The sequence below is a fragment of the Sphingobium sp. CFD-1 genome (assembly GCF_024611115.1).
In the GTDB taxonomy this organism is placed as follows: Bacteria; Pseudomonadota; Alphaproteobacteria; order Sphingomonadales; family Sphingomonadaceae; genus Sphingobium; species Sphingobium baderi_A.
This window is the reverse complement of sequence record NZ_CP084398.1, coordinates 2,235,263-2,292,933: the sequence shown is the minus strand read 5'-3', so window position 1 is coordinate 2,292,933 and position 57,671 is coordinate 2,235,263. Positions and strand designations below refer to the sequence as shown.

The 57,671-nt window shown below is 61.4% G+C and carries 48 protein-coding genes, 1 other RNA gene, 1 pseudogene and 1 CRISPR repeat array (2 of these 51 running past the window's edge); of the genes and pseudogenes, 33 read left to right on the top strand and 17 right to left on the bottom strand.

Annotation, left to right across the window (positions count from 1 at the left end; genetic code table 11):
* The 15 genes in view from LDB26_RS11570 to LDB26_RS11500 are tightly spaced (at most 30 nt apart) and all read left to right on the top strand, a layout consistent with a single transcriptional unit that may run on beyond the window.
* On the top strand, positions 1 to 134 hold the end of the coding sequence (locus tag LDB26_RS11570; RefSeq protein ID WP_062066685.1) for an NADH-quinone oxidoreductase subunit D. Its footprint begins 1,102 nt before the window's first position; the window shows 134 of its 1,236 coding nt (coding positions 1,103-1,236); the start codon falls outside the window, past its left edge; the stop codon is at positions 132 to 134.
* Entirely contained in the window at positions 134 to 802 is a 669-nt protein-coding gene (gene nuoE / locus LDB26_RS11565) for an NADH-quinone oxidoreductase subunit NuoE (protein WP_257538515.1), read from the top strand. The genes LDB26_RS11570 and nuoE overlap by 1 nt, the downstream gene beginning before the upstream one ends.
* Positions 799 to 2,115, top strand: coding sequence for an NADH-quinone oxidoreductase subunit NuoF (nuoF, locus tag LDB26_RS11560; protein ID WP_257538514.1), 1,317 nt, complete (start codon positions 799 to 801; stop codon positions 2,113 to 2,115). The genes nuoE and nuoF overlap by 4 nt, the downstream gene beginning before the upstream one ends.
* 2 nt (positions 2,116 to 2,117) lie before the next feature.
* Positions 2,118 to 4,124: an NADH-quinone oxidoreductase subunit NuoG gene (gene nuoG / locus LDB26_RS11555; protein ID WP_062066676.1), complete on the top strand. Its 2,007-nt coding sequence runs from the start codon at positions 2,118 to 2,120 to the stop codon at positions 4,122 to 4,124.
* The gene (gene nuoH / locus LDB26_RS11550) at positions 4,121 to 5,170 is read left to right on the top strand and encodes an NADH-quinone oxidoreductase subunit NuoH (protein ID WP_257538513.1); all 1,050 of its coding nucleotides are present in this window, start codon (positions 4,121 to 4,123) and stop codon (positions 5,168 to 5,170) included. Before nuoG ends, nuoH begins: the two co-directional genes overlap by 4 nt.
* Complete coding sequence (nuoI, locus tag LDB26_RS11545; protein WP_257538511.1) at positions 5,167 to 5,652, top strand: NADH-quinone oxidoreductase subunit NuoI; 486 nt, start codon at positions 5,167 to 5,169, stop codon at positions 5,650 to 5,652. The genes nuoH and nuoI overlap by 4 nt, the downstream gene beginning before the upstream one ends.
* A gap of 30 nt (positions 5,653 to 5,682) precedes the next feature.
* Positions 5,683 to 6,294, top strand: coding sequence for an NADH-quinone oxidoreductase subunit J (locus LDB26_RS11540; protein WP_021247121.1), 612 nt, complete (start codon positions 5,683 to 5,685; stop codon positions 6,292 to 6,294).
* On the top strand, positions 6,291 to 6,596 hold the full coding sequence (gene nuoK / locus LDB26_RS11535; protein ID WP_021247120.1) for an NADH-quinone oxidoreductase subunit NuoK: 306 nt from the start codon (positions 6,291 to 6,293) through the stop codon (positions 6,594 to 6,596). The genes LDB26_RS11540 and nuoK overlap by 4 nt, the downstream gene beginning before the upstream one ends.
* Positions 6,597 to 6,606: 10 nt before the next feature.
* Complete coding sequence (gene nuoL / locus LDB26_RS11530) at positions 6,607 to 8,676, top strand: NADH-quinone oxidoreductase subunit L (RefSeq protein WP_257538510.1); 2,070 nt, start codon at positions 6,607 to 6,609, stop codon at positions 8,674 to 8,676.
* Positions 8,676 to 10,232 (top strand): NADH-quinone oxidoreductase subunit M, encoded by a 1,557-nt coding sequence (locus LDB26_RS11525; protein WP_257538509.1) that lies wholly within the window; start codon positions 8,676 to 8,678, stop codon positions 10,230 to 10,232. Before nuoL ends, LDB26_RS11525 begins: the two co-directional genes overlap by 1 nt.
* A complete protein-coding gene (gene nuoN / locus LDB26_RS11520; protein ID WP_257538508.1) occupies positions 10,232 to 11,668 on the top strand; it encodes an NADH-quinone oxidoreductase subunit NuoN in 1,437 nt (478 codons plus the stop codon). The genes LDB26_RS11525 and nuoN overlap by 1 nt, the downstream gene beginning before the upstream one ends.
* 5 nt (positions 11,669 to 11,673) lie before the next feature.
* The gene (locus tag LDB26_RS11515; RefSeq protein WP_257542096.1) at positions 11,674 to 12,372 is read left to right on the top strand and encodes a biotin--[acetyl-CoA-carboxylase] ligase; all 699 of its coding nucleotides are present in this window, start codon (positions 11,674 to 11,676) and stop codon (positions 12,370 to 12,372) included.
* A 16-nt stretch (positions 12,373 to 12,388) separates the two neighbouring features.
* Positions 12,389 to 13,168 (top strand): type III pantothenate kinase, encoded by a 780-nt coding sequence (locus LDB26_RS11510; protein ID WP_062066658.1) that lies wholly within the window; start codon positions 12,389 to 12,391, stop codon positions 13,166 to 13,168.
* On the top strand, positions 13,168 to 14,805 hold the full coding sequence (locus LDB26_RS11505) for a ribonuclease J (protein WP_257538507.1): 1,638 nt from the start codon (positions 13,168 to 13,170) through the stop codon (positions 14,803 to 14,805). Before LDB26_RS11510 ends, LDB26_RS11505 begins: the two co-directional genes overlap by 1 nt.
* A gap of 11 nt (positions 14,806 to 14,816) precedes the next feature.
* On the top strand, positions 14,817 to 15,086 hold the full coding sequence (locus tag LDB26_RS11500) for a DUF1467 family protein (RefSeq protein ID WP_062066652.1): 270 nt from the start codon (positions 14,817 to 14,819) through the stop codon (positions 15,084 to 15,086).
* 51 nt (positions 15,087 to 15,137) lie between these two features.
* Here LDB26_RS11500 and LDB26_RS11495 read toward each other — a convergent pair whose 3' ends face one another.
* Positions 15,138 to 17,810 carry a hypothetical protein gene (locus tag LDB26_RS11495; RefSeq protein WP_257538506.1) on the bottom strand — a complete coding sequence of 891 codons (2,673 nt, stop codon included), beginning with the start codon at positions 17,808 to 17,810 and terminating at the stop codon, positions 15,138 to 15,140.
* Between the two features lie 80 nt (positions 17,811 to 17,890).
* Between LDB26_RS11495 and LDB26_RS11490 the strand changes: the two genes are divergently transcribed.
* The 4 genes from LDB26_RS11490 to LDB26_RS11475 all read left to right on the top strand — a co-directional run bounded on the left by LDB26_RS11490 (position 17,891) and on the right by LDB26_RS11475 (position 21,983).
* Positions 17,891 to 18,193: a hypothetical protein gene (locus tag LDB26_RS11490; protein ID WP_062066646.1), complete on the top strand. Its 303-nt coding sequence runs from the start codon at positions 17,891 to 17,893 to the stop codon at positions 18,191 to 18,193.
* Between the two features lie 85 nt (positions 18,194 to 18,278).
* On the top strand, positions 18,279 to 19,445 hold the full coding sequence (locus tag LDB26_RS11485; RefSeq protein WP_257538505.1) for a hypothetical protein: 1,167 nt from the start codon (positions 18,279 to 18,281) through the stop codon (positions 19,443 to 19,445).
* A 58-nt stretch (positions 19,446 to 19,503) separates the two neighbouring features.
* Entirely contained in the window at positions 19,504 to 20,586 is a 1,083-nt protein-coding gene (locus LDB26_RS11480) for a DUF2336 domain-containing protein (RefSeq protein ID WP_257538504.1), read from the top strand.
* Positions 20,583 to 21,983, top strand: coding sequence for a sensor histidine kinase KdpD (locus LDB26_RS11475; RefSeq protein ID WP_257538503.1), 1,401 nt, complete (start codon positions 20,583 to 20,585; stop codon positions 21,981 to 21,983). The genes LDB26_RS11480 and LDB26_RS11475 overlap by 4 nt, the downstream gene beginning before the upstream one ends.
* 174 nt (positions 21,984 to 22,157) lie before the next feature.
* On the opposite strand, the gene LDB26_RS11470 is transcribed toward LDB26_RS11475, so the two are convergent.
* On the bottom strand, positions 22,158 to 23,444 hold the full coding sequence (locus tag LDB26_RS11470) for a citrate synthase (RefSeq protein WP_257538502.1): 1,287 nt from the start codon (positions 23,442 to 23,444) through the stop codon (positions 22,158 to 22,160).
* 18 nt (positions 23,445 to 23,462) lie between these two features.
* Positions 23,463 to 24,884: a glutamate--tRNA ligase gene (gene gltX, locus LDB26_RS11465; protein ID WP_257542094.1), complete on the bottom strand. Its 1,422-nt coding sequence runs from the start codon at positions 24,882 to 24,884 to the stop codon at positions 23,463 to 23,465.
* 69 nt (positions 24,885 to 24,953) lie between these two features.
* On the opposite strand from gltX, the gene LDB26_RS11460 reads away from it, so the two are divergent.
* Positions 24,954 to 27,089 (top strand): ComEC/Rec2 family competence protein, encoded by a 2,136-nt coding sequence (locus tag LDB26_RS11460; protein WP_306812029.1) that lies wholly within the window; start codon positions 24,954 to 24,956, stop codon positions 27,087 to 27,089.
* Positions 27,090 to 27,169: 80 nt separating this feature from the next.
* Here the strand turns inward: LDB26_RS11460 and lexA are convergent, their stop codons facing one another.
* Positions 27,170 to 27,841, bottom strand: a complete 672-nt coding sequence (gene lexA, locus LDB26_RS11455) for a transcriptional repressor LexA (protein WP_257538500.1) — start codon at positions 27,839 to 27,841, stop codon at positions 27,170 to 27,172.
* A gap of 153 nt (positions 27,842 to 27,994) precedes the next feature.
* On the opposite strand from lexA, the gene LDB26_RS11450 reads away from it, so the two are divergent.
* Entirely contained in the window at positions 27,995 to 28,135 is a 141-nt protein-coding gene (locus LDB26_RS11450; protein ID WP_257538499.1) for a hypothetical protein, read from the top strand.
* Positions 28,136 to 28,187: 52 nt separating this feature from the next.
* On the opposite strand, the gene LDB26_RS11445 is transcribed toward LDB26_RS11450, so the two are convergent.
* The 6 genes from LDB26_RS11445 to LDB26_RS11420 form a co-directional block, all read right to left on the bottom strand.
* Positions 28,188 to 29,372 (bottom strand): molybdopterin molybdotransferase MoeA, encoded by a 1,185-nt coding sequence (locus LDB26_RS11445; protein ID WP_257538498.1) that lies wholly within the window; start codon positions 29,370 to 29,372, stop codon positions 28,188 to 28,190.
* A complete protein-coding gene (gene moaC / locus LDB26_RS11440; RefSeq protein ID WP_257538497.1) occupies positions 29,369 to 29,848 on the bottom strand; it encodes a cyclic pyranopterin monophosphate synthase MoaC in 480 nt (159 codons plus the stop codon). Before moaC ends, LDB26_RS11445 begins: the two co-directional genes overlap by 4 nt.
* Positions 29,845 to 30,636, bottom strand: coding sequence for an indole-3-glycerol phosphate synthase TrpC (gene trpC, locus LDB26_RS11435; protein ID WP_257538496.1), 792 nt, complete (start codon positions 30,634 to 30,636; stop codon positions 29,845 to 29,847). The genes moaC and trpC overlap by 4 nt, the downstream gene beginning before the upstream one ends.
* Positions 30,633 to 31,625: an anthranilate phosphoribosyltransferase gene (gene trpD / locus LDB26_RS11430; RefSeq protein ID WP_257538495.1), complete on the bottom strand. Its 993-nt coding sequence runs from the start codon at positions 31,623 to 31,625 to the stop codon at positions 30,633 to 30,635. Before trpD ends, trpC begins: the two co-directional genes overlap by 4 nt.
* 128 nt (positions 31,626 to 31,753) lie before the next feature.
* Positions 31,754 to 32,344, bottom strand: a complete 591-nt coding sequence (locus LDB26_RS11425; protein WP_257538494.1) for an aminodeoxychorismate/anthranilate synthase component II — start codon at positions 32,342 to 32,344, stop codon at positions 31,754 to 31,756.
* Positions 32,345 to 32,429: 85 nt separating this feature from the next.
* On the bottom strand, positions 32,430 to 33,200 hold the full coding sequence (locus LDB26_RS11420; RefSeq protein WP_062066599.1) for an NRDE family protein: 771 nt from the start codon (positions 33,198 to 33,200) through the stop codon (positions 32,430 to 32,432).
* A 34-nt stretch (positions 33,201 to 33,234) separates the two neighbouring features.
* Here LDB26_RS11420 and ssrA point away from each other — a divergent pair.
* The 4 genes from ssrA (at position 33,235) to LDB26_RS11400 (ending at position 38,897) form a co-directional block, all read left to right on the top strand.
* Positions 33,235 to 33,594, top strand: a transfer-messenger RNA (tmRNA) gene (ssrA, locus tag LDB26_RS11415).
* Positions 33,595 to 33,891: 297 nt separating this feature from the next.
* On the top strand, positions 33,892 to 34,275 hold the full coding sequence (locus LDB26_RS11410) for a tetratricopeptide repeat protein (protein ID WP_257538493.1): 384 nt from the start codon (positions 33,892 to 33,894) through the stop codon (positions 34,273 to 34,275).
* 252 nt (positions 34,276 to 34,527) lie between these two features.
* Entirely contained in the window at positions 34,528 to 36,123 is a 1,596-nt protein-coding gene (locus LDB26_RS11405; protein ID WP_257538492.1) for a hypothetical protein, read from the top strand.
* 89 nt (positions 36,124 to 36,212) lie between these two features.
* On the top strand, positions 36,213 to 38,897 hold the full coding sequence (locus LDB26_RS11400; protein WP_257538491.1) for a TonB-dependent receptor domain-containing protein: 2,685 nt from the start codon (positions 36,213 to 36,215) through the stop codon (positions 38,895 to 38,897).
* A gap of 105 nt (positions 38,898 to 39,002) precedes the next feature.
* Here the strand turns inward: LDB26_RS11400 and LDB26_RS11395 are convergent, their stop codons facing one another.
* Complete coding sequence (locus tag LDB26_RS11395) at positions 39,003 to 39,665, bottom strand: EthD domain-containing protein (protein WP_197413612.1); 663 nt, start codon at positions 39,663 to 39,665, stop codon at positions 39,003 to 39,005.
* A gap of 247 nt (positions 39,666 to 39,912) precedes the next feature.
* Between LDB26_RS11395 and LDB26_RS11390 the strand changes: the two genes are divergently transcribed.
* The gene (locus LDB26_RS11390) at positions 39,913 to 40,845 is read left to right on the top strand and encodes an AraC family transcriptional regulator (RefSeq protein WP_062066585.1); all 933 of its coding nucleotides are present in this window, start codon (positions 39,913 to 39,915) and stop codon (positions 40,843 to 40,845) included.
* Between the two features lie 25 nt (positions 40,846 to 40,870).
* Here the strand turns inward: LDB26_RS11390 and LDB26_RS11385 are convergent, their stop codons facing one another.
* Positions 40,871 to 43,216, bottom strand: a complete 2,346-nt coding sequence (locus LDB26_RS11385; protein ID WP_257538489.1) for a TonB-dependent receptor — start codon at positions 43,214 to 43,216, stop codon at positions 40,871 to 40,873.
* Positions 43,217 to 43,439: 223 nt separating this feature from the next.
* Here LDB26_RS11385 and LDB26_RS11380 point away from each other — a divergent pair, with 223 nt between their 5' ends.
* From LDB26_RS11380 to LDB26_RS11355, 6 genes are read left to right on the top strand one after another with little or no spacing between them, the layout of a single operon-like run.
* On the top strand, positions 43,440 to 44,234 hold the full coding sequence (locus LDB26_RS11380; protein WP_257538488.1) for an SDR family NAD(P)-dependent oxidoreductase: 795 nt from the start codon (positions 43,440 to 43,442) through the stop codon (positions 44,232 to 44,234).
* Positions 44,235 to 44,243: 9 nt separating this feature from the next.
* A complete protein-coding gene (locus tag LDB26_RS11375) occupies positions 44,244 to 45,521 on the top strand; it encodes a cytochrome P450 (protein ID WP_257538487.1) in 1,278 nt (425 codons plus the stop codon).
* Positions 45,522 to 45,555: 34 nt separating this feature from the next.
* Complete coding sequence (locus LDB26_RS11370; RefSeq protein ID WP_257538486.1) at positions 45,556 to 47,226, top strand: FAD-dependent oxidoreductase; 1,671 nt, start codon at positions 45,556 to 45,558, stop codon at positions 47,224 to 47,226.
* 3 nt (positions 47,227 to 47,229) lie between these two features.
* Entirely contained in the window at positions 47,230 to 49,383 is a 2,154-nt protein-coding gene (locus LDB26_RS11365) for a molybdopterin-dependent oxidoreductase (RefSeq protein ID WP_257538485.1), read from the top strand.
* Positions 49,380 to 50,654 (top strand): cytochrome P450, encoded by a 1,275-nt coding sequence (locus tag LDB26_RS11360; RefSeq protein ID WP_257538484.1) that lies wholly within the window; start codon positions 49,380 to 49,382, stop codon positions 50,652 to 50,654. The genes LDB26_RS11365 and LDB26_RS11360 overlap by 4 nt, the downstream gene beginning before the upstream one ends.
* A gap of 40 nt (positions 50,655 to 50,694) precedes the next feature.
* Positions 50,695 to 51,471 (top strand): SDR family NAD(P)-dependent oxidoreductase, encoded by a 777-nt coding sequence (locus LDB26_RS11355; RefSeq protein ID WP_257538483.1) that lies wholly within the window; start codon positions 50,695 to 50,697, stop codon positions 51,469 to 51,471.
* 59 nt (positions 51,472 to 51,530) lie between these two features.
* On the opposite strand, the gene LDB26_RS11350 is transcribed toward LDB26_RS11355, so the two are convergent.
* Entirely contained in the window at positions 51,531 to 53,429 is a 1,899-nt protein-coding gene (locus LDB26_RS11350; RefSeq protein ID WP_257538482.1) for an acyltransferase family protein, read from the bottom strand.
* A 357-nt stretch (positions 53,430 to 53,786) separates the two neighbouring features.
* Here LDB26_RS11350 and LDB26_RS11345 point away from each other — a divergent pair, with 357 nt between their 5' ends.
* A complete protein-coding gene (locus tag LDB26_RS11345; RefSeq protein ID WP_257538481.1) occupies positions 53,787 to 54,797 on the top strand; it encodes a polysaccharide deacetylase family protein in 1,011 nt (336 codons plus the stop codon).
* Positions 54,798 to 54,925: 128 nt separating this feature from the next.
* On the opposite strand, the pseudogene LDB26_RS11340 reads toward LDB26_RS11345, so the two are convergent.
* The 4 genes and pseudogenes from LDB26_RS11340 to LDB26_RS11325 form a co-directional block, all read right to left on the bottom strand.
* Positions 54,926 to 55,021: pseudogene (locus tag LDB26_RS11340) on the bottom strand (integrase catalytic subunit); the annotation flags it as partial.
* Between the two features lie 67 nt (positions 55,022 to 55,088).
* A CRISPR array of direct repeats spans positions 55,089 to 55,587; the repeat unit is 36 nt; unit sequence GTTGCCGCTGGACCGCGATCTCTGAGCGGCTATGAT.
* 72 nt (positions 55,588 to 55,659) lie between these two features.
* Entirely contained in the window at positions 55,660 to 55,998 is a 339-nt protein-coding gene (cas2, locus tag LDB26_RS11335; RefSeq protein WP_257538479.1) for a CRISPR-associated endonuclease Cas2, read from the bottom strand.
* On the bottom strand, positions 55,995 to 56,918 hold the full coding sequence (gene cas1 / locus LDB26_RS11330) for a type II CRISPR-associated endonuclease Cas1 (protein ID WP_257538478.1): 924 nt from the start codon (positions 56,916 to 56,918) through the stop codon (positions 55,995 to 55,997). Before cas1 ends, cas2 begins: the two co-directional genes overlap by 4 nt.
* Positions 56,919 to 56,939: 21 nt before the next feature.
* Positions 56,940 to 57,671, bottom strand: the 3' portion of a protein-coding gene (locus tag LDB26_RS11325; RefSeq protein ID WP_373886107.1) for a hypothetical protein. The gene runs 105 nt beyond the window's last position; only the last 732 of its 837 coding nucleotides appear in the window; its start codon lies off the right edge, out of view; it ends in the stop codon at positions 56,940 to 56,942.

Genomic DNA, 57,671 nt, shown 5'->3' with positions numbered 1-57,671 from the left:
ATCGCTGCAAGATCCGCCCGACCGCCTTCTCGCATTTGCAAGCGATGGATTTCATGCTGAAGGGCCACATGCTGGCCGACACCACCGCTGTCCTGGGCGCCATGGACATCGTGTTTGGGGAGTGTGATCGCTAATGGCTGACGCAGTTCATATCCCGGACGAGGCCGAGACCCGTGCGCGCTGGGGCGCCTTCTCGTGGACGGCCGAGAATGCCGAACAGGCGAAGAAGGTCATCGCCCGCTATCCCGCAGGCCGTCAGCAGTCGGCGGTGATGCCGCTGCTCGATCTCGCCCAGCGGCAGGTCGGCGCGGAGACGCAGACGCAAGGCTGGCTGCCGGTGCCGGTGATGGAATATATCGCCGACCAGCTCGATATGCCGTACATGCGCGTGTATGAAGTCGCGACCTTCTACACCATGTACAATCTCGCACCGGTGGGCCGTTATCATGTGCAGGTGTGCGGTACGACGCCCTGCATGCTGCGCGGCTCCGATGATGTGTTTTCAGCGTGCAAGAACAAGGGCTTAGTGAAGGGTGGCACGACGCCCGATGGCCTTTTCACGCTGACCGAGGTCGAATGTCTGGGCGCCTGCGCCAACGCGCCAATGGTCCAGATCAACGACGATAATTATGAAGACCTGACCTATGACAGCATGGGCGCGATCCTGGAGGATCTCTCGGCTGGCAAGCAGCCCAGGATCGGGCCGCAGATCGAGCGGCAGACGAGCTGCCCCGAGGGCGGCCCGACGAGCCTCAAGGAAATGGTCTCCGGCAATCACGACTATCGGGGTCAGTGGTCATGAGCGACGTCATCGCACCCCTTAGCGATAAGGACCGCATCTTCACCAACCTCTATGGCTTCCAGGATTGGGGCATAGACGCGGCGATCAAGCGCGGCGACTGGGACAATACCAAGGCGCTTTTGGAATTGGGCCAGGACGAGATCATCGAGCGCATCAAGGCCAGCGGCCTGCGCGGCCGTGGCGGCGCGGGCTTCCCGACCGGCATGAAGTGGAGCTTCATGCCCAAGGAAAGCAAGGATGGCCGTCCCAGCTTCCTGGTCATCAACGCCGACGAATCCGAGCCGGGTAGCTGCAAGGATCGCGAGATCATCCGCCACGATCCGCATAAGCTGATCGAGGGTGCGCTGATCGCCGGTTTCGCGATGCGGGCGCGGGCCGCCTATATCTACATTCGCGGCGAGTTCATCTATGAGGCGAAAGTGCTCTTCGCCGCCGTCGAGCAGGCTTATGAAAAGGGCTTCCTCGGCAAGAATGCCTGCGGGTCGGGCTATGATTTCGACGTCTTCGTCCATCGCGGCGCGGGCGCTTACATCTGCGGCGAGGAAACCGCGCAGATCGAGAGCCTGGAGGGCAAGAAGGGCCAGCCGCGCCTGAAGCCGCCTTTCCCGGCGGGCGCTGGTCTCTATGGCTGCCCGACCACGGTGAACAATGTCGAGAGCATTGCCGTGGCGCCGACGATCCTGCGCCGTTCGCCCGAATGGTTCGCGAGTATCGGGCGGGAAGGCAACAAGGGCACCAAGCTGTTCCAGATCAGCGGCCATGTGAACAGGCCCTGCGTCGTCGAGGAATCGATGGGCATCAGCTTCAAGGAACTGATCGACCGGCATTGCGGCGGCATTCGCGGCGGCTGGGACAATCTGCTCGCGGTGATTCCCGGCGGGTCGTCGGTCCCGTTGGTCCCCGCCAAGGAGATCATGGACGCGCCGATGGATTTCGATGGCCTCAAGGCGCTTGGCTCCGGCCTTGGCACGGCTGCGGTCATCGTCATGGACAAGTCGACCGACATCGTTCGCGCCATTTCGCGCCTCAGCTACTTCTACAAGCATGAAAGCTGCGGCCAGTGCACGCCCTGCCGCGAAGGCACCGGCTGGATGTGGCGCGTTATGGAGCGGCTGCGCTCGGGTGACGCCGACATCAGCGAAATCGACATGCTCCAGGAAGTCACCAAGCAGGTCGAAGGCCACACCATCTGCGCGCTCGGCGACGCGGCGGCCTGGCCGATTCAGGGGCTGATCCGGCATTTCCGTCCTGAGATCGAGCGGCGGATCAACGAGAATAAGGGTAGCGCCCCCGTCATGGAGGCAGCGGAGTAACCATGCCCAAGGTCACAGTAGACGGCGTAGAACTCGAAGTCCCGGCGGGCGCGACGGTCCTCCAGGCGTGCGAGCTGGCGGGGAAGGAAATCCCGCGTTTCTGCTATCATGAGCGCCTCAGCATCGCGGGCAATTGCCGGATGTGCCTGGTGGAAGTGAAGCCCGGACCGCCCAAGCCGCAGGCAAGCTGCGCGCTTCCGGCGGCGGAAGGGCAGGACATCCGTACCGACAGCGAGATGGTCAAGAAGGCGCGCGAAGGGGTGATGGAGTTCCTGCTCATCAACCACCCGCTCGACTGCCCGATCTGCGATCAGGGCGGCGAATGCGACTTGCAGGACCAGTCCGTCGCCTATGGCCGTGGCAAGAGCCGCTTCGATGAGAATAAGCGCGCCGTCACCGAAAAATATATGGGTCCGATCGTCAAGACGGTCATGACCCGCTGCATCCAGTGCACCCGCTGCGTGCGCTTTGCCGAGGAAGTCGCGGGCGTGCCGGAAATCGGCGCCATCTATCGCGGCGAGAATATGCAGATCACCACCTATCTCGAACATGCCGCGAAAAGCGAGCTGTCGGGCAATGTGGTCGACCTGTGCCCCGTGGGCGCGCTGACGTCGAAGCCCTATGCGTTCGAGGCGCGGCCCTGGGAACTCAAGAAGACCCATGCCATCGACGTGATGGACGCGGTCGGCACCAATATCCGCCTCGACAGCCGGGGCCGTCAGGTGCTGCGCGCCGTGCCGCGCATCAATGACGACGTGAACGAGGAGTGGGCGTCGGACAAGACCCGCCACAATGTCGACGGTCTGGTCCGCAAGCGGCTGGACAAGCCCTATGTCCGCAAGGACGGCAAGCTGGTCCCGGCGACCTGGAACGAGGCTTTCGCGGCGATCGCCGCCGTCCAGCATGGCGGCAGCGTGGCGGCGCTGGCGGGCGACCTGCTCGACTGCGAAACCATGTTCGCGGGCAAGGCGCTGGTCGAGAAGCTGGGCGGCACGATGCTGGAAGGGCGTCAGACGGGCCTGGCCTATGACGTGTCGAGCCTGTCGGCTGTGAACTTCAATACGACGCTCGCGGGGATCGAGACGGCGGACGTGATCCTGCTGGTCGGCACCAACCTGCGCTGGGAAGCGCCGCTGGTGAACACGCGCATCCGCAAGGCGATCAAGAAGGGCGCGAAGGTCTTTGGCATCGGTCCGGAAGTCGATCTGACCTACAAGGTCGAGTGGCTGGGCAATGATGCGTCGCTGCTGGCGAAGCTGCCGCAAGCGGTAACGCAAGCGTTCGGCAAGGCCGCGCGTCCGGCGATGATCGTGGGCGGCGGCGTGCTCGCCAAGGACGGCGCGCATGGCGATACGCTGGCGCTCGTCGAGACGCTGGGCCTCGTGAAAGAGGGCTGGAACGGATATAACGTCCTGCACTTCGCGGCGGCGCGCATGGGCGGGCTGATGCTCGGTTATGCGGTCGATGGCGGCGTCAAGGCGGTGGCGGCCGCCAAGCCCAAGCTGCTTTTCTCGCTGGGCGCGGACGAGGTCGATTATGCGGCGTTCGAGGACAGCTTCAAAGTCTATGTCGGCCATCATGGCGACAAGGGCGCCCATGCGGCGGACGTGATCCTGCCGGGCGCGAGCTATGCCGAAAAGGCGGGCACCTATGTCAATCTGGAGGGCCGGGTGCAGCGCGGCGAAAAGGCCGTGTTCGCGCCGGGCGACGCCCGCGAGGACTGGTCGATCCTGCGCGCTTTGTCCGAGGTGATGGGCGCGACCCTGCCTTTCGACAGCTTCGACGCGCTGCGCGCGGAAATGGTGAAGGCCGTCCCGGCGCTGGGGCAATCGGGCCTGGCCGATTATGGCTGGTCCATCCCCCGGTTGCCGACCGGCGCGTCTGGCGAGTTCGGTTCGCCGATCAAGGATTTCTATCTGACCAACGCCATCTGCCGCGCCAGCCCGACGATGCAGCAATGCTCGGCGGAGCTGATCCATGGTGAGACCTTCGCGGAGGCCGCGGAATGACCGCTTTTTTCCAGAATCTCGGCCTGCCTTATGATGGCGCATGGCTGCTTTCCACGGTCATCGGCATCCTGCTGATCGCCCTGCCGCTGATGCTGGCTGTGGCGATGATCATCTACGCCGACCGCAAGATCTGGGCGGCGATGGCGCTGCGCCGTGGCCCGAACGTCGTCGGTCCCTTCGGCTTGCTCCAGTCCTTCGCGGATGGAGCCAAGGTGTTCCTCCAGGAAACCATCATTCCATCGGCCGCGAACAGAACCCTGTTCATCATCGCGCCGATCATCACCTTCACAATAGCCTTGATGGCCTGGGCGGTGATCCCGTTCCAGGTGGGCGTGGTGTTGGCGAACATCAATGTCGGCCTGCTTTATATCCTCGCGGTTTCGTCCCTTGGCGTTTACGGCATCGTGCTCGCGGGCTGGGCGTCGAACTCCAAATATCCCTTTTATTCCGCGATCCGCGCCAGCGCGCAGATGATCTCCTATGAAGTCTCGATCGGCTTCATCCTGATCACCGTCGTGCTGTGGGCCGGCAGCTTCAACCTCTCGACCATCGTTGAAAGCCAGAAGGGCTATTATGGTTTTCTGAACGGCCATGGTTTCAATCCGTTGCTGTTCCCGATGGCAATCATGTTCCTGATCTCTGCCATGGCGGAAACGGCGCGTGCTCCGTTCGATCTCACCGAAGCGGAGTCCGAGCTGGTCGCGGGCTATCAGACCGAATATTCGTCCATGTCCTTTGCCCTCTATTGGCTGGGCGAATATGCGAACGTGCTGTTGATGTGTGCGCTCAACGCCATCCTGTTCTGGGGCGGTTATCTGCCGCCGTTCGATTGGGCGCCGCTATATTATGTGCCAGGCATCCTCTGGCTGTTCGCCAAGATACTGTTCTTCTTCTTCGTCTTCTCCTGGGTGAAGGCGACGGTGCCTCGATACCGCTATGACCAGTTGATGCGGCTGGGCTGGAAAATCTTCCTGCCGACCTCGCTGCTGTTCGTCTTCCTGGTGTCGGGCTTTCTCATGCTGACGCGCTATGGAGGCGCACAATGAGCCTCGGTTACTACATCAAAAGCTTCACCCTGTGGGAGTTTGTGAAGGCGCATTGGCTGACCTTGAAATATTTCTTCAAGCCCAAGGCGACGATCAACTACCCGCATGAGAAGAACCCGATCTCGCCGCGGTTCCGTGGGGAGCATGCGTTGCGCCGTTATCCCAATGGGGAGGAACGCTGCATCGCGTGCAAGTTGTGCGAGGCGATCTGTCCCGCGCAGGCGATCACCATCGAGGCGCAGCCGCGCGAGGACGGCAGCCGCCGCACGACGCGCTACGACATCGACATGACCAAATGCATTTATTGCGGCTTCTGTCAGGAAGCCTGCCCGGTGGACGCTGTGGTCGAAGGGCCTAATTTCGAATTCGCAACGGAAACGCGCGAGGAGCTGATCTATGACAAGGCCAAGCTCCTTGAAAACGGGGACAAGTGGGAACGGGCCATTGCCGCGAACCTTGCCGCCGACGCGCCTTATCGTTAAGCCGCAGCCGCCGAAGGGGATAATGGTCCTGTGATTCACGTCTTCGCCTTTTACCTGTTCGCTGCGCTGGTGGTGTGCAGCGGCGCGCTGACGATCCTGTCGCGCAATCCGGTTCATTCGGTGCTGTGGCTGATCCTGGCGTTCTTCAACGCGGCGGGCCTGATGGTCCTGCTGGGCGCCGAGTTCATCGCGATGCTGCTTGTCATCGTCTATGTGGGGGCGGTCGCCGTGCTGTTCCTGTTCGTCGTGATGATGCTCGACATCGACTTCGCGGAATTGCGTGCCGGTTTCGTCGATTATCTGCCCTTTGGCATGTTGATCGCGCTGGTGCTGCTGGCCGAGATCGTGCTGGGCATCGGCATCTGGAGCGCCGGTCCTATCGAACTGGCCCAGCGCGCCGCGCCGGTGAACCCGGAACTGAGTAATATCCAGGCGATCGGTGGGCTGCTCTACACCCGCTATATCTTCCTGTTCGAAGCGGCGGGCATTATCCTGCTGGTCGCGATGATCGGCGCCATCGTGCTGACCCATCGCGCCCGCGGCGGCGTGCGCGGCCAGAACATCGCGCGCCAGAACCGCCGCCGTCCGGAAGAGGCGATCCGTAACGTCAATCAGCCCGTGGGGCAGGGGGTGGAGCTGTGATCGGTCTTCAGCACTATATGGTGGTCAGCGCGATCCTGTTCGTGATGGGCGTGCTCGGCATCTTCATCAACCGCAAGAATGTCATCATCATCCTGATGGCGATCGAGTTGATCCTGCTCAGCGTGAACATCAACTTCGTGGCCTTCAGCGCCTTCCTCGGCGATCTGGTGGGGCAGGTGTTCAGCATGTTCGTGCTGACCGTCGCGGCGGGTGAGGCGGCCATCGGCCTTGCCATCCTCGTTATCTATTTCCGCGGTCGGGGCACCATTGCCGTCGATGATGTCAACCGGATGAAGGGCTGAGCCTGAACCCATGATCCAGCTTATCGTCCTTCTCCCGCTGCTGGCTGCTGCCATCGCTGGTCTTGGCAACAAGGCCCTTGGCAAGCTGCCCGCGAAGATCGTCACCACCGGCGCGCTGTTTATCAGCTGCGCGTTGAGCTGGCCGATCTTTATCAGCTTCCTGACCGGCCAGGCCGAACCCTATGTCGCGCCGGTCTTCACTTGGATACAGTCGGGCAGCTTCGATGCTCAATGGGCGCTGCGCGTTGATACGATGACCGCCGTGATGCTGGTCGTCGTCACCAGCGTGTCGAGCCTCGTCCACCTCTATAGCTGGGGCTATATGGACGAGGAGCCGGATCAGCCGCGTTTCTTTGCCTATCTGTCGCTGTTTACCTTCGCGATGCTGATGCTGGTGACGGCGAACAACCTGCTCCAGATGTTCTTCGGCTGGGAAGGCGTCGGTCTGGCGTCCTATCTCCTCATCGGCTTCTGGTTCCGCAAGCCCTCCGCCAACGCCGCTGCGATCAAGGCGTTCGTCGTCAACCGCGTCGGCGATCTTGGCTTCATGATGGGGATTTTCGGCACCTATCTGGTGTTCAACACCATCTCGATCCCGGAAATCCTGGAAGCCGCGCCGTCCATGGCCGGTTCGACCATCGGGTTTCTGGGCTACCGTTTCGACACCATGACCGTGCTTTGCCTGCTGCTGTTCATCGGCGCGATGGGCAAGTCGGCGCAGCTTGGCCTGCACACCTGGCTGCCGGACGCGATGGAGGGGCCGACCCCGGTGTCGGCGCTGATCCACGCGGCGACCATGGTGACGGCGGGCGTGTTCATGGTGTGCCGCCTCTCGCCGATGTTCGAAACATCGCCCACGGCGCTGGGCTTTGTGACCTTCATTGGGGCTGCGACCTGTCTCTTTGCGGCGACGGTCGGCACGGTGCAGAACGACATCAAGCGCGTCATCGCCTATTCGACCTGTTCGCAGCTCGGCTACATGTTCTTCGCGGCGGGCGTCGGCGCTTATGGCGCGGCGATGTTCCATCTCTTCACCCACGCCTTCTTCAAGGCGCTGCTGTTCCTGGGCGCGGGTTCGGTGATCCATGCGATGCACCATGAGCAGGACATGCGCTACTATGGCGGCCTGCGGAAGGAGATTCCGATCACCTTCTGGACGATGACGCTGGGGACGCTCGCCATCACCGGCGTCGGCTTGCCGCTGATTGGCGTCGGTTTTGCCGGTTTCTATTCGAAGGACGGTATTCTCGAAGCGGCCTATGCTTCGGGCGGTGCGGGTGTGGGCGCCTATCTGGTCGGCGTATTCGCCGCGCTGCTCACCAGCTTCTATAGCTGGCGTCTGGTGTTCCTCACTTTCTTCGGCAAGCCGCGCTGGGCCGCGTCGGAGCATATCCAGCACGCGCTGCACGACGCGCACGGCCATGGATCGGAGCATGACAATGCGCCCGCGCAGGAAGATGCCGGACATGATCCGCATGGTCATGAACGGGATGCACATGCTCTGTCGACGGGCACCGGCGGCTATCATCCGCACGAAAGCCCGTGGGTCATGCTGGTGCCGCTCGTCGTGCTGGCCCTTGGCGCCGTGTTCGCGGGCTTCATCTTCCATGACCAGTTCATCGGTCCGGAAGGCGGCGTCGCGTTCTGGAAGGGCGCCCTGGCGTTCGACAGCCATCTGATGCATGCGAGCCATGAAGTGCCGACTTGGGTCAAGTTCGGTCCCTTCACGGTGATGCTGGCCGGCCTGGTTATAGCCTGGCTGAGCTACATCAAGCATACAGATTGGCCGCGGCGTTTCGTCGCGCAGTTCGGCGTGCTCTATCAGTTCCTGCTCAACAAATGGTATTTCGACGAGCTGTATCATGTGCTCTTCGTGAAGCCTGCCTTTGCCATCGGTCGCTTCTTCTGGAAGTTCGGTGACATCGGCTTCATCGACCGCTTCGGGCCGAACGGTCTCGCTGCACTGGTCGTGCAGGGCAACAAAGTCACCCGCCGGCTTCAGTCCGGCTACCTCTACACATACGCGCTGGTGATGCTGATCGGCCTCGCCGCGGCCGCAACCTGGGCGATGACACGATAATGGACGGCTTCCCCATCCTTTCCCTGATGATGGCAGTGCCGATGGCGGGGGCCATCGCCTGTCTGTTCGCGGGCGCTCAGCAGGCGCGCTGGATCGCTCTGCTGGCGACGCTGGCCGATCTGGTGCTGGGCATCGTGCTGTGGATCAACTTCGACCAGTCGGCCAGCGCGCCGCAATGGCAGTTCCAGGAATATGCCCCGATCTTCGGGCGCTTTGCCTGGGCCTTGGGGATTGACGGCATCGCCCTGATGCTGATCGCGCTCACCGTATTCCTGATGCCGATCTGCATCGGCGCGAGCTGGCAGGCGATCGAGAAGCGGGTCGGCGAATATATGGCTGCTTTCCTGTTCATGGAGGTGCTGATGATCGGCGTCTTCACGGCGCAGGATCTCTATCTCTTCTACATCATGTTCGAAGCGGGCCTTATTCCGATGTATCTCATCATCGGCATCTGGGGCGGCGCGGATCGTATCTACGCCTCATATAAATTCTTTCTCTATACGCTGCTCGGCTCGGTGCTGATGCTGATCGCGATGATGTGGATGGTGCATGAAGCCGGGACGACCGAAATCCCCGCGCTGATGGCCTATAATTTCGATCCGCATGTCCAGATATGGCTATGGCTGGCCTTCTTCGCGAGCTTTGCCGTCAAGATGCCGATGTGGCCGGTCCATACCTGGCTTCCCGACGCGCACGTTCAGGCGCCGACCGCCGGTTCCGTCATTCTGGCGGGCGTGCTCCTCAAGATGGGCGGTTACGGGTTCATCCGCTTCTCGCTGCCCATGTTTCCGGAGGCATCCGCGCAACTCGCGCCGCTGGTCTGGGGCCTGTCGATGGTGGCGGTGGTCTACACCAGCCTCGTCGCGCTGGTGCAGTCGGACATGAAGAAGCTGATCGCTTATTCCTCGGTCGCGCATATGGCAATCGTGACGCTGGGCCTGTTCGCCTTCAATCAGGCGGGTCTGGAAGGCTCGATGATGGTGATGCTGGGACACGGCCTCGTGTCGGGCGCATTGTTCCTTTGCGTCGGTGTGATCTATGATCGCCTGCACACGCGGGAGATCGCGCGTTATGGCGGGCTGGCCATCAACATGCCCAAATATGCGGTGCTGTTCCTGCTGTTCACGATGGCGGCGGTCGGCCTGCCGGGCACCAGCAACTTCGTGGGTGAGTTCCTGTCGCTGATGGGGGTCTATCAGGTTTCGACCTGGGCGGCTCTGGTCGGCACGTCCGGCATCATCCTTGGGGCGGCCTATATGCTCTATCTCTATCGTCGCATCTGCTATGGCGAACAGAAGAATGCCGATGCGGCGGCTATGCCCGACCTGTCGGTCAGGGAAGTCGCGCTGCTCGCGCCCATTGCCGCGGTCGTGCTGTGGATGGGGATCTATCCGGAAAGTTTCCTCGCGCCCATGCGTCCTGCCATTCATGCGCTGGAAGCGCGCCTCGCATCCGCCGCTCCAGCGGGAGATTCCAAGATTGAGATGGGTGCGCCCAAGCCGGTTGGAGAAGGCGCGGTCCATGAAGAAGTTGCCGCGCATGGGGAGGCGCACTGATGATCGATACAGCTTCCCTTCTGGCGGTCCTGCCCGAACTGATCCTGACGGCTGGCGGACTGGCGCTGCTCCTGACTGCAGCCTTTGGCGGCGAGGGCATGGCGCGCTTCGTAAACTGGCTTTCCGTGATTATCCTTGCGGTGGCGGGCGTGGCCCTGTGCTGTTCTCTGGAACACGGTCCTGATGCCTTTGATGGATTGGTGCGGGCGGATGCTTTCTCGGTCTTTGCCAAAGCGCTGATCTATGGTGCCGCAGCAGCCGCGATCCTGTTGGCCCCGCGCTTCTTTGCCGTGGGTCATACCATTCGCGCGGAATATCCGGTCCTCATCCTGTTCGCCGCCGTCGGTATGGGGATGATGGTGTCGGCGGGCGATATGCTCACGCTCTATGTCGGTCTGGAGATGAACAGCCTTGCCTCCTATGTGTTGGCGAGCTTCATGCGTCAGGATGAGCGTTCGTCGGAGGCAGGTCTTAAATATTTCGTGCTGGGTTCGCTGGCGAGTGGTATTCTGCTTTACGGCACGGCGCTGCTCTACGGCTTTACCGGCAGCACGGCATTTGATGGCATTTCGCTCGCCCTGTCGGACGGTGTGTCCAAGGGTGAGCTGTTCGGGTTGGTCTTCGTTCTTGCAGGGCTGGCGTTCAAGATCAGCGCGGTGCCGTTTCACATGTGGACGCCAGACGTCTATGAGGGCGCGCCCACGCCAGTCACTACCTTCTTTGCCAGCGCACCCAAGGTGGCGGCGGTCGCCCTGACAGTCCGCGTCGCGATCGAGGCGCTGGGACCGGCGGGTCTTGACTGGCAGCAGATCGTGATCTTCGTGGCGCTGGCCTCGATCATTTTCGGGGCCGTGGCGGCAATCGGCCAGACCAATATCAAGCGGCTGATGGCCTATTCGTCGATCAACAATGTGGGCTTCGCGCTGATCGGCCTCGCCGCAGGCACGCCCGCAGGCGTTGCCGCAACGATGAGCTATATGGCGATCTATGTGCTGATGACGATCGGCAGCTTCGCCTGCATCCTGCAGATGCGCGATGCGGAGGGCAATCCAGTCGAAACGATCGCCAGCCTTGCGGGCCTGTCGCAATCGCGCAAGGGGCTGTCGGCGGCGTTTGCGATTTTCATGTTCTCCATGGCCGGCATCCCGCCGCTGTTCGGCTTTTGGGCGAAGTTCCTGGTGTTCGATGCGGCTGTGGCGGCCAATCTCGCGGCGCTTGCGGCAATCGGCATCGCGGCGTCCGTGATCGGCGCCTATTATTATCTGAAGATCATCAAGACGATCTATTTCGACGAACCCGCAGCCGCTTATGAAGCGCGCGGCGGCGCGGTCGAAAATGTGATCCTGACCGCTTGCGCCGTCGTGATCGTGCTGGGTTATCTGCTCAACCCCGCGCTGGATAAGGCTAGCGCGGCAGCGGCGGCGTCGCTGTTCTGACCGAAATCCGCTTCGTCGAGGAAACCGGCTCCACCAATGCCGATATGATGGCATGGGTGGAGCAGGGCGTATCCGAAGGAGCATGGCTCCGCGCGGGGCGGCAGACCGGCGGGCGTGGCCGCATGGGCCGGTCTTGGGAAAGCCCGGAAGGCAATCTCTATTGCTCGACGCTGGTGCGCCTTCGTGCGCTTGACCCGGCGCCTCACACATTGGCGTTGGTGGCTGCCAATGCTGTTCATGCGCTGATCGCGCCCTTGGCTGATGGGCAGGCGCGCATCAAATGGCCCAATGACATATTGGTCGATGGCGCGAAGATTGCCGGTATCCTGCTGGAAAGGGCAGGAGAGGCAGTTATTGTGGGCATAGGGATCAATGTGAAGGGGCATCCAAAGGATCTGGATAGGCCAGTGACCTCCCTGGCCGCACAAGGCGCAGGAGAGGCTGAGGCGGAAGGCCTGCTTGAAAGGTTGGCGGCGTTGTTCGCCCATTGGCTAGCCATCTGGCGCGCGCAAGGACTTGATCCGGTGCGAACGCATTGGCTTCTCAATGCCCATGCTACGGGCACGGCCATGCGCGTCAACCAACCTGATGGAAGCATATTGGAAGGGCGCTTCGAAACATTGGATCGCGATGGCATGCTGATCCTGCGCTTGGCGAATGGCGATCCCCGTGCCATTCATGCAGGCGACATCCTTCTCATCTGATATTCGGGGAACAGCCATGCTTCTCGCGATTGACGCGGGCAATACCAACGTCGTTTTCGCGCTTCTGAGTGAAGGGGAAATCCGTGCGCGCTGGCGCATTGCGACCGATCCCAGACGGACTGCGGACGAATATGCCGTGTGGCTGAACCAGTTGCTGATGCTGGAAGGCTATGCGATCGGGGATGTCGACGCCGTCATCATCGCAACGGTCGTGCCGCGTGCGCTCCATAATCTTCAGGTGCTGGCTGAGAAATATTTCAAGGTTGAACCGCTGATCGCCGGCCATGCTCCAGTGGAGTGGGGCGTGGAACTGGATGTCGAGCAACCTTCTTCGGTGGGCGCCGATCGGGTTGTAAATGCCATTGCGGCGCACCATCTTTACGAAGGCGATCTGATCGTCATTGATTTCGGCACCGCGACGACATTTGACGTGGTGGATTACAAGGGCGCTTACAAGGGCGGCATCATCGCAGCAGGCATCAACCTGTCTCTCGACGCACTGGTCGCGGCGGCAGCGAAGTTGCCCAAAATAGCGATCGCGCCGCCGGAGAACCGATCAGTTATTGGTCGCACTACCGAAGCGCAGATGCATATCGGCGTATTCTGGGGTTATGTGGCGATGATGGAAGGACTGGTCGCCCGCTTGCGTGCGGAAATCGGCCGTCCGACCAAAGTGATTTCGACGGGGGGCCTTGCGGTCCTCTTTGATGAGAATAGCGATATTTTCGATGCCATCGCGCCCGACCTGACCATTCAGGGACTGGCGCTGCTGCACGAACGGAGTAAACAAGCATAATGACACCCGGAGACGAGCTGCTCTTCCTGGCCCTTGGCGGGTCGGGAGAGATCGGCATGAACGTCAATCTTTACGGTTGCCAGGGAAAATGGGTGATGGTGGACCTGGGTCTGACCTTCGCCGATCCTGCCTATCCCGGCGTGGAACTGATATTGCCAGACCTCTCCTTTATCGAGGAGCGGCGGGATGACCTGTTGGGCATTGTCCTGACGCATGGTCATGAAGACCATATCGGAGCCATCCCCTATCTGGCCGCCGATCTCGGGGTGCCGCTTTATGCCACGCCGTTCACGGCGGGCCTTATCCGGTTGAAGCTGGAAGAGGAAGGGTTGGTTCAGGAGGTCGAACTCAACGTCATCGAAAATGAGGGCAGCTTTGCGCTTGGTCCCTTCGGTTTCCGTTATGTGCCGCTGGCGCATTCGATCCCCGAAGGCAATGCGGTGCTGATCGACACGCCTTACGGCCGCATCTTTCACACCGGCGACTGGAAGCTGGATGAGCGGCCCCTGCTTGGCGCGCCATCGACGCCGGAGGAGTTGACCGCGATCGGCGACGAAGGCGTGCTGGCCCTTGTGTGCGACAGCACCAACGTGTTCAATTCTGAAGCCAGCGGGTCGGAAGGCGATGTGCGCGAAGGTCTGATGGCGACCATATCCGGGGCTAAGGGACGCGTGCTGGTCACGACCTTTGCGTCCAATGCCGCCCGCCTCCAGACCCTTGGCGAGGTCGCGGTGGCGACGGGCCGTCGCCTTTGCGTCGCCGGGCGTTCGCTCGACCGGATCATTTCCAATGCGCGCAACGCTGGCTATCTCAAGGATTTTCCGCCGACGATCGATTGGGACGCTGCGATGGCATTGTCACGCAATGAAGTGATGATCGTGGCGACTGGCGGGCAGGGAGAAGCGCGTGCCGCCCTGTCCCGCATTGCCTTCGATTCCCATCCTATCAAGCTGGCTGAAGGCGATCTGGTCGTCTTTTCCTCCAAGCAGATTCCCGGCAATGAAATCGCAATCGGTCGTATCCAGAACGCCCTGGCGACCAGCGGCGTGCTGATGGTGACGGACAGACAGGCCGAGGTCCATGTATCGGGCCATCCCGGTCGGCCGGAACTGGAAGCCATGTATCGCTGGATTCGCCCGGAAATATTATTGCCTGTCCATGGCGAGCGTCGGCACATGGCCGAGCAGGCCCGGCTGGGCCTGACGTCGGGCATCCGCAATGCCGTGGTGCAATCCAATGGCGATCTGTTGCGGTTGGCGCCCGGAGGCCCGGAAATCATCGGTCATGAAGCGAGCGGCAGGCTTGTGCTGGATGGCGACGTCATCCTGCCCGCTGACGGCACGACCATGAATGAACGGCGCAAGATAGCCTTGCATGGCCAGATCAGCGTTGCGGTGGCTGTGGATTCGAAGGGACGCGTGGTCGGGCAACCGGCGCTTCGCACGCAGGGTGTCCCGGTCGAAGAGGATAAGGCTGCATTTCTGGAAGAAGCCGCTGCCGAGGCAGCCCAGGCGGTTGCCAAGGGTGCGCGGGAAGAGGAAGCATTGCGGGAACGCATTCGCCTTGCCGTCCGCCGGACGGCGACGCGCTGGACCGGTAAGAAGCCGGTGGTGGACGTCCTCCTCATTCGCGCCTAATCGAGTTTCCCATGAACTGGTATGCCATCTTCGCCATTTACGTGCTGTTCTGGGTGATCAGCGCGTTCATCGTCTTGCCCTTCGGCATTCGCACGCCCGATGAAACCGGGGAGATTTTGCGGGAAGGGCAGGCGGACAGCGCCCCAAGCAACTTCAGGCCTGGCGTGGTCGTCTTGCGGGCGACCATCCTTTCGGCGGTGCTGTTTGGCCTCTACTACGCCAATTATGTCGAAGGCTGGGTCACGCTCGACAAGCTGCCGGGCTATAGCCGCTCAAACTGATCGCTATGGAATGCAGCCGGTCGGGTCCAAGTCCGGCCGCAGCCGGTCCGCCTATTGCCGCAGCCGCTCGATCGCCTGCGCGAGCGCCACATAGAGCTTGCCCATGTCGGACGACAGGATCGCGACACCCAGCGCATTGCCATCCCTTGCCGATAGGATGATCCGCAACATCGATTCGAAATCGTGAATGTAGCGGTTCACATGATCGCGAAACTCTGAATCCTCATCATAATGGAGGGCGATTTCGCGCGACTCTCCGGCATCCAGCAACTTCACCGCGCGTCGTGTGAAAACGCCGCGATCGCCCTTCAGATAGGATGACCAGGCCGAATCAGTTACGTCGTTCGACAATATCTTCGCAACGTCGATTGCCGTGCTGTTCAGCGATTCGATCAAAAGGGCGGATCGGCGGGCGAAATGATCCCGATCGCGTTCCTCGGCGGCACGTTCCGCCTGCTCGATCCGCTGCTCCACATTGCTGCTGGTGTCGGCAATCGTCAGCAACTGGCGCATCAGCCTTTCGGATGCTTGATGTGCAGCCTTGACCGCTTCCTCGGCAACTCTGGACAATTGTTCGATCTGGACAGCGACGCGATCGCCGATGGCGCGTTCCATTGCTTCCTCGCTGGCATCGGCCAGGGCCTGCGCCGCTTCGGGAATGGTCCTGCCTAATGCCTGACGCGCCCGTTCGGCGGCCTGATCGGCGGTATCCTTGACCCGCAACAGAGCCGTGACCAGCAAGGGACCGGCGCCTTCCGTGATGCGCGTGGCATCCTGATGCGCGCCGTCGAGCGCCAGCCGCAGCCGGTCCACCAATTCGCGATTGGATTCCAGTCCGCCCTGCGTGCTTTCCAGCCATTCCGTCAGGCGGCTGCCTTGACCCCGCAACAGCTCTTCCGCTTCCTGCGTCCGACCGAGGAGGGCTTCCGAAATGGCCTCCAGCCGTTCCAGTTCGGGCGTCGCGCTTGTCATAAGGGTGCGGCTGCGTTCCATCCGCGCGTCGAACCGTTCCAGCGCCGCCGGATAGGTTTCGTCCAATTCCCTGACACTCGAATCCAGCGCGACGAGCAGCGTTTCCGCGCAGGCGATCAGCTTTTCCGCCGTTATGCCGCCGCCAGCCAGCGCATTGTCTATCCGTTGCGTTTCGGCGGTCAGGCTGGACAGGGCGTCGGTCAATCTTTCGGTGCGCGCAATGGAGGATTGCTCCATCGCCCCGAAGCGCTCTTCCGCCGCTGCCAGCGTGTCGCCCAGTTGCCCATGCAGGCTTGCCATCAAGGTCCGCTGACCTTCGACCAGATCGTTTATCTGATGCAGGCGATTTTCGACTTCACCCATATTGTCGGCAAGCGTGGCGACCGTTTCGTCGCCAATGGCATCGATGCTGGTGCGCGACCTCGTGACGAGTGAATCCAGCGCCTTCGCCTGATCGGACAGTCGCGTATCGCACTCCGCCAGCACGGCCTGGACCTGAGCCTGCGTGGCTTCCATCCGTTGCCGCAAATCGGCTTCAATGACGTTTATGCTGTTGCCCATGGTGACAAGCGCCGCCTGACCTGTCGCTGCGATTCCGGTCTGGGATCGGTTGAGCAGATCTTCCAGAGCCGATTTCTGATTGCCCAGTTCATCGACTGTCGATGACATAACGTGCTGGAGTTGGCTCAGCGTCTGGTCGATCGCCTGTTGCAAATGGGCCGTGGTAGTTTCCATTTCCGCCGCGAAAGAGGACCGGCTGGCTTGCGTGACCGCTGCTATGCTTTGGCGGACGCTCTGCATGAGCGCCTCCAGATCGGAAGCCTGTTGTTCGATGGCCTGCCGGTTTTCGTCCGTGGCAGAACGGGCGCCTTGCATGGTCGCTTCCAGCCGAGCGGCGGCGATGTCGGCGATGCCGGTCATCTCCTCACTGGCCGACCGGGTGGCCTCCTGCACCTGCACAAGCTGGCTCGACAGGCTCTTGGTCGCGGACAATGTTCGCGTGCGGGTGTCGTCGGACAGTTCGCCCAACGCGTGGAGCCGCGCTTCCAGCGCATCGATCCGCTCCGACAGGGCATGGCCGTCATCCACGATCCGGGCGGCCATGCGCGCGGCCCGATCTTCCAGGTCCGGCATGGCCTCGATCAGGGTATTCAATTGGGTGACGAGTGCCTGGCCTGCCTTTTCGGCGGACTCGGTATCGCGCACCGTGCTTTGCGCGCGGCTGGCGATCAATTCGGCGGAAGCCTCCATATTGCTGCTCGCCGCCGCGCCATAGCTATCCAGCAGTTCGGCTTGGTCCTGCATGGTCTGGCGCGACGCTTCAAGCTGGCTGGCAATCCGGCCCAGCCGCAGTTCCAGCAGGTCCGCCTCGGCGCGCAATGCCTGAGCCGTGTTGAGATAGCGCCTGCTTTCCGTCCGGCTGTTGCGGATGAGCAAGATATAGCAAACGCCCAACAGGATGATGGGGATGAGCAGGGTGGCGACCATGCCGGGCCAGACCGCCGGACCCGCCCGCCACTGGCCCGACGACATATTGGCCCAGATCGCGAAGGTCAGCCATGCCGCCGCAAAAAGGAAAAGGGCGATCTGCGTTCGTTTGAGCGCGCGATCGGCCTGCGCCGGCGGGGCTTCATCCTCCTCCATGTCGAAAAGGCTTTGTTCCAAAGGCGATACATCGTCCACGCGCGATGCGTCGATCGCCGATTTTTCGTTGTCGCGCCAAAACTCGACGATTGTGCTGCCCCCGGTCATGGCGGCTATAGTAGCATCTTTTCCTGCAACGAAAATGCCCTGTTACCAAAACTTAACGCAAGCCAGATAGCATCTGGCCCATGTCTTATGATCCTGGCGCCTTGAATGCAGCTCTGGCGGCGGCTGTTGGTGAAGATTCGGCGTTGATCGCCGACCTGCACGTTGCGTTCATGGAAAGCGCGCTCCGTCAGGTCGATTTGCTCGCCCGGGCGCGTTGCGACGCCAATTGGGAATTGGCTGCGTGGCGGCTGAAGGGGCTGGCGGCCAGTTTCGGCCTGACGGGCCTGATGGCGCTGGCGGAGGAAGCCGTGCAAGCGGCGCCAGGCGACCCCCGAATTCTCAAGCAATTGCGGACAGCGCTCGCGGCTCTCGAACAGGGTTGATCCTTTTGTGCCAAGGCGTCGCTTGCGCGATTGCTCCGGCCTTGCGAAAAGGCGGCTACACAAGAACGGGTCGGCCTTTCGCAATATGACTTTCGTGGCCATTTTGAGCGCCAGCCGGACATCGGGCGATTCGCCCGCCGGGTTACGCGCGACCTTGCACTTTGCCGGGCAGACGCTGGTGGAATATCAGGCGCGTCAGGCGGCGCGTGCAGGCGCAGATCACATCTTCATCCTCGTCAACGTCATCACGCCGGCGATTTCCCAGGCCGTGGACCGGTTGAGCGCGGATGGGATAGCCGTCGCTCTGGTGCGCGATATGATAGCGATGGTGCGCGACATGCCGCGCGATGCGGACAGCCTGCTGGTCGCCGATGGGGCCATTATTTCTCAATCGCATTTCGATGCCATCGCCGGGACAGAAGGCGATGCGTTGCTGGTCACTGATGACAGCCGCGCGAGCGCGCCCTTCGAACGAATCGATGCCGGGCAGCGTTGGGCCGGACTGGTTCGCATCAGCCCCGACCTGTTGTTTGGCACGCTGGACATGATCGGCGACTGGGATCTGGCGCTTACCCTTGTGCGTGGTGCGGTTCAAAAAGGCGCGCGTCGGATCACCGTTCCGCAGGATGACCTGCTGGAAGGGCGCGTCACGCTGATTGAAGGGCAGCAGCAGGCCGATCTGGTGGCGCAATCCGTCCTGTCCATGGCATCGCGCTCCGGCCGGATGCGCGGCGGAATCGAGCATTATCTTTTCGGTCCGGTTGCGCGTTTCCTGGGTCCCGTGTTGATGCGGAGTCAGGTGCCCGCGTTACAGGTGCGAATCGCGTCCATGATGATCGGCGCAATCGCGCTGGTTCCGATTGAACTCGACTGGCCGGTCATCGGCTTTGGCCTTCTGCTGTTCGCTCTCCTGCTTTCGGAGGTCAGCGACCGGCTGGATGAGCTGGCCTTGCGTTCGCCGCCTTTGGGCTGGATCGCTTTCATCACGCCGTTTTTCGCACTGCTCGGGTTGGTCATGGCAAGTGGCTCAATAACGGCTTCCTATCTGGCATTGATGCTCGCGATTCTACTGGTTGCCGACAGATGGCAGCGAACGGGCGGCGCGCGTGCATGGATGATTTTCACGCCGGGAAGCGCCCTGCTGCTCCTGTTCGCCGCGCAACTGGCTGGGGGCGTTTCCTGGATGCTCGATCTGGCGATGATCTGTGCGATCGGTTCGGCCGGCGCCATCATTTTGACGCGACGTGGCTGACAAATATTTCTCTGGGACGGTTTAGTGCATTTTAACGACGTGTGATTATGGTGCCCGCATGAGCGCCTATCCGACCCTTGCTGGATCGACCCTGGCGGACTGCTGGCCGATGACAAGGGTTATGGCCGGTCTGTCCGCTGTGCCCGTCGGTCATGCCATCGATCTGGCGTTTCTCTTTCCTCTGGACGGGCGGGAACGCAATGATGCGCTGATCGCGGAGACGCGGCGTCATCTGGGGGGCTGCCTGCGTGCTATAGAGATCGCCTTCCGCGCTGCCTTGCAGGATGAAGCGCCCATTGCCGCCGCGCTGGACGAATGGCCCGATCCGCTTTGCTGGCCCACCGTTTGCGCGCAGCCCACAATGTTGGGGCCGTCCCTGCTGGCGCATATGCAAATGCGGGCCGGGATTAGCCTGCTGCTGCGCCAGTCCGGTCGTCCCGAAGGGGAAAGCGCGGATGGAGAGGCCGAATCTGTCCTGTCGGCGGATGACCCGACGATTGGAAACGCCCTTTCCGCCCTGGCGCTGGCGGAAGGGCGATGGCTCACGACCGGTGGAGAGGACGAGCCTTTGCGTCCGGACGTCCCGGCGGAATATTTTGCCGAGCTAGTCTGGACAGCGGCGGCCTGTCTTGCAGCGATCGTGCAGCGCGTGTCGGGATCGGACGATGCCATCATTGCCGCCTTTGAACGGGCCGGCGAAGTCCTGCTGCGCCGGCATGAGGAGGCGGCCGGTCCCATTCCCATCGCCGACGTGGTCGTCCGGCAACTCGGCGATCGGGCCGATGCACCAGAACTGCTGGCGTTGGCGCTGTCGCAACGCCAATTCCTGATCTTCATTGCGCTGGCAGCACGCCGATTACGGATGGAGAGCGCACAACTCGCGGATGTCCTGCTGTTCGGCCCCATGGATCAGGTCGCGGCCCTGAATCGGACGCTGGGCGGATCGGATTCGGATTATGTTCACCTTCTTCTAGCACTGCGCCCCGTCCGGCCGTCCCTTACCGACGCGGCAATCGTCGTGCAGGCGGAGCGTTACCAATCGCTCCATGCCGTGCAGGCCGACGCGACCGTCAGCGCGCTACGCACGCCAGCGGCTTTTCGCGCCAAGCTCGATCATCTGCGCCGGGTGACGGCGGGATGAACATGCCGGTGCACTCCGCCATCATTCAGGCATCGGTATCGGCTGAGGGCCTTTTGCTTAGTGCCGACGAACCCTTATTGGCGCTCCAGCGCGAAACGGGCGGGGATTTGGGGGAGCGTCTCGCCATCCCTCAACTGGCCGCGGTCGCGCGATTGGCGATTCGGCTGGGCATTATCGTGTCCCGCCCGGTGGTAGCCGCATCCGACCAGTGCGATATCGATATGTGGGTGCGGGCGCGGCCGGATGGGAAAGCCGTTCATTTGTCCGTGATCGACTGGCAGGAACGTCCCATTCCGCTTTTGCGGAACAACAGCAGCCTGCTGGAAGCCGACCTTGCCGCTGTATCGGACGGCTGGAGCTGGCAGGTGGATACGCAATTGCGGTTCCAGATGGTTCTGGAGGGTGGCGATCCTGACGGGGTCTTGCCGTTGCAGCCGCCTGTGCCAGGCAGCCCCTTTTCCAGCTATTTCCAGCTACAGCCGGACGAGGACGGCGACATGGCCATCCTGCGCGGTTTCACGCAGCGCCGGGCGTTTCGTAACCAGCTTGCCTGCCTGACCGCCGATCCGGCCAAGCGTTTTCATCTTTCCGGCTTCCCGCTTTTCGACCTGACCGGGCAATTATTGGGATATCGAGGGAAGGCCTTTGCACTTGATCTGGCGGTGCCGGTGCCGGAGATCGCAGCGCCTGCCGTTCTCGACCCCCTTGCTTTCGGCAAGAGGCTGGATCGCTCGCTTCGCCAGCCGCTGGGGCGGATCATCGCCAATGCAGATACGATCAGCGCCCAGTTGGAAGGGCCATTGCGTCCCGATTATGCGGGCTATGCACAGGACATCGCATCGGCAGGACGGCATTTGATGGCTCTGGTAGACGATCTTGCCGATCTGCAGGCGATAGACCGTCCCGATTTCACCGTTGTTTTGGAAGCGATTGATCTGGCAGATGTGGGCCGGCGTGCGGCGGGACTGTTGAGCGTGAAGGCGCTCGACCGGCAGATCAGCATCATGGCTCCCGCGACAGAGCAGCATGTGCCCGCCAATGGCGAGTTTCGCCGGGTGTTGCAGATTCTTGTCAACCTGATCGGTAACGCAATTCGCTATGGCCCGGAAGGCTCGGTCGTGCGGGTCGAAACGGAACAGGAAGATGGCCAGTCACGCATTTTCGTGACGGATCAGGGCCCGGGCATCGCGACGGAGGATCGCGAGCGGATCTTCGAGAAGTTCGAACGTCTGGGCCGCGACGATCAGGGCGGCAGCGGTCTAGGCCTCTATATCTCGCGCAGGCTGGCCCGGGCGATGGGTGGCGACATTCGCATCGAAGGGGAGGAGGGACAGGGGGCGTGCTTTATCTTGAGGTTGCCGCTCGATCAGGCCGTGGAAGCGGACATATCCGTCTAGGATAGCGATGATCCCACCGAGGCGAATGTCCGCGAAGCCCCATTCGGTTGATGAGTAACAAAAGCGAAATCTGATCGTGGAAACGGGCAAGGGGCTTCGCAGACCATAATTCCTGTATGAAGCAAAAAAAACGGCGCCTGAACCGGCGCCGCCTTTCTTCATTCCTGACGCGGATCAGCGTTTGCCGACCGGGACGTAATCGCGCTGCGTCGGGCCGGTGTAGAGCTGACGTGGGCGGCCAATCTTCTGCGCGGGGTCGGAGATCATTTCGTTCCACTGCGCGACCCAGCCGACGGTGCGGGCAAGAGCGAACAGAACGGTGAACATTTCGGTCGGGAAGCCGATGGCGGACAGGATCACGCCCGAATAGAAATCCACATTGGGATAGAGCTTCTTTTCGATGAAATAGGGATCGTTGAGCGCGATATGCTCCAGTTCCTTCGCAACGTCGAAGACCGGATCGTCGACGCCCAGCTTTTCCAGAACGTCCTTCGCGGTTTTCTGCATCACGGTCGCGCGCGGGTCGTAATTCTTGTAGACGCGATGACCAAAGCCCATCAGGCGGAACGGATCGTCTTTGTTCTTGGCGCGAGCGATATATTCCGGAATGCGATCGACCGTGCCGATTTCCCGCAACATGTTGAGCGCGGCTTCGTTGGCGCCCCCATGCGCCGGACCCCACAGGCAGGCGATGCCTGCCGCGATGCAGGCGAAAGGATTGGCGCCCGAAGAACCCGCCAGACGCACGGTTGAGGTCGATGCGTTCTGTTCATGGTCGGCGTGAAGAATGAAGATCTTGTCCATCGCGTCAACGATCACCGGGTCCGGCTCATATTCCTCGGCCGGAACGGAAAAGGTCATACGTAGGAAATTGGCGGTATAGCTGAGATCGTTGCGCGGATAGACGAAGGGCTGACCCACCGAATATTTATAGGCCATGGCCGCGATGGTCGGCATCTTGGCAATCAGGCGGTGGCTGGCGATCTTGCGCTGTTCAGGATCGTTGATATCGGTCGAGTCATGGTAGAAGGCCGACAGCGCGCCGACAACGCCGCACATGATGGCCATGGGGTGAGCGTCGCGACGGAAACCGCGATAGAAAGCGGTGAGTTGTTCATTCACCATCGTGTGGCGGGTAATGGTGCGGGTGAAGTCGTCCAGTTGCTGTTTCGAGGGCAGTTCGCCGTTCAGCAGCAGATAGCTGACTTCCATGAAGCTGGACTGTTCGGCCAACTGGCCGATGGGGTAGCCGCGGTGCAGCAGCACGCCTTCGTCGCCATCGATATAGGTCAGGCCCGATTCGCAACTCGCGGTGGAGGTGAAGCCAGGGTCGTAGGTGAACATGCCGGTGTTGGCGTAGAGCTTACGCACGTCGATGACCTGCGGGCCGACCGTGCCATCCAGAACGGCGTAGTCCTTTGTCTCTTCCCCGATGGTCAAAGTGGCATTTTTATCGGACATTCATGTTCTCCTTAACTGTCAGCCGACCGATGCGTGCCCCACATCCATCAACCGACCCAAGCTTTCTTCTTTTCCCAGAAGGAAAAGGACATCGAAAATTCCGGGCGAAACCGTCCGGCCGGTCAACGCCGCCCTCAAGGGCTGCGCTACCTTGCCGAGGCCCAGGCCCGCATCCTCTGCCACGCGGCGTATGACGTCTTCGATCGCTTCGACCGTCCAGGGCTGAACGGCAGAAAGAGCGTCAGCTGTGCTTGCCAGCAACGCGCGCGCCGAGTCGTCTAGCAGAGCGAGGGCCTTTTCGTCAAAATCCAGCGGGCAATTTTTGAACAGGAATTCCGCCCCCTCCGCAATTTCATTAAGCGTTTTCGCGCGTGGCTTTAGCGAAGGCATCGCCTGCGTCAACAGCGCGCCCGCGTCGGCGGGGAGGGGCTGGCCCAGCCGCGCTGCGACGCGCGGGGCGACCAGCGCCGCCAACCGCGCATCGTCGGCCTCCCGCAGATAGTGGCCATTGAGATTCTCCAGCTTCTTAATGTCGAAGCGTGAAGGCGAGCGGCCCACGCCCGAAATATCGAACAGTTCGATGGCGCGTGCGATGGAGATGATTTCCTCGTCCCCATGGCCCCAACCCAGCCGGAGCAGATAGTTGAGCACCGCTTCGGGCAGCATTCCCATTTCGTCGCGATAGGCATCGACCCCCAGCGCCCCATGGCGCTTGGAAAGCTTCGCCCCGTCCGACCCGTGGATCAGGGGGATGTGGGCATAGACCGGCTCTTCCCAGCCCATCGCTTTGATAATGCCTAGTTGACGGAAGGCATTGTTCAGATGGTCGTCACCGCGAATGACATGGGTGACGCCCATGTCGTTGTCATCCACGACAACAGCCAGCATATAGGTGGGCGTGCCATCGGAGCGGAGCAGGATCATGTCGTCCAGTTCCGCATTCTGGACCACGACACGGCCTTGCACCGCATCCTCGATCACCGTTTCGCCTTCGCGCGGCGCCTTCAGCCGGATGACGAAGGGCGCGTCTGCGGGCGCCTCGGACGAGGCACGGTCCCGCCAGCGGCCGTCATAGCGCATCGGTTGCTTCGCGGCGCGCTGCTGCTCGCGCAGTTCCGCCAGTTCTTCGGGCGTCGCATAGCAGCGATAGGCATGGCCGTTCGCCAGCATCTGATTGGCGACTTCCGCATGGCGCGCCGAGCGCCCGAACTGAAAGACCGCAGGCTCGTCGCCGCCAAGGCCGAGCCATTCCAGGCCGTCGAAAATCGCGGCCACTGCTTCCTCGGTGGAACGGGTCCGGTCCGTATCTTCGATGCGGAGCAGGAACTTGCCGCCATGGTGCCGCGCGAACAGCCAGTTGAAAAGCGCGGTGCGGGCGCCGCCGATGTGGAGAAAGCCGGTGGGGGACGGGGCAAAACGGGTCACCACCTGCTTGTTCATTCCCGTTGCACTCACCGAAGAATTCCCTGACATTCGCCCTGCCTATTCATGAACGCGACGCCCCCTAGCATGGCTTTTGAGTCTCCACAAACTTCCGTTCGGGAGAAGGGGAAGGCGTGGCGTCAGGCCTTGGCTTTTTCATTGGAACAATGGCTGGAAAAGGAAAGGGAGCAAATCCCGCTCTGGGTTCCGGTGGGATTGGGAATCGGGATCGCGACCTGGTTTGCTTTACCCCATCGGTGGGCGTGGCTCGCTTTTTGCTGTGTCACCCTGGCTCTGGCCAGCGCCGCTGTCTTGCTGCCGACAGGAGGTCGCGTAAGGAGGATGGCGGTTTCGGCGGGGATACTCGCCTGTCTGGGTTGCCTGCTCATTTGGGGCAAGTCGGCGCTGGTGGGAGAGCCGCCGTTGCAGCGCGCCACATTCGCGGTGCTTACGGGCGAAGTCCGGTCGGTGAGTCCCGTTCCTTCGAAAGACATGGTTCGCTTGCTGCTGCGGCCGGTAGGCGCGCCGGAGCTTCCATCCCTGGTGCGGGTGAATGTGCGGGAGGCGGATATGTCGCCCGCCATAGATCGAGGAGCAACTGTTCGCTTCCGTGTGCGGTTGATGCCGCCGGCGCCACCCAGCTTGCCGGGCGGCTATGATTTTGCCGCGCGGGCTTATTTTCAGGGGATAGGGGCAACGGGACGCGCCTTGCCGCCCATCGCCGTCATCGCGCCCGCGACGGGTGGGCCTGACATGAGGAATCGCCTGTTCTCGCATATTCTCGATCGGCTGAAAGGGCCGGCGGGAGGCATTGCCGCCGCGCTCGCCACCGGCGATCAGGGCGCGATTGCGGAGGACGATGCGGAAGCGATGCGGCGCAGTGGCCTCGCGCATCTGTTGTCCATCAGCGGACTGCATGTGACGGCTTTGATCGGCGCGGTCATCTTCCTGCTCATGCGGACGATGGCGATCAGTCGCCGGGCGGCGCTGAATTGGCCTTTGATGCTGATCGCGGCGACGGGCGGGGCGTTGGCGGGGATCGGCTATACCTTGCTGACGGGCGCGGAGGTTCCGACCGTGCGCTCCTGCATCGCCGCGCTGCTCGTGCTAGGCGGTCTGGCGCTGGGGCGGGACGCCATCACCTTGCGGCTCGTGGCGACGGGAGCGCTGATCGTGCTGTGCCTGTGGCCCGAAGCACTGGTCGGGCCGAGTTTCCAGATGAGTTTCGGCGCCGTGATCGCAATTATCGCCTTGTCGGAGCACCCGCGATTTCGCGCTTTCGCTGCGGCGCGCGATGAAAATGGCTGGCGCAAGTTCGGGCGTTCGGTCGCGGTCTTGTTGATGACAGGCTTTGCGGTCGAACTGGTGTTGGCGCCGATCGCTTTCTTCCATTTTCACAAGGCGGGTATGTTGGGCGCATTCGCCAATATCATCGCGATCCCGCTTACGACCTTTGTGGTGATGCCGCTGGAGGCCTTGGCGCTTCTGCTGGATCTGCTGGGTCTGGGTGCTCCGGCGTGGTGGGCGACTGGCAAGGCCTTGGATTTCTTGCTGTTGATTGCCCATGGCGTCGGAGGAAGTCCCATGGCCGTGGCGCTGGGACCGGCGCTGCCGAACTGGGTCTTTGCCGTAATGGTGATGGGCGGGTTGTGGTGTCTGCTGTGGCGAAGCGCATGGCGCTGGTGGGGGTTGGCGCCCGTTGGAATCGGGCTCCTGGCGATTTTGCTCAATCCTCCGCCCGACATATTGATCACCGGCGATGGCCGCCATGTCGCCTTGCGAACCGAGGGGGATGGCATGGCTTTGCTGCGGGACAGGGCGGGTGAATATGTGCGCGATGCCCTGACGGAAAGTGCGGGCTATGATGGAACTCTCGAATCCCTGGCCAGTCTGCCGCAGGCACGCTGCTCCGCGGATCTGTGTTCGGTCCTGTTGGACAGGGGAGGCAGATCCTGGCGGTTGCTTGTCACTCGCAGCCGCATGTTTGTCGAAAGAAAAGCCTTCATGCGCGATTGCCAATGGGCCGATATCGTCGTCAGTGACCGTCGCTTGCCTCAATGGTGCCGACCCAGGTGGCTGAAGGTGGATCGCTCTATGTTAGCGGCGAGAGGTGGTCTCGCCATCAATCTGGAGAATGGGACGATTCGCTCTGTCCATAGCCCGCATGACGCCCATCCCTGGATGCCGCGCCGCGGACGCACCGATCACAGCAGATCGCGTTAGATCTGATGCAGGCCGTGCGCTCTCATTCTGTTTCGCCGCCTGGGTTACTGAAAAGTAGCCCTGATCCTTCGCGCGATGCTTCAACTATATCGGCGCAGCAACCCGGCCAGCTTGCCTTGAATGCGAACCTGTGTGGGATCGTATAGCTGAGGCTCATAAGCGCTGTTGGCGGGATCAAGTCTCACCCTTTTGCCGTCGCGGCGGAAATATTTGAGCGTGGCTTCATTGTCGTCGATGAGGGCGACCACTATCTGGCCTTCCCGCGCTACGTCGGTTTTCTGGATCAGCGCGAAATCGCCATCGAGAATACCGGCATCGACCATGGAATCGCCCGCTACCTCCAGCGCATAATGGTCACCCGCGCCTAGCAGAGCCGCCGGAACGGAAAGCATATTCTGCCCCTCCAGCGCCTCGATGGGAACGCCCGCTGCGATCCGTCCATGCAGAGGGATTTCGATGATGTCATTAGCGGCGATGGGCAAGCTGACGGGCGCTTGCGACGTGGCGGCAGGCATCTCCTTTGGCAGGCGATGCATGGCGTCCGGCAATTTCAGCACTTCCAAAGCCCGCGCGCGATTGGGCAGGCGCCGGATGAAGCCGCGTTCCTCCAGCGCATTGATGAGGCGGTGGATGCCCGATTTGGATCGCAGGTCGAGCGCGTCCTTCATCTCTTCAAATGAGGGGGATACGCCGCGCTCTTCCAGGCGGGTCTGGATGAAGCTCAGCAACTGTTGCTGTTTGGGCGTCAACATGCCTGCGATCTCCAATGGAACGGATGGAGAACGCATAGGAAACGGAAGGGGGCAAGTCAAGCGGTTAACCGTTGGTCGCATTTGCGCGGAACGGTGAGTGGGACGGGCCGTTGTCAGGCTACCCCTTCAGGTGGAGAGGTTAGGAGAGTGACCATGCCCAACCAGAACGATCAGGACAAACAACAGCCGCGCCGCGAACAGCAAGGCGGACGTCAGCAGCAGCAGGAGAATAAGCAGGGCCAGATGGGCGATGAGCGCCGCAAGGACTCCAATCCCGGCAAGCAGCAGCGCTGACAGAAGTTGATATGTCTTTTGGAAGGGGTCGCGATGCGGCCCCTTTCTATTTCTATGCCGGGATGGGAAGAATATCGACGATATCGCCGGTCTTGGCCGGAGCGGAATGCGCGCGACGCAGGATCAGGCAGTCCGCACGCGCCATTGCAGCCGTCGCCGCGCTATCCTGCGACGTCACGGAAACGATTCCTCCTTCGGCCCGAAAGGCGCGTAGATAGTCGTCCCGTTCTCCGGTAGCCGGCAGGGGCGCGGCAAGGCGGGCACTGGCCAGGACGGGGAGGGGCGATGCGGCTCCTCCCATATGGCGGGCCAGTGGCAACAGGAACAACATGGCAGTTACGAAGGCGGAAACCGGATTGCCCGGTAGACCGAGAAAAGCAGAATGCCCCAGCTTTCCTGCCATGAGCGGTTTTCCGGGACGCATGCGGATTTTCCAGAAGTCCAGCGATCCGCCCGCCTGGGTAAAGGCGGGACGAACCAGATCATGATCACCGACAGATGCGCCCCCCGTCGATAAAATTATGTCAGCCATTTTAGCCTTTTCAAAGGCTTGTATCATGGTTTCGAGATCATCTGGAACTATTCCCAGATCGAGGATGTCGCAAGGCACGGTGCCGAGCATTGCCATCAGCATCGGGGCATTGGATGAAGGAAGCTTGCCGGGAGGCGCAGACTCGCCGGGCGCCACGAGTTCATTGCCCGTCGATAATATGGCTATGGTAGGGCGCTTGCGAACCGGAAGGGTTCCGTGCCCTGCAAGGACGGCAAGGGCGATCTTCGCAGCGTTCAATTGCGCCCCGCCCGCAAGCAATGTTTGATGGATGTGAAAATCCGACGCAGTCGCGCGGACATGCAGACCTGGCGTCAATGGTTTGTCCACGCCGCGCAGCACATCGCCGGTCAGTTCCGCATTCTCCTGAATGAGAATGGCGTCAGCTCCCGGAGGGAGCGGCGCACCGGTGAAGATGCGGCAGGCCTCGCTTTGTGCCAACGCAGTAGGCAGATAGCCACCCGCGGTGCTGGCGTCGGTCACGCGCCATGGTCCGGGCCATTCTGCCGCGCGCACAGCATAGCCGTCCATCGCGGAAAGATCGGCCCAAGGTTGATCGCGATGGGCCGCGATGTCCTGCGCCAGCCAGCGGCCGGCGCAAGATGTGACTGGAACCTCTTCCACCGGAAGGGGCGGGGTCAGCGCGAACAGTCGCGCCTGCGCTTCCGATACGGGGAGGAGGCTCATGACGCCGGCGCGTGCCAGTCGCCTGACTTGCCGCCCGTCTTGGAAAGCAGGCGCACGCCATCAATGACCATGGCCTTGTCCAGCGCCTTCGCCATGTCGTAAATGGTGAGCAAGGCGACAGAGGCCCCGGTCAGGGCTTCCATCTCCACGCCGGTCTGGCCAGCCGTCCGGGCGGCGACCGTCACGGTTACACCCTCTTCGTCGAGGTTGAGATCGACCGTCACGGAACTGAGCGGCAGGGGATGGCAGAGCGGGATGAGATCGGACGTCCGCTTTGCCGCCATGATCCCAGCGATGCGCGCGACGGCGAGCACGTCGCCCTTCTTTACCTGACCGGCGGCGATGGCGGCGGCGGCGTCCCGATTCATCGTGATGCGCCCGGTGGCGACGGCCTGGCGAGCGGTGGCGGCCTTGTTCGACACGTCGACCATGCGCGCCGATCCGTCCTCATCCAGATGGGTGAGGCCGCCGGTCATTCGCCGGTCAGCAGATTGTGGGTGGCCGCTTCCAGATCGGCCTGTCGCATGAGCGATTCCCCGACGAGGAAACAGCACACCCCATGGTCGGCCATCGTTAGCAGGTCGGCGTGACTACCAAGGCCGCTTTCAGCGACGAAGGTGCAGCCTTTGGGCGCCTTGTCCACCAGTTCATAGGTGCGGGCGAAATCGACGGTAAAATCGCGCAGGTCGCGGTTGTTGACGCCGATCAGGCGGGATTGCAGCTTCAGGGCGCGCTCCAGTTCATGCGCGTCATGCACTTCGATCAGAGCGTCCATGCCAAGGCCAATGGCGGCATCCTCTATTTCCGCCATCTGACTGTCCTCGAGCGCGGCGACGATGATGAGGATAGCGTCCGCGCCGATGGAGCGGCTTTCCAGAACCTGCCACGGATCGACGAGGAAGTCCTTGCGGATGACGGGCAGGGCACAGGCCGAACGAGCGGCCATCAAAAAATCTTCATGCCCTTGGAAATAGGAATGGTCGGTCAGGACCGACAGACAGGCCGCACCGCCTGCCGCATAAGCCTGGGCATGGGCGGGGGGATCGAAGTCGGTGCGGATTAAACCCTTGGAAGGACTGGCCTTCTTGATCTCCGCGATCAGGCCGAAGCCGGAGCGGGCGGCATCGTCCAATGCCTTGCGGAAGCCGCGCGGCGGTGTCTGCTCGGCGGCGCGGGCATGGAGCGTGGAGACGGTCATCGCGGCCTTGCGGGCGGCGACTTCATGGCGCTTCGTTTCGCAGATCTCGATCAGCTTGTTGGTCATTTATAGGCTATCCAGCAATTGAGGAGCGCGTTGGCAAGGCCCCGGTCGATGGTTTCGGCGGCTTCCTCGACCCCTTCCCTCACATCGGGGACGGCTCCCGCGACGACAAGGGCGGCGGCGGCGTTCAGGAGCACCGCATCGCGATAAGGCCCCGGCTCGCCCTGTAGCAAGGCGCGCAGGGCGGCGGCGTTGTGCTGCGGCGATCCGCCGCGAATGGCGTCGACCGGATGGGTGGGCAAGCCGGCGTCGGCGGCGGAGAGGCGGCGCATGGCGACGATGCCGTTGCCGGTGACTTCCGCCACGTCATTTCCGCCGGCGAGCGAGAGTTCGTCCAGCCCTTCGTCGCCCGAGACGATCATGGCGCGGTCGACGCCGATCTGGGCCAGCGCCTGGGCATAGATGGGGACATAGGCGGGCCGCGCGATGCCGACGAGCTGGCGGCGGACATTGGCCGGATTGGCGAGCGGACCCATAAGGTTGAAGATGGTGCGGCGGCCGATGGACTTGCGGATGGGACCGAGCCGCTTGAGTGCCGGATGATGCTTCTGCGCGAAGAGGAAGCAGATGCCGAGGTCGGCGAGGGTGGCTTGCGCGCTTTCGGCGATCCGGTCGAGATCGAGGCCGAGTGCTTCGAGCGTGTCGGCGGCTCCCGCCTTGGAGGATGCGGCGCGGTTGCCGTGCTTGGCAACCGGAACGCCTGCGGCCGCGACGACCAGGCTGACCGCGGTCGAGACGTTGAGCGTATGATGCCCGTCGCCTCCCGTGCCGCAAACATCAATGGCTCCGGAGGGGGCATCGATCGGGATCATGCGCGCGCGCATGGCGCGGGCGGCGGCAGCGATCTCTATGGCGGTTTCGCCGCGTTCGGCCATGACGATCAGGAAGGCGGCGATCTCCGCTTCGGGCAAATCGGCATCGAACAGCATGGCGAAGGCGCGGGCGGCCTCTTCTGCGTTCAGTGGGGCGGCGGGATCGGGCAGGTTGGTCATGACCCTGCCGCCTTAATCGCCCGATGCCCTGTGAGTCGAGTATGACTAACACTTAAGGTCACATATGTCGTGTAAGGCTCGCCATTCGGCGATCCTGCACAAACGTTGCGATAGCCCGCAAACCAGCGTCAGGCCGCTTCGCGTTCCTTGACCGGGAGGCCCGCGATGCGGAGGAAGTTCGCCAGCATATCATGCCCATATTCCGTGGCGATGCTTTCCGGGTGGAACTGCACCGAATGGATGGGGAGCGTCCGGTGGCGGAAGCCCATGACCGAGCCGTCCTCGCTGGTCGCGTTTACGATGAGGCTGTCGGGAATGTCCTCCACGATCAGCGAATGATAGCGGGTCGCAGTGAAAGGCGAAGGCAGCCCCTGGAACAAGCCGGTGCCGTCGTGGCGGACGGGCGATGTCTTGCCGTGCATAAGGCCGCCGCGCACCACCTTGCCGCCGAAATACTGGCCGATCGCCTGATGGCCCAGGCACACGCCCAACAGCGGCGCGCCCGCATCGGCGCAGGCGGCGACGAGGTCGAGGCTGACGCCCGCCTCATTGGGCGTGCAGGGGCCGGGCGAGAGCAGAAAGGCGCGCGCGCCGGTGGACAGCGCTTGCCCGGCGGACATGGCGTCGTTGCGGACGACCTCCACCTCCGCGCCCAGTTCCATCAGATAATGGACAAGGTTCCAGGTGAAGCTGTCGTAATTGTCGATGACGAGGATCATGGGACAAGGGCTTTAGCGCGGGACGGGCGCGGGGGGAAGCGGGCTGTTCCGGCAAGGGGCGGAAATGCCGCGATCCTTGATTCGTTCATGCCATGGGTTGAGGCCAAGAAAAGGCGAAGCTGCTTTCGCCCGTCACCCCGCCGGCGGCGTCGAAGCGGCGCTCCATGATGGTTCCCCGGCCTTCCCCGTCGATTGCGATCAGGCTGCTGCATCGCGTGCCATAGACGGGGTTGCGGATGAAAATGGGCGAGACGGCGGCTTCGTCCGGCGCATCGGATGGAATTTCCGGCGCGATGCCGGCATCAAGCAGGGTTTCGGAACGAAGGGCATCCATCAGGACGGCAGGATCGTCGGCCTCCGTCATCAGCCAGTCCAGCAGCGCGGCCTTGAGCGCCAGCGTCTTGGGCCATGGGTCGTCCAGCGCGCCGTTGGACAGGCCGTAAAGGCCGTGTGTCAGCGTTGTGCACAGCGGATGCGGGCGGTTGGTGAGGAAATGAGCCTGTTCGCGGTCGATCAGGATCAGGTTGAAGGGGTTGAAATCATCCATCGGAGCGCGATCCGGGGCGGCATAGGCGCCCTCGCCACGAAGCAGATCCGTCACCAGCGCGCCGCGAGAGGCTTTGGCGGGATCGGGCAGGCCATAGCCCCGGCGGTTGGTGACGATGGCGCAGCGCCCCTGTTCCGACACGCCCAGCCATGTGCCGCCCGATTGCAGGTCGCGTCCTGCAATCAGATGGTCCGGCTCGTCCCAGCGGGCAAGTGGCGCGGCGGGACGGGCGTGCAGTTCGTCGCGATTGCCGACCAGCAGCAATCGCCAACGCGGATGCGCGTGCCAAGCCATCGCCATGATACACATATCTTTGCCTTCTCCTGCATGGCTGCCTGCTGGACCGCTTGATAAAGCGGCCGGCGCGCTCCATATAGGACGTGCCGGGTTCGCCCGGCTATGGTGATAAATCGTGTCGTGCAATAGGCGCAGCGGACCCGGGGGCAGTACCCGGCGGCTCCACCACATATCCCGGTGGCCTTTGAAAGGGCTGGACGGGGTGTCTGACGGGGCCGAACTAGGATCGACGTGTGTTGAAAAGCGAATGCCTTCACCCGGCCTGAGTACGCCGTAAAAATGTTCAAAACTCACAAGTGCCAACGATAACGAGGCTCTTGCTCTTGCTGCGTAATTGATGGCCTCACGGCCTGACATTACCCAAAAGGAACGCGGTTGAACCCACCGGGCAACAGAAGGGAATTCAGCGGCCGCCGGAGGGGCCGGGCAACAGAACCCTCCGGACTATTCCCATTTCCTGTTGTTTCGACTGTCTGGATGCTCGGTCCGGGCGGTTCATTTACATGTGCGTTCCCGATTCGAATCGGGAGTAAAAAGGCGAATCTATTCGATTACACTTTTATGACATATTGAAGAAATAATTATAAATCTCTGTAATTAAACATATAAAAATGCTTTTTCGGTATCTCGCACACTATTGCCCGGACGTCATGAAGGTGAAATAATTCCGGCTATGATGGAAAGTTTTTTTGGGAGAATAGAGATGCTGAAGGTCGCTGCGGTAATCGGACTCGCGCTGGCCGCCACGGCGCCGGGTATCGCGCTCGCGGTGCCCGATGAGGTTGTGGTCGTCGGCGTGCCCGACGGCGGGCTGGCCGCCAATGCGCTGATGTCGGGCGATTTCCAGAAGGCTGCGAACAAACTGAAGACTCCGATGCCCGATGGCGCGAACGATCCCGCCCGGCTCATCAATCTGGGTAATGCCTATGCCGGTATGGGCCGCATGGGCGATGCGCGCGATGCCTATAAGGCGGCGCGGTTTGCGCCCGAATCGCTGCTGGTCCTGGCGAACGGCAATGAGGAATCCTCACGCGACATCGCCCGGCGCGCACTGGGCAAGTTGCAGGCGAGCTACGCCATGCGTTGAACGGCGGTTAAAAATCGCGCCCTGTCGATGGGAGCCGTTTCCTTCGGGAATGGCTCCCATTTCCGTTCCGGCGGGTGGCTGGTCATCGAACTGTCATTTCAAAGACGCCGTTTCGTCATCAAATCAAAATGTCCCTGTCATCCGACGCGCCTAGCTGCCGCCTTCGAGGGCGACAGGGGGCGTTGTCCGATTCGAAAATCCCCTGCGCTCCGCATTGCAACATAAACCGGCAGACGCCGGAGCGGAGACGACATGGCCAAGATCAACCGTATTCACACCATCCTGATGGCGAGCTGCGCCTGCGCGGCGCTGGGCGCTTGCGGCGCCGACGACATCGCCTCGCCCGGCGAAGGCACGATCGTCATTCCCTCGCCCACGCCGACACCGACCCCCACGCCGACGCCCACCCCCACGCCGACCGGCGTGACGCCCGCGTCCGATTGCCCGACGCTGACTGGTTCGGATCAGTTCACCAAGATCGGGGAAATTTCCGATAAGAGCGGGAACACCTGGCTCAACTGTTCTTTCCCCACGCGCTTCCGCTCTTCCGTTACCGTCCCGAAGGTCGCAGGCGTGATCTATTCGCTGCCCGGCCGCGTCGATGTCGGCACGGACCAGGGCGCTTCCAGCAACAATCTGGACGTCACGCTTTCGATCGATCCGGGCGTGGTCGTCTTTGCCAATACCGGTAGCGCGTTCCTGGCCGTCAATCGCGGCAACCGCATCAATGCGGTCGGCACGGCGTCGCAGCCCATCGTCTTCACCAGCCGTGAAAATGTGTTGGGCAACGCGAACGATCAGTCGTCGGGACAGTGGGGCGGCATCGTGCTGCTGGGCCGCGCGAAGATCACCGATTGCGCCGCCGGCGGCGCTGCGCCCGGCACGGTGGCGTGCGAACGCGATACGGAAGGGACGAGCGGGGCGATCTATGGCGGCGCCAATGACGCCGACAATTCGGGCCGCATGAGCTATGTGCAGATCCGCTATTCCGGCTTCGTCCTGTCGGACGGCAAGGAATTGCAGGGCCTCACCCCCTCGGGCGTCGGCACCGGCACGCAGATCGACCATATCCAGGTGCACAACAGCTCCGACGACGGCATCGAAATCTTCGGCGGGTCGACGCACCTTAAATATCTGGTCTTCACCGGCAATGAGGACGACAATCTGGATACCGATGTCGGCTTCCGCGGCACGGCCCAGTTCATCATTTCCGCCCAGAGGGCTAACGCCAATATCGGCGACACCTTCCTCGAAACGGACTCCAACGGTTCGACGACCGCCAGCAACGCCAGCGAGGACGCGCTGCCCCGCCAGTATCTGAAGGTCGCCAACTTCACCCATATCCAGCGGTCGAACACCGGCGACGATGGCGCGTCGATGCTGCTGCGCGGCGGCGCCGATCTGGCGCTCATCAACGGCATCATCGTCAGTCCGGAACAAAGCTGCCTGCGTATCAACGGCGCGGCGGCGGTCCGCGACGCCGACAGCGCGCTGGAGGATGCGGGCAAGCCCCGTTACCTGTCCGTCGTGATGCAGTGCAATGCGACGCCGTTCAAGGGCACCGGCACGGGTGTCACTGATGCGCTGGTCCAGTCGATCTTCACGGCTGGCGCGAACAGCAGCTTCGCATACACGCCGTCGCTGACCAGCCTGTTCATCAACGGCGCAACCGAAACCGCCGTCACCGCGATCGACCCCAAGACGATCGACGCCGCGTTCACGACCACCAACTATATCGGCGCGGTCAAGGACAGCAACGACACCTGGTATGCCGGTTGGACATGTAATTCGGTGAGCGCGAGTTTCGGCACGTCCAGCGGCGCCTGCACCGCGATCCCGACCACCTGATCCATCCTGAAACCAACAGGGGCGGGGGAGCGTGCCGAGGCGCTTCCCCGCCTTATTTGCAGATATTTTCCCAAGAGGGGGACAACCGCATGTCGAAGCCGCTCAATCTGGCGCGCCTGTTCCTGATTTCCTCTGCGCTGGTCGCCCCGATGGCGATGGCCCAGACTGAAACCGATACCGCGCCTTCCACCGGGCCCGGAACGCCCAGCGCTCGCGAAAAAGCCGATGCCGAGGCGGGCCGGGTGGATGTTTCCATCCCCGGTTCGGACATCATCGTCACCGGCCGCCGCACCAGCAACGTGTCGCAGGCCGCGCCGCAGGTGGTGAACGTGCTGTCCGCCGCTGACATCAAACGCACGGGCGAAGGCGATATCGCCGGATCGCTCCAGCGCGTCACCGGCCTGTCGGTCGTGTCGGGCGGCTATGTCTATGTGCGCGGCTTGGGCGACCGCTATTCGCTGGCGCTGCTCAACGGTTCGCCGCTGCCCAGCCCCGAACCGCTCAAGCGCGTGGTGCCGCTCGACATTTTCCCCACCAGCGTGATCGCCTCGACGATGGTGCAGAAGAGCTTTTCCCCCAACTTCCCCGGCGAGTTCGGCGGCGGCGTCATCAACCTGACGACCAAGGCGATCCCGAGCGAAAGCTATCTGGAAATCGGCGTCGGCAGTTCCGCCAATACCGAAACATCCGGTCAGACGGGCTATAGCTATTATGGCGCCAAATCGGACTGGACCGGCTTCGACGACGGATCGCGCGATGTGCCGCCGCTGCTACGCCAAGCGCTCAAGAGCGGCGTGCCCTTCTCCAATATGGAGCGCGGCGATCTTCAGGACATTTCCATGCAGTTCCTGAACGCCAAGACGTCCGTGTTGCAACGGACGAACAGCCTGCCGTTCAACTTCTCGGGCTCTATCAATGGCGGCACGGCCGTCGATGTGGGCAGCGACGGGCGGCTGGGCGTCATCGCCACCATGTCCTACAGCAATAAATGGCGGACGCGCGACGCGTTGCAGCAGGCGTCCATCGACCTGACGCAGCCGGCGGGCAAGACATACCACCAGATCACCACCGACAATGAAGTGACGGTCAACGGCCTGCTGGGCGTCGGGCTGGAACTGGGCGAGCAGAAGATCCGCTGGACCAACCTCTATATCCGCGACACGCTGAAGCGCGGCGCGCTTTCGATCGGCCAGAATGACGGCGCGATCGCGGGCGCGGATTACATGCACCAGAACACCGCCTGGTATGAGCGGCAGTTGATCGACACGCAACTGGTCGGGGAGTTCAAGCTGGGCAACGGTCTCAGCCTCGACCTGCGCGGCGGCTATGCCAATTCGCAGCGCGAGGCGCCCTATGAGCGCGAGTTCGTCTATGTGCGGAGCAACCGCGACCTGACTGTTGACCCGGTGGGCGACCGCTTCATCAATGCGCTCAACCGCCAGCGCGGTGATGCGTCGATCACCTTCAGCGACCTCAATGAGGATCTGTGGTCGGCGGGCGCGGACCTGAGCTACAAGGTTTCGCCCGCGCTGACGCTGACGGCGGGCTATGCCTTCAGCGACACGAAGCGCACCTCGTCCCGCTATGAGCTGCATTTCGATGCGACCAACCTGCCGATCCCGGTGCAGCAGCAGCGGCCGGACTATCTGCTGTCGGACGCGACGATCCAGCTCTTCGACCTGACGCTGCTGGATTTTTCCGGCAATTATCCGGTCTATGAGGCGGCGATGCGGGTCCATGCGGGCTATGGGCAGGTGCGGGCGGAAATCGTGCCGGGCCTGTCGATCGATGGGGGTGTACGCTTTGAAAAGGGCAACCAGTCCGTCACCGGCGTGGATGTCTACAACACCGGCACCGAGCCGGTGAACCGCATCCGCAAGGAATATTGGCTCCCCGCCGCGACCATCACCTTCGAGGCCTCCAAGGGTCTGCAATTCCGCCTCAGCGGCTCCAAGACCATCGCCCGGCCGCAGTTCCGCGAACTGATCGCGCAGCCTTTCGTCGATACCGACGCCAACCGTTTCTATCGCGGCAATCCCTTCCTGCAGGACAGCGAACTGTGGAACGCGGATATCCGCGCCGAATGGTATATGGGACGCGACGAGCGGCTGACGGCGGCGGCCTTCTACAAGAAGATCGACAATCCGATCGAAACCTACACCACCATCAACGACAAATATGATGTCACGACCAGCTTCGCCAACGCGCCGGAAGCGACGCTTTACGGTTTCGAGCTGGAGGCGCAGAAATATCTGCCGCTTGACGGGTGGAATTCGCCCTTCTTCCAGAGCCGCCGCGTCGTCCTGATCGGCAACTATACCTATACCCAGTCGAAGCTGAAGGTTGGTGCGGACGACACGACCATTCCCTATAGCTACACGACCGGGCCGCTGCCCGCCGCGACGGACTATTTCGTCGACGGCGCGCCGATGACGGGACAGTCGGATCATCTGGTGAACCTGCAACTGGGGCTGGAGGATACCGACAGGCTTTCGCAGCAAACGCTCTTGCTGACCTATGCCAGCCCGCGCGTCACCAGCCGCGGCCCCAATCTGCAACCGGACATCAAGGAAAAACCGGGCCTGACGCTGGACTTCGTGGCGCGGCAGGGCGTGAAGCTGTTCAATGCGATCAACAGCGAATTCAAGTTCGAAGCGCGCAACATCACCGGCCGGAAATATCAGGAGGTCCAGCAACTGGACGGCAACAAGGTGTTCTACAACAGATATAAGGTCGGCACGACCATCGCGGCATCGCTGACGGTGGCGTTCTGATGCGTGGACGGCGGGAGCGGAACTGGCTTCCCCCCGCCGTCCGATATGCTTCCTGTTGGGAGAATAGGGGAGATATTAAACCCGTATCATTGCAAGTACCGAACCTCACAGAATACTGAAATCTGTCGAGGGGGTGAAGACGGTAGTCACGCACCGCTCATGATCGACGAATTTGACTTCGTCCTCGGTCGCTTCATCGACGATTTCGGTGAGCGCCATCAGGTCGCGCAATGATGCTTCATCGGGATAATGGCATTCTGCCGCGCCATCGAAATCTCCCACCCCGAAACCGGTTGCAGCGAGCAGGGCCTCCGTCCGGGCGACGTTGGTATGAAACTGGCGATAGCGCATGCCGATTTCGGGCGGCGTATGGGTGCGGGTAAAGTCCGCGTGGAAACCAAACCAATAATCAATAAATTGCTGATGGGTTAGGTGCGGGAGCCGCCGGTTTGCGATCAGGACGAACGTCTGGCCTTCGCCGGGCAGGATGACATGCTCGACCCCTGACAGTGCGGCGGATTTTTCCCTATCAATCAAATCTGCCAGCCGGCCGGATAGCCCCGTCAATAGCTGCACTGCCTTATCCACACTGTTTTCGGGCGGAATGATTTCCAGCATTACGTCATAGGGGCCGGCGGAAGCATCGAAAGCACCCGCTGCGATAATGTGCAAGGTAGGGTCCGCGACTGCCTTGCCGACAGTGATGGCGGATGGTACGCCGAGCGTGGCCTCCAGCCGGGCGATCTCCGCCTCCAGAGGCGCGCGCAATCGGGTGGCTTCGATACCCTCGTTCAATTTGAACAATAGCTTGATCTTGGTCCGCATGATGGGCATCTCCCTGATTTCCCTTTGGACCTTATCGGTTGCTGGGGCCTGCAACCATCGCCATGGATGGATCGATCGCACCGAAACTCTGATCAACCGTCCAAGACGGCGGCTGCCGCCACACCAAAGACAGGTGACCATACGGCGGCGTTTGAGATGATCGGGCAACATTGAAGCCGGGGGAGGACTGATGGAAGAAGTTGATCCGCTCACAAGCTTCAGGTCCGAATCAGAACCGCTGGTCGACGGCAGGCTGGTATCGGACCCGATGGCTGATCTGCTGGAAAATATCCGCCTGAACCATAGCAGCTATGACGTCGTGCAGTTGGACGACGGCGAGGAACTGACTTGCGCTGCGAACCCGGATTTTACGGGGCTGTTCGTCATTGAGGGCGACATTGAGCTTCGCAGCGGCAATGGCGAGGTGGAAATGCTGCGGCAGGCCGATTTCGTGTTGGTGACGCCGCGTCAATTGATGCATGTCACGGCGATCGGTGGCGGCTGTCTGCTCGGCAGGGTGCATTATGGCATGGATATGGACCGCGCCAGTCTGTTGCTGAAGATGTTGCCCCCGCATCTGACCGTCAGGCGCGGGCAGGCGCAGGATGACGAATGGGAATGGCAGTTGCGGCTGTCTCGATTGATCGTCGATCGACGCCATTGTTACCGGGCTAGCAATGCCGCGATTGACCGCCGCCTGGTGGAAGTGGTTTTGATCGGCGTCATCCAGCAATATCTGACTAGCATGAAGACGACGCCCGCGCTGACCGATCCCGAACTGGTCCGGATCGGTCCCAGCCTGCACGCCATCCATCAGTTCCCCGCCAAAGCCTGGACGGTAACGTCGCTCGCGCGGGTGGCGGGCATGTCGCGAACCCTGTTTGCCGTGCGCTTTGCGGAATACACCGGTCAGACACCGGCCCGTTATCTGCTGGAACGGCGGATGGAACTGGCGCGAGACCTGCTTGCCCGCAGCCCGCTGGCGCTGGCGGCGGTCGCCCATCGTTGCGGCTATAGCACCGATGTCGCCTTCGCCCGCGCTTTTCGCCGACGCAATGGTGTGTCGCCGGGGCGCTATCGCACGGAAACACGGATGAAAGGCGACGCCCGCGGGACCGCCTGAACGGCCCCGCGAATCGCCCCCCTTATTACCGCGGGCCGAAGCCGACCCGCAAAACCAGACCATAAGCGCGCGGATCGCCGACGATCACTGAAGTAAGCGGTAGGCCGACCGCTGTGATCGCTGGACCGGACACATATTTTGCGTTGAACAGATTACGCGCGAAAATGCCTGCGCTGACCTGGCTGCCCGCTATATTGTTCCAGTCGAGCCGCGCATTGACCAGTTGATAGCCATTGGCCGTATAGCCCACCATGTCGAATTTCGACGAAGTATAGTAGGTGGCGTTGAGCGCCACTTCGCCGATGCGCTCGTCCAGCGGCAGGACATAGCGCACATCGCCGGAAAAGGTGCGCTTGGGCGTATAGAGGGTGCCCAGATTGGGAGGCGCCACCGCTGCAAGAATGGCGGGCACGCTGAAAGATGTCACCTTGGCGTCGATGAAGGTCGCGCCCATGGTCAAGGTCAGGTTGCGGGTGGGGGCGATAACCGATTCCAGTTCGACGCCGGTAGTCCGCAACTTGCCCGCATTGATGGTCAGCACAGTGCCCTGCGGATCGTTCGACGGATCGCAGTCGCCATCCAGGAAAGGCTCGAAATCAGGTGCCGTGCAGGCCAGGCCGATACCCGCGAAATTGCCGGTGGATACGCCGGAGACGGTCTGCTGCAGATCGCGCACATAGCTGCGGAAGACCGACCCGTTCAGGCGGATTTGCGCGCCGCCTGCGCGGATCGTCGATTTGACGCCGAGTTCGACGTCGGTGGTGATTTCGGGCCGGAAACCTTGCAGCGGCTTCAGGCCTGTGCCGAAACTGGGGCCGTTGAGACCTGCCGCCTTATACCCCCGACGGGAAGTGATGAAGAAGAACAGATCTTCATTGGCCTGATAATCCAGCCCTATGGTCCAGGTCGGCTTGCTGCTCTTGCCCGCAATCGCGCTGCCTTCGGGAATGACGCCGGGGCAGTCGTCTGGCGTATAGCTATAGGGTGGATCATATTCGCCGGTGCCGGAACACAGATAGAATTTATCCCATGTGTAGCGCGCGCCTGCATTGACGGTCAGCCCATCGAGCAGTGCGTCGAGTTGGTAGGAAAGGTTTGCAAACAGCGCCTTGCTCTTTTCCCTATTGAAGGCATAGCTGGACGGCGTGTTGGGCAGCAGGCCCGGCGCGAATACGTCGCGAAAGATGTCCGTATCCAGCGTATTTGGGCCACGCGGTTTGGCGTCGAGGAAGAAGCCGCCGACCAACCATTTGAGGCGCCCGCCCAGCCCATCGCCTGCCAACTGGACTTCATTGCTATATTGGCGGGACCCGATGACCTGCAGGGAATCGACATATTTCAGCGGCACGGCGTCGCCGCTATTGTCGGTGGCGAACTTGACCTGACGCAGCCCGAATATGTTCGTCAGGGTGATGTTGCCGATGCTGATCTCCGTCTTATTGCTCAAGCCATAGGTCGTATAGCCCTCGCTGGTGGTGAAGTTCGAGCCGGAGGTGAAGAAACCGCGTTTCCGTTGCGCTTCATATTGGGCCGACAGATAGGGGTCGTTGGGATCGGCCCACACCAGCACGGTGCCGGTTGCCGACACCTTGGAATAGGGTTGTCGATTATAATCGAAAATCGTCGTGTTCTTCAGCCAGTCGGTCGGTTCGAGCAGCAGCGAGGCGCGTAGATGATTGCTGTGCAGATTCTGCAGATCGCGAAACCGGGTGTCGATATTCTTGATGTTGCCATCGCGCCGCTCCATCAGTCCGCCTAGGCGCAGCGCGACCTTGCCCTCTAAGATCGGCACGTTCACCACGCCTTCCAGCGTGCGTAGATCGTAATTGCCGATCGTCCCCTCGACATAGCCTTCCAGATTATAGGTGGGTGCTTGTGGATAGAGGAGGACCGCCCCCGCGCTGGTGTTGCGGCCAAACAGCGTGCCTTGCGGGCCTTTGAGCACCTGAATCGACTGGAGGTCGAACTGGGGAACGGCGCTGACATAGGTCGGCAGCGGAACGTCGGAGAAATATGTGACGACCGCTGGCGCGCCATTGCCGCTCAAGGGACGCGACTGGCCGCGAATGGCGTACATGGGCGACGCGCGGGAACTGCTGCCCGAAAGAAAGACGCCGGGCACGGATGCTTGCAGGTCCTGTGGCGTCCGGATTTGTGCATCGCGCAGCCCCTGGGCGTCGAGCGCGGTGATGGTGACGGGCACGCTCTGGGCATTTTCGGTCGAGCGGCGTGCAGTGACGACGATATCGGCGAGCCCGGTGCTCAGATTTGCGTCCCCTTGCGGCAGGGCATCCTGCGCGAACGTGGTCATCGGCGCCAGCATCATGCCGAGCGAGGAACAAAATATGGCCCTGAATTTCCCTGATTTCATTGCATCCTCCATCCGGCCTGACCTTTTGGCAGGCTCCTTATCGGACACGACCTGACGCAATATCGGGGGCCCGCCAAGCCGGGCGGACGAATGGCATGGATAACTGGCGGATTGATCAACACGCGATGATGGCGATACGATCCGGCCCATCCTAGGCTTCAAACAGAAGGCAAAAGAAGGAAGGCAAGGTCGTGCGGGCCGTGCCCGGCGCGGAGGGTGACATATGGGCAGTCTGGATGGCAGGGTGGCGATCGTCACCGGTGCGGGCGAGGGTATCGGCATGGGTATTGCAAGACGGTTCGCCCGCGAAGGGGCGAAGGTGGTCATCGCCGAGATCAATTCTGGGCTGGGCCAGTCCGCGGTGAAGGAAATCGCCGCGGAGACTAACGGCGAACTGTTGTTCGTACCGACCGACGTGCGCCGGAAGGATGATGTCGCAGGCATGATCGACGCCGCCGTGCAGTGCTTTGGCGGAGTTGATATTCTGGTCAACAACGCGTGGGGCGGTGGCGTCTTTAAGCGTGCCGAGCACAAGAGCGATGCGGATCTGGAATACGGCCTGTCCATGAACATATGGGCGGCCTTCTGGGCGGCGAAGGCGGCGCTGCCCCATATGCGATCGAAAGGCTGGGGCCGGATCATCAGCATTTGTTCTCTGAACGGCGTCAACGCCCATACCGGCACGCTGGAATATAATGTCGGCAAAGAAGGGTTGCGCGCCCTTACCCGCAGCATCGCCCGCGAATGGGCTCCCTATCAGATTTGTGCGAACATCATTTGCCCCGCCGCGATCACGACGGCGTTCCGTACCTTTGCCGAGTCCAGCCCTGAACTGGCGGCGAAGCTGCCGACGCCGCCCATGGGTCGACTGGGCGATCCCGACGACGATATTGCCGGCGTTGCCCTGTTTCTGGCGAGCGACGATGCGCGCTATGTCACGGGGAATACGCTGTTTGCCGATGGGGGAAGCCACATCAATGGCGCAAGCTGGTCGCTTGATCTACCCGATGAAGAATAGGGGGAAGGGATGAGTCTGCCAGAAACCGCTCCGCCGCCGCCCCGCGATGTGTCGGTGGCGACGCTCGATGAACTAGAGCCGGGCAATTATTTTCCATTGTCGCTGGGCAGCGAGACGTTGCGGCAAAATGCGCTCGACGGTCTTGTTGCAAGCTGGGGCGTGCGTCGCCCTTTCTACATACGGCAGAATGGCATATTGTCGGTAATGTGTGGTCGGGCGCGGGACGTGCGGGAAGTATGGCTCGATTCGGCGCGCTTCACGGTCGAGGTGCCGCGCCGCGAGGGCTATGAAATACTCGACATGTTCGGCGGGCTGGAAAGCGTGCTGCAGATGGACGGTGCACGCCACAACCGCATCCGCAAATTGATGAATCCGTCCTTTACCCGCGCGGGGATGGAGGCGCTGAAGGCCGATGCGGATCGGATCATCGCCGAAAAGCTGGACCGGATCGCGCGGATCGGCCCGGCCTTCGACGCCATGAAGGATTTTGCCGAGGATCTCGTTACCCGCGTCATGCTGGAGGCATCCTTCAAGCTGACGCCCGACCATTGCGCCATATTCGTTACGATGCAGCAGGAGATGAATAAGCTTCCCTCCTATGTCGCGGGCGAGCCGCTGCCCCAATCCTTCATCGACGCCGGGCTGGCGGTGCGCGAAGCGGTCGACGACATCGTGCGCCGCCGTCGCGCAGACCCCGGCATTGACCTTATCAGCAGCCTCATCACCGCGCAGGAAGATGGCCAGACGCTGACCGATGCCGAGCTGTTCGGGCAGATCAATTCGATCGCGACGGCAGGCATCGGTACCACCGCGAACACGCTGGCGGGCGGCATCATGATGCTGTGCCGCAATCGGAATCAACTGGAACTGCTCAGGCAGGAGCCGCAATTGATTGACGGGGCCGTCGGCGAATGCCTGCGTTTTCATGGACCGGGCATTACCTCTTTCGTACGCTTCGCCACTGAGGATACGGAAGTCGGCGGAACCCGCATTCCCCGGCATATGCCCGTTTATGTTTCGGCGCAGGCGGCTGGCTTCGATCCGACCGAGCATGAAGACCCGTTCCGCTTCGACATCCGCCGCAACAACCGGTCGATGCTAACCTTTGGCACCGGTATCCATCATTGCATCGGTCAGAGGCTCGCGACATATATATTGCGGACGGCGCTGTCCGGCCTGATCCGGCGATTTCCGGATATGCGGCTGGCCGACAGCGCATTTCGCCCTGCCTATAGCGGCCTCACGGGGGAATTGGCGCCGCTTATGGTACCCATGCTGACGCACTGATACCGATACAGAGATTTAGAAATAGGAGAGCGATATGCAGTGGGATGAGGATTTCGACGTCGTTTGCGTCGGTTCGGGACTGGGTGGCATGTCGGCGGCGTTGACTGCTGCCGAGCGCGGGTCGCGTGCGATCGTCCTAGAGAAATTCGAACTGCTGGGCGGGGTTTCGGCGCTGTCATCGGGCCAGCTTTGGCTGGGCAATCATCATTTGCAGGATGCTGATGGGATCGAGGATAATGACGCCGATGTCGAGCGGCATCTGAGTCATCTCGGTCAGGGCTTCGCCACGGCGGACCGGCGCAAGGTGTTTGTCACCCGCGCGCGGGAGGCGCTGCGCTATTTCACCGATGTCATCGGGATAGAGATGATGGTCGTGCGGGGATTGCCCGATTATTATCATCCTGCCGTTCCCGGCAGCAGGGCCGAGGGGCGCTACGTGGAGGTCAAGCCGTTCAAGGACGAGCGGCTTGGCGATCTTGCCTCCCTTGTCCTGACCTCCCCCTATGGCGATGGCTATAGCTATACCACGGCGAACGAATGGGTAGGCATGCAGACCGGTGGCGAACCTGTCGGCGCGTGTCTGCAACGCCATCTTGAGGTGGGCGAGCGGTGCGCCGGCGCAGGTCTTGCCGCCGCGCAGGTGGCAGCGGCGCGTGATCGCGGCGTCGAGATGCGGGTGTCGAACGCCGTCACCGAACTGGTGATCGATGAGGGCGAGATAGTCGGCGTCGTCGTGCAGGGACCGTCCGGCACGACCCGGATACGAGCGCGGCTGGGCGTGGTGCTGGCGACTGGCGGCTATGACTGGAAGCCCGATTTCGTCCGCGCCTTCGACGCCCTGCCGGAAGCAGGCACGATGGCGCCGCCAACGGTGTCCGGCGATCATATCGTGATGGCGTCGAAGGCCGGAGCGATCGCAATCCCCGCGCGCGCGCCGTCGCAAAGTCCGATCTTCATTGGCTACAAGGTGCCGGCGGAAACCATCTACGGCAAGCCATCCTCTCGCATGTGGCTGCCCGGTACGCCGCATTGCATCGCGGTTAACCGTTATGGCAGGCGTTTCGCCAATGACGGTTTCTATCCTGACGTGGCAACCAAGGTGGCGCGCTTCGATGGCCAGGAACAGGGCCAGCCCAACTGGCCGGCATGGATCATATTCGATCAGGACATGGTCGACAAATATGGCATGATGCCCAGTTGGCCCGGCCAGCCACTGTCTGAAGGCATGGCGACTTCCGCCGACAGTCTTGAAGCGCTGGCGCAGGCGGTAGGTATCGACGCCGATGGCCTGCAGGACACCGTGGCGCGTTTCAATGGCTTTTGCGAAACGGGGGTCGACGAGGATTTTGCACGCGGAAGCGTGCCATGGGGCCGGATCATGACGGGCGATCCGCGCCGGTCCAATCCCAATCTGGGGCCGATCGGCCGGGCGCCCTTCTATGCGGTCAAGCTCGAACGGGTGAATATGGGCGTACCGACCGCAGGGCTGGCGATCGATATTGACGGGCGGGTGCTCGACGCGCACGACCAGCCGATCACGGGCCTGTATGCGGCAGGCAATTCGGCATCCTGGCTGGACATTGGCGGCGGTTATAATAGCGGCATCGCCAATACGCGAGGTATGCTCTACGGCTATCTGGCCGCGCTACACATGACCGGGCAGCAGGCCGCTCCTGCTTCTGCCCCGCCGATGGTGTCTGCCTAGCCGATGCGGGAGGAGCGGACCTTCTGCCGCATATGCACGGGCCATTGTGGCCTGCTGCTAGCGATTGATGAGGATGGCGCACCCGTGTCCGCCCGCGGTGACAGGGAGGACCCCCGCAGTCTTGGCTATATCTGCTCCAAGGGCGTGACGAGCGTGCAGGCGCATACCGATGGCAGCAGGTTGCTCCACCCGCTCAAGCGTCAGCCGGACGGCAGTTTCGTACAGATCGACCTGGATCAGGCGCTGGATGAGATTGCCGCCCGGATGGAGGCGATCGCCCGGAAGAACGGCCCTGACGCGATCGCTGGTTATCGCGGCACCGGCGGTTTCTTCACGACCAGCGGTCTGGGGATGCTGCCTGCCTTGTTGGACGCGTTCGGATCGCACAAGCTCTACACCACGCTGACCATTGATCAGTCGGCGAAAGTCGTGACTGCCTATCGGCTCGGCATCTGGCCGCCGGGTAAGCAGAGTTTCCAGAGCGCCGATGTCGCGATGATGATCGGCGGCAATCCGATGGTGTCGATGGCGCAGCTCGACACCCGCAATCCGGTCAAACGTATGGCAGAGGCGAAGGCACGGGGGCTGAAGCTGATCGTCATCGACCCCCGGCAGACCGAGACGGCGGCGCTCGCCGATCTGTTCCTGCAACCGCTGCCCGGCCATGATGCGGCAATCGTCGCCGCGCTGATCCATATCGTGCTGGAAGAGGGGTGGCATGACGCGGCCTTCTGCGCGGACCATGTCGGTGATCTTGACGAATTGCAGGCTGCGGTCGCGTCCTTCGCGCCGGATCAGGTGGCCCGCGCTGCACAGATCGTGGAGGCCGATCTGCGCGCTGCTGCCAGGATGTTCGCCCGAACCGGGACACGCGGGATAGCGGTAACCGGCACCGGCGTGGACATGGGGCCACATTCCAATCTGGCCGAGCATCTGGTCGAAAGCCTCAACGTGATTTGCGGGCGCTTTGTCCGGGATGGCGAACTTGTCGAAAATCCGGGGCTGGTCCTCAACGCGGGCCCAAAGCCCGCGCAGGTGGTCAATCTGCCCCGGCCTTGGGAGAGCGGGCCTCAAAGCCGGATCGGCGATTATGGTCTGGTAGGCGGGGAGATGGTCACCGCGATGCTGGCCGATGATATCCTGCGACCCGGCCCCGGCCGAGTGCGCGCGCTGATCAACCATGGCGGCAATCCGGCGCTCGCCGTGCCCGATCAGCGCAAGATGGTGGAAGCGCTGCGGGATCTGGACCTGCTGATCAGCATAGAGCCGGTGCTGTCGGCAACCGCTCGCCTGTCGCATTATATCCTGCCGCCCAAATTGCAGTTCGAACGGCCGGACCTGCCCATCTATCTGTTCGAACCTAATATATTCCCTACGCCCTATACGCGCTACACGCCTGCGCTGGTCGATCCGCCCGCCGGTTCTGACGTCTGCGACGAATGGAAGGTCTTTTGGGAGATTGCGCGCCGGACGGGGCGCTCCATGGCCTATATGGGCACTGCTCTTGCTATGGACGGGAGGCCGGAGGAAGATCATCTGATCGCTCTCACGCTGGCCAATGCGCCGGTGTCGCTCGATGAGGTGAAGCGGCATCCGCTGGGCTATTATCATCCGAATCTGCAATATGCGCTGCCGCCCGACCCCGCCACGGCGGGCCGGTTTGCGACGATGCCGCGGGATGTGGCGGCGGAGATGAAGGCGCTTGTGCGCGACTGGCAAACGCCGACGGACGAGGGTTTTCCTTTTCATTTCATTAATCGCCGCGCCCGGCACCGCATGAACTCGATGGGCGCCACCTTGCCTGATCTCATAAAGGCAATGCCGCATAATCCGGTTCATATGTGTCCGGAAGACATGGCGCGGCTGGAAATAATATCCGGCGATTGGGTTGAAATCGCTTCGGCCCATGGGACGGTGACAGGTCTGGCGCAGGCGGACGGGACGCTTCGCCCGTCGGTCGTGTCGATGTCGCATGGCTTTGGCGGATTGCCGGACGAGGACATGGATGATGCGGGATCGCCCAATCTGCTCATTAGCACCGACAGCGATCTTCAGACCATCAACGCCATGCCCAGAATGACGGCGATTCCTGTCCGTGTCCGTCGGCTGGACCGGTTTTCTACCCCTATCGGCAAATCAGAGGATCAGGCAGCATGACGACAGGCCATATCGACGCAGCGACGCTCGATGAGGATTTTGCGGCGGTCAGCGAGATGTTCGGTACGGACATTCGTGATCCGCACAGTCTTTATCGCGAGTATCGACAGGCCCAGCCGGTCATGGAAGGCGACATATTGGCGCGCTTCAATGTGCCGTCTCAGGCGGACTATTCCAATCTGGGCCGCCAGGTATTCACCCTGTTCAAATATCAGGACGTGCTGGCGGTGCTGCGGGATTCCAAGACCTTCACCAGCACCTTGCTGAACGAGGGACTGGGGCAATTTCTCGGGGGTTTTCTGCTGACCGGTATGGAGGATGGGCGGCATAAGGAAATCCGCTCGCTCCTCGCTCCCGCTTTCTCGCCCCGTGCGATACAGGAGTGGAAGCTGATGCTCGGCCCTGTAGCGCAGGAAGCAGTTACTGCGTTGCGGCCCGTCGGGCGCGCCGAACTCGTCGCCGACCTGTTGTTGCCGCTGCCGGTGCGGATGATCTACGAAATCATGGGCTTTCCCCGTGATACCGAGCAGATGCAGGCTTTTGCAGCGCGCGCGATGAAGATATTGGTCGGTCCCCAACGCGACCCGGAGAAGATGCGGCTCAGCATGGAGGTGGCGTTCCAGGCTGCGCGGGAACTTTATGACGAGACGCTCGACATCGTGCGCGCACGGCGAGCGGCAGGATCCGAGGGTAGTGACCTGATCGGCTATCTGCTGCGTGCCAATGATAAGGGGCGCACCCTTGATGATGGTGAAATTACTGAATTGATCCGCCAATTCCTGCCCGCCGCGGCGGAAACCACCACACGGTCCTTTGGCAGCATGCTGGTGGCGTTGCTGGAACGACCGGCACTGCTACAACGGGTGCGTGATGATCGTAATTTGGTGCCCAAGGTAGTAAGCGAAGGTATGCGATGGGAAACCGCTTCGCAGTTCCTCGCCCGACAAGCCGCCGTGGACGTCGAGATCAGGGGCGTGAAAATTCCTGCGGGCGCGGCCTTGTCGCTCGCTTCGGGATCGGCCAATCGCGACGAAGAGATATTCGAGAACCCCGATGAGTTCGATATTGATCGACCTCAGCGGGTAAATATCGGCTTTGGCGCGGGCGCGCATTTGTGTCTGGGCATGCAAATTGCGCGAACCGAAATGGAAGCGATGCTGAATGCGCTGCTCGATTTGCCGGATCTGCGGCTGGACCCGGATGCTCCGCCCCCGACCATCGTCGGCGCGCAGCTGCGCGGACCTCGCGCGATCCACGTGGTCTGGAATTGAATCATAGCCGGATAACGGCGGCAAAAGGAATGGAAAGAGAATGAATGATCGTTTCAAGGATCAAGTCGCGCTGGTGACGGCGGGCGCTGCCGGGATCGGGGCTGCAACGGCGGAAATGTTCGCCCGGCAAGGCGCGCGGGTCATGCTCTCCGATATTAATCGTCCGGCGGGAGAGGCGATGGCGGAAAAGCTGCGGTCCGAAGGCTATGAGGCGCAGTTTCTCCATGCCGACGCCACCGTGGAGGAGGAAGTCGAGGCGCTCGTCCGCAAGACTGTGGAGACCTATGGTGGCCTCCATCTCGCTGCCAATGTCGTCGGCGATGCACATCCGCAGGCATCGGGAGCCGAATTCCACACGCAAAGTCTGGAGTCCTGGGAACACACCATGGCCGTGACGCTACGCAGCGTATTTCTCAGCATGAAGTATGAGATCGCCCATATGATCGACAATGGCGGTGGAGCGATCGCTAATGTGACGTCGCTGGCCGCATTGCTCTATGTCGGCGTTTCGGGCGCTGCCTATGCCGCATCGAAGGCGGGCGTTGTCCGTCTCACCAAGTTCGCTGCCGTTACCTATGCTGACCGGGGCGTCCGCGTGAACTGCATCGCGCCGGGTGTGACGCCCACGGCCGCCTATAATAAGGCAGGCGAGGATATCGGACGGATGGTCATCGACGATCTGCTGCAAAATCAGCCGATCCGTCGCACTATCAACCCCAGCGAGCAGGCGGAAGCGATTGGCTGGCTATGCTCGACGGAAGCGTCGATGGTGACCGGCCATGTCCTGCCCGTGGATGGAGGCTGGACGGCGCGCTGACTGGAATAGTCGTAGCGGTTGCGCCGCCCGTCACATGGATGGGCTCGACCTGCCCTTCTTCATTGCAGGGCTGCTACGGTCGACACATCCGACCTGGTGGCGAGCTGCGGCCGGATGTCCCGCGCCATAATCCGGCCAAGCATGATCGATCCCTGTTGTGTCAGATGGCCATAATCGAACTGGACTGGCACGCCGGGCGTGACCCATAGGCGGCATTGTGGAGCGCAGAGGCTGCGATAGGGCGAAAAATAGGGAATATTCGCCTTCCGCATCACTGCACCGATGCGCTGGTCCAAATCGTAAACCTGCACGATGCGATGTGGATCGATCGGCTCTTGCTGGTCGATATGCCGGGCGAGCAGGCGCGGAAGCGGTTGATCATATTCCACAATCGGCCCCGACACGATCAGATGAGGCGTGGTCCGACGGATTCGCTGAACGATGCCGGTCAATTCGGGGACATCCTTGTCGAGCCAGCGTGCTGACAGGATCACCATATCCGGGCGCGTTTTCTCCAGATAGTCGCCAAACACCTTGTCCATGAGCGCCAGGCATCGCGGATCACCGCGATTGTTGAGCAGCGGCCGACACCCTGTCGCCGTCGCCTGAAGAATATGCGCGTCGGGCATGGCGCGGTTCAGGCCATAGTAGAGATGGGCGGCATGGCTATCCCCGACGATCAGGATGCGCGGTTTGTCGTGCGGCGCCACCATGCAACGTTTGAAATCGAAATCCTCCAATCGGCTCTGCGACGTAAGGAAGCATACCCCCGTTCGCATCATCTCCGCGCGACCGGTTTTCTCGCCATATACCAGCACCTCCTTGGCCTGTGCGGATATGGGGTGGAAAAAATTGCTGAGCGCGGCGAGCGATATGACGGCAGCGCCACACATTGCCATGGCCATTGCGCCACGTGCCACCACGGTGCGGGACCCCAACGGGCTAGACCGCCGAAACGGCTTCTCCACGAACGCCCAGGAAAGCGTCGCCGCGATAAAGGAAGCAGCCAATATCATCAGCCGATCCATATTGTCCGGGCGGCTTTCGATCTGGCGATAGAAAACCATGATCGGCCAATGCCAGAGATAGAGAGAATAGGAAATCAGACCAATGAACCGCATCGGCGGAAGCGACAGCAACCGCCCGGCCATGAACGCCGACCTCTCGCCACAGAGCAGGACCAATGCGGTGCCAACACAAGGAATGAGCGCCGATATGCCTGGAAAAGGCGTCACCTTGTTGTAGAAAAGGACCGAATAGCCGATCATCGCTAGGCCGAGGGCGACACCGATCTCGGCCTGCCAGGCGCTGCGCGGCTCCGGAACCGCCCGCATTGCTAGCAGCGAACCGATGGCGAGCTCCCATGTCCGGAACGGGATAAGGTAGAATGCCGCGCTCGTGTCACGCGTCACCATCCATTGCGAAGCCGCAAGACTGGTGATCGTCAGTGCCCAGACCAGTTGTCGCCTATATCTGTCGGCCCAGCTCCGGGTGAAGAAGATCAGAAGCGGGAAAAATATGTAGAATTGCTCTTCTACCGACAGCGACCATGTGTGCAGCAGTGGATTGTTGTTCAGTTCACCGTCGAAATATCCGCTCTGGCTGTAGAATAATATATTCGACACAAAGAATATCGACGCGATCGTCGATTTTCCTATCTCAGCTGCCTGATCTGACATCAGCAACCAACCAGCTACCGCCATGACGCAGATGTAGAGGGCGAACAGGGCAGGGAAAATGCGTTTGATGCGTCGCTTGTAGAAATCAAACAGCGCGTCGCGCCATGTGCCCTGCTCACCTAGAAGTGTTTGCGTAATCAGGAAGCCCGAGATTACGAAAAATACGTCGACACCGACGAACCCACCGGGAAAAAGACTGGTGCCCAGATGGAAGATGACCACCGGAACGACGGCTATTGTTCGCAGACCGTCAATATCTGCGCGATACTGCCTCATCATGCGGGCCTTACCTCCGTCATGCGCCGCCGGCTGGTCCAGATCGAGGGCAGGAAGATCGCGTCAGCACTTTCCCAGCAGACCGAAACGGCATGTTTGCACATTGGCGTGTCCCTTTTTTCAGAATCTATCTGTATATTTTATGAAGTTATGCGCCCATTGAAAAAAATACAAGTAAAAATCTAGATGTAATTTCTTCGCATATAGAAATAATTATAAAGAATGTTTTATATTTTGATGATTAATTACACTTAAATAAATCATTACTTGTTTTTTTATGGGCAAGATGAATAATTGTGATGTCCATTCGTGCAACGTGCGTCGCATTAAAGGGGCTCTCTTGGCGGGGAAATCTGGATCATGGATGTGAAGCACGGCTCTGACGAGCACCCCCCAGCTGCTGCAAGGCATCGATATCTTTCCAATAGGATCACGAAAATATTCGCGGTTGGTGGCACGGCCATGGTGGGGACGATCGCCGCCATTTTGATGGCGGCGCCCAGTCCGCCTGTCGGCGACGACCGGCATTTCTTCATAGCTATCACGGTCGACGATCTGACGGGCAATGCCCAATTGCCCCCGGGGATGAGCCGGTTGGAAATCGCCGACCAATATATAAGGGCGTTGCGGGCCCATCGCGTGCCCGACGTCTATGGCTTCGTCAATGCTTCTAAATTGCAGAGGGACAGAGATGGGGCCCAGGTTCTGGCCAGTTGGCGCCGCGCTTCCTATCTACTGGGAAATCATTCTTATACCCATCTCAATTTGAACAAGGCGCCTTCCCTTGAAGTCTGGAAGGCAGATGTTCTGAAGGATGAGCAGCAAATAGCGCAGCAAATGGAAGGGGCGGATTGGCGCTATTTCCGTTTTCCCTTTTTATCGGCGGGAAAGGACAAGCCGCAGCATGATGCAGCGGCATCATTCCTGAAGCAGCAAGGATATAAGATTGCCGAAGTCAGTGTCAGTTTCAATGACTGGGCCTATGGCAATGCCTATGCCCGCTGTCTTGCCAAGGGTGACGAAGCCGCCATCGACGCGATGAAGAGGCAATATTTCAGAGGCGTCGACGATGGGATTGCACGGATGAAAGAACTATCCCTCAAAACCTATGGCCGCATGATCCCACAAGTGTTGCTGACGCATCTCAGCGCGTGGAGCGCGATGACCCTACCCGAAGTACTCACTCGGCTTGATACGGCAGGTGCACAATATGTGGGGCTACCGCAAGCGCAGGACGATCCCGCCTATGTCGACGGCCCATGGGCCGGCAATCAGCAGGTGATGGAACGCGCCGCCCGACAAGCCCGAATTGATATTGATGCCATTCCACGGCTCCAGCCGATCGACAATCTCAAGATGCTCTGCCGGTAATCGTCCGGTTCAAATCCTGTTCCAAAAGTGAGTTGGATCGAAACCGGAGTCTTGATGTCGAATGGATGCACATCTTTATGTCATCCACTTCGTCTGACCTGCCCCCACCGAGTGGGCCGGTTGGTTTGTTAGTGGGTTATGCTCACCGCCGCCATATCCGGGTAGAGGTGTAGCGAAGCGGAACCGGAGGCAGGATATGGCGGTGCAGCCGTTTCCGGTGCGGGACCATGAGCTCTTCACGCCGCCAGATCCGCTCGACCCGTTTTAGCCGGTGTTGTCACGGCCACAATGAGTTGCCGATGGACCGCGATCTCTGAGCGGCTATGATCCCGCCCTACCTGGATCGGAGCGGCAGACAGTTGCCGCTGGACCGCGATCTCTGAGCGGCTATGATTCCGCCGCCCTCCGCGCCCGCGCCTCCATAGTTGCCGCTGGACCGCGATCTCTGAGCGGCTATGATCACCTTGCCAACCTGCACCTGGGCGCAGCGGTTGCCGCTGGACCGCGATCTCTGAGCGGCTATGATATCGCTCATTGTTCTGACTCCATATATTCAGTTGCCGCTGGACCGCGATCTCTGAGCGGCTATGATCGTGCGCGAGTGCCTGACCGATCCCGACTGGTTGCCGCTGGACCGCGATCTCTGAGCGGCTATGATTGAGGAAATGGTGCAAGCTGTCAGGCACAAGTTGCCGCTGGACCGCGATCTCTGAGCGGCTATGATCCCTGCAAGCGGCACTGGCCCGCCTGAAAAGTTGCCGCTGGACCGCGATCTCTGAGCGGCTATGATGGATCAACGGATACTGCATTGAAAACCAACGCAATATCCGTTGATCCGTCGCCGCAAAAATCATGCGAATCGCTAGAATAGCGCGAGCTGATCGGGGTTTTTCCGTTGCCGTCGACGGCGCTGTCCTGAAAATCGCACGATATTTTCATACTGCCGGTCCGTGAAGCTGAGGATGTGGACGTCGCCGCGATCTGGCAAGCTCGACTCGACCCGCCGCATATAGGTTTCGAACTGTTCCTTGCCGTTGCAGAACCGAGCATAGACCGAAAACTGGCTCTTCTCAAAACCTTCATCCAGCAGGAATTCGCGGAATTTCGTTGCCGCGCGCGCTTGTGCTCTGGTGGTCACGGGCAGGTCGAACATCACGAAAATCCACATCAGTCGGTATCCGCTTAACTGGCTTGCGCTCATGACAGTAGCGAGTCGAGTCCGGCCAGTTCCAGCGCGGACGGGGGTGTGGGAAGCGTGATGTCTGCCGCCTGTCCGCTCTGGAACGCGCGCGCCAGACTTTGTGCGGCCCGGTTCGCGGCGCCCGCCACGGTGGTCGTGCCGTCTGCGCCAGGCAAGTCGAGCGCGATCAGTCCGGCAAAAGCGCGCTTGGCTTCAGGCGTCACTGTATCGATCCCGCACGCGACAAGACGCAGGGCAAGCGCATCTACCAGCGGTCGAAACGGCTCGATCAGGTCGTCGGCCAGAGCAAAGGCATTGGTCCTGTTGGCATGGTGCACGCCGATCGACGGGTGCAGGCCGGACGCAACCACGGCGCGTGCACACAGCGACCGCAGCACCGTATATCCATAATTGAGCAGGGCATTGATGTCGTCCGCATTCCGATCGCGCCGGAAACCCTCCCCCATCAGCAAGGGCCAGTAACGTCGCGCGGCCTGTGCCTCGACATTGTCGGGGTCGCCCGATCCCACGCGGCGGGCGAGCAGGTCGAAGGCCGAGGAGGAGATGCCATTGGCATCCAGTATCGCTGCCTGCCAGCGGATCTTGGCGATGACGATCCGGCGCCATAATTGTTTGGACAGCGGCTTGCCGGCCTCCCACTGCGCGCGCATCCGACTGTTCTGGGCATGGTGCCCGTCGAGCGGCAGGCACACGGCAATGGGGGCGTGATTGCTGCCGCACAGCAGCATCACCGCGCCGCGCTGCGCCAACGCGACGATCAAGTTGGTTGACCATGTAACGCCATGGGCATGAACGATGACGGCCGCGACATCGTCAAGTGGCACGCGGCCCACTTCCTCGCGATCCTCCGACACGATCAGGAAACCGCGATAGGCGGAGAGGTGGCGGCCATCGGTGGCGATATCGACAATCCGGTCCATCTGCCCCGCCCCGTCCTTTGGTCAGATTGGCTTGCGCGTCTTGCGGCGGGCGGTGCGAGCAGGAAAGCCCGGGTCGAGGACGCGGCCTATTTCGTCGATACGGACCTGCCGCGCGCGCCATGCCTTGAGCGTATTGGGCGAGGGGTAGCTATATTTGAACGGGTCGCTCTTGTCCGCATCGCGCGCCTTGAGCGCTCCGCCCTCATTGGGCGCCGCCACCACGAATTGCTTCTCGGAGAATTTCACAACCCGCACCAATTCGCGTGCGCCTCCGTCTCGTTCGATCGCCAGCACATCGTCCCGGTGTAGGCTCAATGCCTTGCGCGCGGTCGGATTGGCGGTTCGGATGGCGGACTGCCAACCAGGCTTGTGTGCATCGAACATGGATACGACTTCATTCACCCACTTGCCCCCCGGCAATTCCCAGACATCGTAACGATAATTGGAATCGCCCTTATACCCCTTATAAATATGTCCATTCTGGTTGCTTATCGGAATGACGGACAACGCTTCGGTCACGCGTACGCGACGTATGCCAGGAAAGGGGTGCCATTCCAGATTGGGGAAATCCGTCACCGCTTTTTCGAACGCCTTGCCTTCCAGCCCGTCGAGATGCTGGTAGAGCGCGGCCTTCAAATCGGCATCGCGAATGCGATCCAGGTCGGCGAGCTTCTTGAAGCTGGACAGTGGCACGCGGTGCACGACGATGCTGTTACCCTTGGCGTCGGTCTCGCCGGTAAAACCATAGGCGGT

Bases quoted from the DNA above. Each gene is read 5' to 3' on its own strand.
- nuoE (WP_257538515.1), top strand. From the start codon at position 134: ATGGCTGACGCAGTTCATATCCCGGACGAGGCCGAGACCCGTGCGCGC.
- LDB26_RS11510 (WP_062066658.1), top strand. From the start codon at position 12,389: ATGCTTCTCGCGATTGACGCGGGCAATACCAACGTCGTTTTCGCGCTT.
- LDB26_RS11405 (WP_257538492.1), top strand. From the start codon at position 34,528: ATGGCCAAGATCAACCGTATTCACACCATCCTGATGGCGAGCTGCGCC.
- LDB26_RS11420 (WP_062066599.1), bottom strand. From the start codon at position 33,200: ATGTGTATCATGGCGATGGCTTGGCACGCGCATCCGCGTTGGCGATTG.
- LDB26_RS11460 (WP_306812029.1), top strand. From the start codon at position 24,954: ATGGCTTTTGAGTCTCCACAAACTTCCGTTCGGGAGAAGGGGAAGGCG.
- LDB26_RS11445 (WP_257538498.1), bottom strand. From the start codon at position 29,372: ATGAGCCTCCTCCCCGTATCGGAAGCGCAGGCGCGACTGTTCGCGCTG.
- LDB26_RS11355 (WP_257538483.1), top strand. From the start codon at position 50,695: ATGAATGATCGTTTCAAGGATCAAGTCGCGCTGGTGACGGCGGGCGCT.
- gltX (WP_257542094.1), bottom strand. From the start codon at position 24,884: ATGAACAAGCAGGTGGTGACCCGTTTTGCCCCGTCCCCCACCGGCTTT.
- LDB26_RS11500 (WP_062066652.1), top strand. From the start codon at position 14,817: ATGAACTGGTATGCCATCTTCGCCATTTACGTGCTGTTCTGGGTGATC.
- LDB26_RS11470 (WP_257538502.1), bottom strand. From the start codon at position 23,444: ATGTCCGATAAAAATGCCACTTTGACCATCGGGGAAGAGACAAAGGAC.
- cas1 (WP_257538478.1), bottom strand. From the start codon at position 56,918: ATGGACCGGATTGTCGATATCGCCACCGATGGCCGCCACCTCTCCGCC.
- LDB26_RS11480 (WP_257538504.1), top strand. From the start codon at position 19,504: ATGAGCGCCTATCCGACCCTTGCTGGATCGACCCTGGCGGACTGCTGG.
- LDB26_RS11505 (WP_257538507.1), top strand. From the start codon at position 13,168: ATGACACCCGGAGACGAGCTGCTCTTCCTGGCCCTTGGCGGGTCGGGA.
- LDB26_RS11495 (WP_257538506.1), bottom strand. From the start codon at position 17,810: ATGACCGGGGGCAGCACAATCGTCGAGTTTTGGCGCGACAACGAAAAA.
- nuoH (WP_257538513.1), top strand. From the start codon at position 4,121: ATGACCGCTTTTTTCCAGAATCTCGGCCTGCCTTATGATGGCGCATGG.
- lexA (WP_257538500.1), bottom strand. From the start codon at position 27,841: ATGTTGACGCCCAAACAGCAACAGTTGCTGAGCTTCATCCAGACCCGC.
- nuoG (WP_062066676.1), top strand. From the start codon at position 2,118: ATGCCCAAGGTCACAGTAGACGGCGTAGAACTCGAAGTCCCGGCGGGC.
- LDB26_RS11450 (WP_257538499.1), top strand. From the start codon at position 27,995: ATGCCCAACCAGAACGATCAGGACAAACAACAGCCGCGCCGCGAACAG.
- LDB26_RS11425 (WP_257538494.1), bottom strand. From the start codon at position 32,344: ATGATCCTCGTCATCGACAATTACGACAGCTTCACCTGGAACCTTGTC.
- cas2 (WP_257538479.1), bottom strand. From the start codon at position 55,998: ATGAGCGCAAGCCAGTTAAGCGGATACCGACTGATGTGGATTTTCGTG.
- LDB26_RS11410 (WP_257538493.1), top strand. From the start codon at position 33,892: ATGCTGAAGGTCGCTGCGGTAATCGGACTCGCGCTGGCCGCCACGGCG.
- nuoL (WP_257538510.1), top strand. From the start codon at position 6,607: ATGATCCAGCTTATCGTCCTTCTCCCGCTGCTGGCTGCTGCCATCGCT.
- LDB26_RS11380 (WP_257538488.1), top strand. From the start codon at position 43,440: ATGGGCAGTCTGGATGGCAGGGTGGCGATCGTCACCGGTGCGGGCGAG.
- nuoI (WP_257538511.1), top strand. From the start codon at position 5,167: ATGAGCCTCGGTTACTACATCAAAAGCTTCACCCTGTGGGAGTTTGTG.
- LDB26_RS11400 (WP_257538491.1), top strand. From the start codon at position 36,213: ATGTCGAAGCCGCTCAATCTGGCGCGCCTGTTCCTGATTTCCTCTGCG.
- LDB26_RS11360 (WP_257538484.1), top strand. From the start codon at position 49,380: ATGACGACAGGCCATATCGACGCAGCGACGCTCGATGAGGATTTTGCG.
- LDB26_RS11390 (WP_062066585.1), top strand. From the start codon at position 39,913: ATGGAAGAAGTTGATCCGCTCACAAGCTTCAGGTCCGAATCAGAACCG.
- LDB26_RS11375 (WP_257538487.1), top strand. From the start codon at position 44,244: ATGAGTCTGCCAGAAACCGCTCCGCCGCCGCCCCGCGATGTGTCGGTG.
- LDB26_RS11490 (WP_062066646.1), top strand. From the start codon at position 17,891: ATGTCTTATGATCCTGGCGCCTTGAATGCAGCTCTGGCGGCGGCTGTT.
- LDB26_RS11345 (WP_257538481.1), top strand. From the start codon at position 53,787: ATGGATGTGAAGCACGGCTCTGACGAGCACCCCCCAGCTGCTGCAAGG.
- LDB26_RS11370 (WP_257538486.1), top strand. From the start codon at position 45,556: ATGCAGTGGGATGAGGATTTCGACGTCGTTTGCGTCGGTTCGGGACTG.
- nuoF (WP_257538514.1), top strand. From the start codon at position 799: ATGAGCGACGTCATCGCACCCCTTAGCGATAAGGACCGCATCTTCACC.
- LDB26_RS11475 (WP_257538503.1), top strand. From the start codon at position 20,583: ATGAACATGCCGGTGCACTCCGCCATCATTCAGGCATCGGTATCGGCT.
- LDB26_RS11485 (WP_257538505.1), top strand. From the start codon at position 18,279: ATGACTTTCGTGGCCATTTTGAGCGCCAGCCGGACATCGGGCGATTCG.
- LDB26_RS11350 (WP_257538482.1), bottom strand. From the start codon at position 53,429: ATGATGAGGCAGTATCGCGCAGATATTGACGGTCTGCGAACAATAGCC.
- LDB26_RS11525 (WP_257538509.1), top strand. From the start codon at position 8,676: ATGGACGGCTTCCCCATCCTTTCCCTGATGATGGCAGTGCCGATGGCG.
- nuoN (WP_257538508.1), top strand. From the start codon at position 10,232: ATGATCGATACAGCTTCCCTTCTGGCGGTCCTGCCCGAACTGATCCTG.
- moaC (WP_257538497.1), bottom strand. From the start codon at position 29,848: ATGACCGGCGGCCTCACCCATCTGGATGAGGACGGATCGGCGCGCATG.
- trpD (WP_257538495.1), bottom strand. From the start codon at position 31,625: ATGACCAACCTGCCCGATCCCGCCGCCCCACTGAACGCAGAAGAGGCC.
- LDB26_RS11365 (WP_257538485.1), top strand. From the start codon at position 47,230: ATGCGGGAGGAGCGGACCTTCTGCCGCATATGCACGGGCCATTGTGGC.
- LDB26_RS11385 (WP_257538489.1), bottom strand. From the start codon at position 43,216: ATGAAATCAGGGAAATTCAGGGCCATATTTTGTTCCTCGCTCGGCATG.
- trpC (WP_257538496.1), bottom strand. From the start codon at position 30,636: ATGACCAACAAGCTGATCGAGATCTGCGAAACGAAGCGCCATGAAGTC.